The sequence below is a fragment of the Gordonia polyisoprenivorans genome (assembly GCF_017654315.1).
Lineage (GTDB): Bacteria > Actinomycetota > Actinomycetes > Mycobacteriales > Mycobacteriaceae > Gordonia > Gordonia polyisoprenivorans_A.
This window is the reverse complement of the sequence record NZ_CP072203.1, coordinates 3,740,031-3,795,792: the sequence shown is the minus strand read 5'-3', so window position 1 is coordinate 3,795,792 and position 55,762 is coordinate 3,740,031. Positions and strand designations below refer to the sequence as shown.

Annotated in this window: 57 protein-coding genes and 3 pseudogenes (1 of these 60 running past the window's edge); 33 read left to right on the top strand and 27 right to left on the bottom strand. The window is 66.2% G+C overall.

Annotated elements, in window-relative coordinates:
* A protein-coding gene (locus J6U32_RS17080; protein WP_208791379.1) for a crotonase/enoyl-CoA hydratase family protein crosses the window boundary here: on the bottom strand, nt 1-481 show its 5' portion. The gene continues 347 nt to the left of window position 1, outside the view; only the first 481 of its 828 coding nucleotides appear in the window; it begins with the start codon at nt 479-481; its stop codon lies beyond the left edge, outside the window.
* 195 nt (nt 482-676) lie between these two features.
* Here J6U32_RS17080 and J6U32_RS17075 point away from each other — a divergent pair, with 195 nt between their 5' ends.
* The 6 genes from J6U32_RS17075 to J6U32_RS17050 all read left to right on the top strand — a co-directional run bounded on the left by J6U32_RS17075 (nt 677) and on the right by J6U32_RS17050 (nt 5,645).
* Nucleotides 677-1,636 (top strand): helix-turn-helix domain-containing protein, encoded by a 960-nt coding sequence (locus tag J6U32_RS17075; protein WP_208791378.1) that lies wholly within the window; start codon nt 677-679, stop codon nt 1,634-1,636.
* Nucleotides 1,633-2,202 (top strand): dihydrofolate reductase family protein, encoded by a 570-nt coding sequence (locus J6U32_RS17070; protein WP_208791377.1) that lies wholly within the window; start codon nt 1,633-1,635, stop codon nt 2,200-2,202. Before J6U32_RS17075 ends, J6U32_RS17070 begins: the two co-directional genes overlap by 4 nt.
* Before the next feature lie 80 nt (nt 2,203-2,282).
* Nucleotides 2,283-3,338: an ABC transporter permease gene (locus J6U32_RS17065; protein ID WP_208791376.1), complete on the top strand. Its 1,056-nt coding sequence runs from the start codon at nt 2,283-2,285 to the stop codon at nt 3,336-3,338.
* Nucleotides 3,335-4,159, top strand: coding sequence for an ABC transporter ATP-binding protein (locus J6U32_RS17060; RefSeq protein ID WP_208791375.1), 825 nt, complete (start codon nt 3,335-3,337; stop codon nt 4,157-4,159). Before J6U32_RS17065 ends, J6U32_RS17060 begins: the two co-directional genes overlap by 4 nt.
* Entirely contained in the window at nt 4,156-5,055 is a 900-nt protein-coding gene (locus J6U32_RS17055) for an ABC transporter ATP-binding protein (protein WP_208791374.1), read from the top strand. The genes J6U32_RS17060 and J6U32_RS17055 overlap by 4 nt, the downstream gene beginning before the upstream one ends.
* Nucleotides 5,052-5,645, top strand: coding sequence for a TetR family transcriptional regulator (locus tag J6U32_RS17050; RefSeq protein ID WP_208791373.1), 594 nt, complete (start codon nt 5,052-5,054; stop codon nt 5,643-5,645). Before J6U32_RS17055 ends, J6U32_RS17050 begins: the two co-directional genes overlap by 4 nt.
* A gap of 3 nt (nt 5,646-5,648) precedes the next feature.
* On the opposite strand, the gene J6U32_RS17045 is transcribed toward J6U32_RS17050, so the two are convergent.
* The 5 genes from J6U32_RS17045 to J6U32_RS17025 form a co-directional block, all read right to left on the bottom strand.
* Nucleotides 5,649-6,347 carry a YoaK family protein gene (locus tag J6U32_RS17045; protein WP_208791372.1) on the bottom strand — a complete coding sequence of 233 codons (699 nt, stop codon included), beginning with the start codon at nt 6,345-6,347 and terminating at the stop codon, nt 5,649-5,651.
* A gap of 27 nt (nt 6,348-6,374) precedes the next feature.
* Nucleotides 6,375-7,004, bottom strand: a complete 630-nt coding sequence (gene upp, locus J6U32_RS17040) for a uracil phosphoribosyltransferase (protein ID WP_208791371.1) — start codon at nt 7,002-7,004, stop codon at nt 6,375-6,377.
* A 44-nt stretch (nt 7,005-7,048) separates the two neighbouring features.
* Nucleotides 7,049-8,296, bottom strand: a complete 1,248-nt coding sequence (locus J6U32_RS17035) for a URC4/urg3 family protein (protein WP_208791370.1) — start codon at nt 8,294-8,296, stop codon at nt 7,049-7,051.
* Nucleotides 8,293-9,585, bottom strand: a complete 1,293-nt coding sequence (locus J6U32_RS17030; protein ID WP_208791369.1) for a GTP cyclohydrolase II — start codon at nt 9,583-9,585, stop codon at nt 8,293-8,295. Before J6U32_RS17030 ends, J6U32_RS17035 begins: the two co-directional genes overlap by 4 nt.
* Before the next feature lie 131 nt (nt 9,586-9,716).
* Entirely contained in the window at nt 9,717-10,310 is a 594-nt protein-coding gene (locus J6U32_RS17025; RefSeq protein ID WP_208791368.1) for a class I SAM-dependent methyltransferase, read from the bottom strand.
* Nucleotides 10,311-10,648: 338 nt separating this feature from the next.
* Here J6U32_RS17025 and J6U32_RS17020 point away from each other — a divergent pair, with 338 nt between their 5' ends.
* On the top strand, nt 10,649-11,173 hold the full coding sequence (locus J6U32_RS17020; protein WP_208791367.1) for an FBP domain-containing protein: 525 nt from the start codon (nt 10,649-10,651) through the stop codon (nt 11,171-11,173).
* 115 nt (nt 11,174-11,288) lie between these two features.
* Here J6U32_RS17020 and katG read toward each other — a convergent pair whose 3' ends face one another.
* Nucleotides 11,289-13,439: a catalase/peroxidase HPI gene (gene katG, locus J6U32_RS17015; RefSeq protein ID WP_432276974.1), complete on the bottom strand. Its 2,151-nt coding sequence runs from the start codon at nt 13,437-13,439 to the stop codon at nt 11,289-11,291.
* A gap of 114 nt (nt 13,440-13,553) precedes the next feature.
* A complete protein-coding gene (locus J6U32_RS17010; protein WP_208791365.1) occupies nt 13,554-13,997 on the bottom strand; it encodes a Fur family transcriptional regulator in 444 nt (147 codons plus the stop codon).
* A 186-nt stretch (nt 13,998-14,183) separates the two neighbouring features.
* Here J6U32_RS17010 and J6U32_RS17005 point away from each other — a divergent pair, with 186 nt between their 5' ends.
* Together J6U32_RS17005 and J6U32_RS17000 are read left to right on the top strand one after the other, a co-directional pair.
* Nucleotides 14,184-15,044, top strand: a complete 861-nt coding sequence (locus tag J6U32_RS17005) for an N-acetyltransferase (RefSeq protein ID WP_244332071.1) — start codon at nt 14,184-14,186, stop codon at nt 15,042-15,044.
* Entirely contained in the window at nt 15,041-15,934 is an 894-nt protein-coding gene (locus J6U32_RS17000; protein ID WP_208791363.1) for a hypothetical protein, read from the top strand. The genes J6U32_RS17005 and J6U32_RS17000 overlap by 4 nt, the downstream gene beginning before the upstream one ends.
* Nucleotides 15,935-15,956: 22 nt before the next feature.
* Here J6U32_RS17000 and J6U32_RS16995 read toward each other — a convergent pair whose 3' ends face one another.
* Nucleotides 15,957-16,922 carry an alpha/beta hydrolase gene (locus tag J6U32_RS16995; RefSeq protein WP_208791362.1) on the bottom strand — a complete coding sequence of 322 codons (966 nt, stop codon included), beginning with the start codon at nt 16,920-16,922 and terminating at the stop codon, nt 15,957-15,959.
* Nucleotides 16,923-16,981: 59 nt separating this feature from the next.
* Nucleotides 16,982-18,331, bottom strand: coding sequence for a VWA domain-containing protein (locus J6U32_RS16990; RefSeq protein ID WP_208791361.1), 1,350 nt, complete (start codon nt 18,329-18,331; stop codon nt 16,982-16,984).
* 134 nt (nt 18,332-18,465) lie between these two features.
* Here J6U32_RS16990 and J6U32_RS16985 point away from each other — a divergent pair, with 134 nt between their 5' ends.
* On the top strand, nt 18,466-18,909 hold the full coding sequence (locus J6U32_RS16985) for a PPOX class F420-dependent oxidoreductase (protein WP_244332069.1): 444 nt from the start codon (nt 18,466-18,468) through the stop codon (nt 18,907-18,909).
* Here J6U32_RS16985 and J6U32_RS16980 read toward each other — a convergent pair.
* Nucleotides 18,901-20,826: a heavy metal translocating P-type ATPase gene (locus J6U32_RS16980; protein ID WP_244332067.1), complete on the bottom strand. Its 1,926-nt coding sequence runs from the start codon at nt 20,824-20,826 to the stop codon at nt 18,901-18,903. The genes J6U32_RS16985 and J6U32_RS16980 overlap by 9 nt on opposite strands.
* Nucleotides 20,827-20,910: 84 nt before the next feature.
* On the opposite strand from J6U32_RS16980, the gene J6U32_RS16975 reads away from it, so the two are divergent.
* The 5 genes from J6U32_RS16975 to J6U32_RS16955 all read left to right on the top strand — a co-directional run bounded on the left by J6U32_RS16975 (nt 20,911) and on the right by J6U32_RS16955 (nt 29,377).
* Nucleotides 20,911-21,270 (top strand): ArsR/SmtB family transcription factor, encoded by a 360-nt coding sequence (locus J6U32_RS16975; RefSeq protein WP_208791358.1) that lies wholly within the window; start codon nt 20,911-20,913, stop codon nt 21,268-21,270.
* A 33-nt stretch (nt 21,271-21,303) separates the two neighbouring features.
* The gene (locus J6U32_RS16970) at nt 21,304-22,263 is read left to right on the top strand and encodes an arsenic resistance protein (RefSeq protein WP_208791357.1); all 960 of its coding nucleotides are present in this window, start codon (nt 21,304-21,306) and stop codon (nt 22,261-22,263) included.
* A 70-nt stretch (nt 22,264-22,333) separates the two neighbouring features.
* A complete protein-coding gene (locus J6U32_RS16965) occupies nt 22,334-22,879 on the top strand; it encodes a YceI family protein (protein WP_208791356.1) in 546 nt (181 codons plus the stop codon).
* 309 nt (nt 22,880-23,188) lie between these two features.
* Entirely contained in the window at nt 23,189-28,681 is a 5,493-nt protein-coding gene (locus J6U32_RS16960; RefSeq protein ID WP_208791355.1) for a carboxyl transferase domain-containing protein, read from the top strand.
* A 183-nt stretch (nt 28,682-28,864) separates the two neighbouring features.
* Complete coding sequence (locus J6U32_RS16955; RefSeq protein WP_208791354.1) at nt 28,865-29,377, top strand: hypothetical protein; 513 nt, start codon at nt 28,865-28,867, stop codon at nt 29,375-29,377.
* 63 nt (nt 29,378-29,440) lie between these two features.
* On the opposite strand, the gene J6U32_RS16950 is transcribed toward J6U32_RS16955, so the two are convergent.
* Complete coding sequence (locus J6U32_RS16950) at nt 29,441-31,081, bottom strand: alkaline phosphatase D family protein (RefSeq protein ID WP_208791353.1); 1,641 nt, start codon at nt 31,079-31,081, stop codon at nt 29,441-29,443.
* Between the two features lie 123 nt (nt 31,082-31,204).
* Between J6U32_RS16950 and J6U32_RS16945 the strand changes: the two genes are divergently transcribed.
* Together J6U32_RS16945 and gdhA are read left to right on the top strand one after the other, a co-directional pair.
* Nucleotides 31,205-31,633, top strand: coding sequence for a type II toxin-antitoxin system Rv0910 family toxin (locus J6U32_RS16945; protein ID WP_208791352.1), 429 nt, complete (start codon nt 31,205-31,207; stop codon nt 31,631-31,633).
* A gap of 122 nt (nt 31,634-31,755) precedes the next feature.
* A complete protein-coding gene (gene gdhA / locus J6U32_RS16940; protein WP_208791351.1) occupies nt 31,756-33,105 on the top strand; it encodes an NADP-specific glutamate dehydrogenase in 1,350 nt (449 codons plus the stop codon).
* A 120-nt stretch (nt 33,106-33,225) separates the two neighbouring features.
* On the opposite strand, the pseudogene J6U32_RS27680 reads toward gdhA, so the two are convergent.
* A pseudogene (locus tag J6U32_RS27680) lies at nt 33,226-33,510 on the bottom strand (helix-turn-helix domain-containing protein); the annotation flags it as partial.
* Between J6U32_RS27680 and J6U32_RS27470 the strand changes: the two are divergent.
* Together J6U32_RS27470 and J6U32_RS27465 are read left to right on the top strand one after the other, a co-directional pair.
* Nucleotides 33,437-33,676 carry a hypothetical protein gene (locus tag J6U32_RS27470; RefSeq protein ID WP_244332065.1) on the top strand — a complete coding sequence of 80 codons (240 nt, stop codon included), beginning with the start codon at nt 33,437-33,439 and terminating at the stop codon, nt 33,674-33,676. The pseudogene J6U32_RS27680 and the gene J6U32_RS27470 sit on opposite strands and share 74 nt — an antisense overlap.
* A 234-nt stretch (nt 33,677-33,910) precedes the next feature.
* Nucleotides 33,911-34,180 (top strand): hypothetical protein, encoded by a 270-nt coding sequence (locus tag J6U32_RS27465; RefSeq protein ID WP_244332064.1) that lies wholly within the window; start codon nt 33,911-33,913, stop codon nt 34,178-34,180.
* A 145-nt stretch (nt 34,181-34,325) separates the two neighbouring features.
* Here J6U32_RS27465 and J6U32_RS16930 read toward each other — a convergent pair whose 3' ends face one another.
* A complete protein-coding gene (locus J6U32_RS16930) occupies nt 34,326-35,249 on the bottom strand; it encodes an alpha/beta hydrolase (protein WP_244332062.1) in 924 nt (307 codons plus the stop codon).
* A gap of 92 nt (nt 35,250-35,341) precedes the next feature.
* Entirely contained in the window at nt 35,342-36,124 is a 783-nt protein-coding gene (locus J6U32_RS16925; RefSeq protein WP_208791350.1) for an alpha/beta fold hydrolase, read from the bottom strand.
* Between the two features lie 112 nt (nt 36,125-36,236).
* Between J6U32_RS16925 and J6U32_RS16920 the strand changes: the two genes are divergently transcribed.
* Entirely contained in the window at nt 36,237-36,848 is a 612-nt protein-coding gene (locus J6U32_RS16920) for a class I SAM-dependent methyltransferase (protein ID WP_208791349.1), read from the top strand.
* A gap of 25 nt (nt 36,849-36,873) precedes the next feature.
* Here the strand turns inward: J6U32_RS16920 and J6U32_RS16915 are convergent, their stop codons facing one another.
* Entirely contained in the window at nt 36,874-37,812 is a 939-nt protein-coding gene (locus J6U32_RS16915) for an aldo/keto reductase (protein ID WP_208791348.1), read from the bottom strand.
* Nucleotides 37,813-37,947: 135 nt separating this feature from the next.
* On the opposite strand from J6U32_RS16915, the gene J6U32_RS16910 reads away from it, so the two are divergent.
* From J6U32_RS16910 to J6U32_RS16860, 12 genes and pseudogenes are all read left to right on the top strand, one after another.
* Entirely contained in the window at nt 37,948-38,481 is a 534-nt protein-coding gene (locus J6U32_RS16910; RefSeq protein ID WP_079929805.1) for a TetR/AcrR family transcriptional regulator, read from the top strand.
* Between the two features lie 72 nt (nt 38,482-38,553).
* A pseudogene (locus tag J6U32_RS27880) lies at nt 38,554-38,919 on the top strand (SDR family NAD(P)-dependent oxidoreductase); the annotation flags it as partial.
* A 122-nt stretch (nt 38,920-39,041) separates the two neighbouring features.
* Nucleotides 39,042-39,278 (top strand): SDR family oxidoreductase, encoded by a 237-nt coding sequence (locus tag J6U32_RS27875; protein ID WP_432276973.1) that lies wholly within the window; start codon nt 39,042-39,044, stop codon nt 39,276-39,278.
* 61 nt (nt 39,279-39,339) lie between these two features.
* Complete coding sequence (locus J6U32_RS27460) at nt 39,340-39,747, top strand: hypothetical protein (RefSeq protein ID WP_244332058.1); 408 nt, start codon at nt 39,340-39,342, stop codon at nt 39,745-39,747.
* A pseudogene (locus tag J6U32_RS27455) lies at nt 39,678-40,046 on the top strand (HAD-IA family hydrolase); the annotation flags it as partial. The gene J6U32_RS27460 and the pseudogene J6U32_RS27455, both read left to right, overlap by 70 nt.
* Nucleotides 40,047-40,173: 127 nt before the next feature.
* Nucleotides 40,174-41,442: an APC family permease gene (locus tag J6U32_RS16890; RefSeq protein WP_208791347.1), complete on the top strand. Its 1,269-nt coding sequence runs from the start codon at nt 40,174-40,176 to the stop codon at nt 41,440-41,442.
* A 46-nt stretch (nt 41,443-41,488) separates the two neighbouring features.
* Nucleotides 41,489-42,280 (top strand): ABC transporter permease, encoded by a 792-nt coding sequence (locus J6U32_RS16885; RefSeq protein WP_208791346.1) that lies wholly within the window; start codon nt 41,489-41,491, stop codon nt 42,278-42,280.
* Nucleotides 42,281-42,387: 107 nt separating this feature from the next.
* Nucleotides 42,388-42,567, top strand: coding sequence for a hypothetical protein (locus tag J6U32_RS16880; RefSeq protein ID WP_014362243.1), 180 nt, complete (start codon nt 42,388-42,390; stop codon nt 42,565-42,567).
* Nucleotides 42,568-42,706: 139 nt separating this feature from the next.
* On the top strand, nt 42,707-43,048 hold the full coding sequence (locus J6U32_RS16875; RefSeq protein ID WP_208791345.1) for a type II toxin-antitoxin system VapC family toxin: 342 nt from the start codon (nt 42,707-42,709) through the stop codon (nt 43,046-43,048).
* 156 nt (nt 43,049-43,204) lie between these two features.
* Nucleotides 43,205-43,414 (top strand): antitoxin MazE-like protein, encoded by a 210-nt coding sequence (locus J6U32_RS16870; protein ID WP_026920098.1) that lies wholly within the window; start codon nt 43,205-43,207, stop codon nt 43,412-43,414.
* Nucleotides 43,411-43,743 carry a type II toxin-antitoxin system PemK/MazF family toxin gene (locus tag J6U32_RS16865; RefSeq protein WP_079932148.1) on the top strand — a complete coding sequence of 111 codons (333 nt, stop codon included), beginning with the start codon at nt 43,411-43,413 and terminating at the stop codon, nt 43,741-43,743. Before J6U32_RS16870 ends, J6U32_RS16865 begins: the two co-directional genes overlap by 4 nt.
* A gap of 313 nt (nt 43,744-44,056) precedes the next feature.
* On the top strand, nt 44,057-44,548 hold the full coding sequence (locus J6U32_RS16860) for a hypothetical protein (RefSeq protein ID WP_208791344.1): 492 nt from the start codon (nt 44,057-44,059) through the stop codon (nt 44,546-44,548).
* Between the two features lie 164 nt (nt 44,549-44,712).
* Here the strand turns inward: J6U32_RS16860 and J6U32_RS16855 are convergent, their stop codons facing one another.
* The 3 genes from J6U32_RS16855 to J6U32_RS16845 all read right to left on the bottom strand — a co-directional run bounded on the left by J6U32_RS16855 (nt 44,713) and on the right by J6U32_RS16845 (nt 47,495).
* On the bottom strand, nt 44,713-44,979 hold the full coding sequence (locus J6U32_RS16855) for a hypothetical protein (RefSeq protein ID WP_208791343.1): 267 nt from the start codon (nt 44,977-44,979) through the stop codon (nt 44,713-44,715).
* A 243-nt stretch (nt 44,980-45,222) separates the two neighbouring features.
* Complete coding sequence (locus J6U32_RS16850; protein ID WP_208791342.1) at nt 45,223-46,023, bottom strand: hypothetical protein; 801 nt, start codon at nt 46,021-46,023, stop codon at nt 45,223-45,225.
* Between the two features lie 161 nt (nt 46,024-46,184).
* Entirely contained in the window at nt 46,185-47,495 is a 1,311-nt protein-coding gene (locus tag J6U32_RS16845; protein ID WP_208791341.1) for an ISL3 family transposase, read from the bottom strand.
* A gap of 564 nt (nt 47,496-48,059) precedes the next feature.
* On the opposite strand from J6U32_RS16845, the gene J6U32_RS16840 reads away from it, so the two are divergent.
* Nucleotides 48,060-48,299: a hypothetical protein gene (locus J6U32_RS16840; protein ID WP_208791340.1), complete on the top strand. Its 240-nt coding sequence runs from the start codon at nt 48,060-48,062 to the stop codon at nt 48,297-48,299.
* Nucleotides 48,300-48,521: 222 nt separating this feature from the next.
* On the opposite strand, the gene J6U32_RS16835 is transcribed toward J6U32_RS16840, so the two are convergent.
* The 8 genes from J6U32_RS16835 to J6U32_RS16805 all read right to left on the bottom strand — a co-directional run bounded on the left by J6U32_RS16835 (nt 48,522) and on the right by J6U32_RS16805 (nt 55,396).
* The gene (locus J6U32_RS16835) at nt 48,522-49,073 is read right to left on the bottom strand and encodes an MspA family porin (RefSeq protein WP_432276972.1); all 552 of its coding nucleotides are present in this window, start codon (nt 49,071-49,073) and stop codon (nt 48,522-48,524) included.
* Nucleotides 49,074-49,892: 819 nt separating this feature from the next.
* Nucleotides 49,893-50,141: a hypothetical protein gene (locus J6U32_RS16830; RefSeq protein WP_208791338.1), complete on the bottom strand. Its 249-nt coding sequence runs from the start codon at nt 50,139-50,141 to the stop codon at nt 49,893-49,895.
* 343 nt (nt 50,142-50,484) lie between these two features.
* Complete coding sequence (locus J6U32_RS16825; RefSeq protein ID WP_208791337.1) at nt 50,485-50,943, bottom strand: hypothetical protein; 459 nt, start codon at nt 50,941-50,943, stop codon at nt 50,485-50,487.
* Nucleotides 50,944-51,196: 253 nt separating this feature from the next.
* A complete protein-coding gene (locus J6U32_RS16820) occupies nt 51,197-51,814 on the bottom strand; it encodes a hypothetical protein (RefSeq protein ID WP_208791336.1) in 618 nt (205 codons plus the stop codon).
* A 31-nt stretch (nt 51,815-51,845) separates the two neighbouring features.
* Complete coding sequence (locus tag J6U32_RS16815; protein ID WP_208791335.1) at nt 51,846-53,414, bottom strand: hypothetical protein; 1,569 nt, start codon at nt 53,412-53,414, stop codon at nt 51,846-51,848.
* A gap of 752 nt (nt 53,415-54,166) precedes the next feature.
* The gene (locus tag J6U32_RS27675; protein WP_280118959.1) at nt 54,167-54,298 is read right to left on the bottom strand and encodes a hypothetical protein; all 132 of its coding nucleotides are present in this window, start codon (nt 54,296-54,298) and stop codon (nt 54,167-54,169) included.
* 40 nt (nt 54,299-54,338) lie between these two features.
* On the bottom strand, nt 54,339-55,016 hold the full coding sequence (locus J6U32_RS16810) for an MspA family porin (RefSeq protein WP_208796176.1): 678 nt from the start codon (nt 55,014-55,016) through the stop codon (nt 54,339-54,341).
* Between the two features lie 56 nt (nt 55,017-55,072).
* On the bottom strand, nt 55,073-55,396 hold the full coding sequence (locus J6U32_RS16805; protein ID WP_208791334.1) for a hypothetical protein: 324 nt from the start codon (nt 55,394-55,396) through the stop codon (nt 55,073-55,075).
* Nucleotides 55,397-55,762 lie beyond the last annotated feature (366 nt).

The following is a 55,762-nucleotide window of genomic DNA, read 5'->3' as shown; positions in this document are numbered from 1 at the left end:
CCAGGGTGCCGACGTCGGCGACCATCGCCACGCGCACCTCGCGCACACTGAACTTCGCGTCGGCACTGGCGTAGCGCACGTCGGCAGCCGTGATGAGATCCACGCCGCCACCGATGCACCAGCCCGAGATCGCCGCGATCACCGGTGTGCGGCAGTCCGCGACGGCGGTGATCGATGCCTGCATGCGACGGATCGTGTCGTGGAACTCGGTGCGTGCCTTGGCTTTCGCCCTGTCGGCGAGCACCGCACCGAGATCGCCGGCCATTGCCGCGAGGTCGAGGCCGTAGGAGAAATGGGCACCCGAACCGCGGAGCACGATCGCGCGCACCGCATCGTCGGCGTCGAGTTCGGCGACGAGCACCGGCAGCTCCGCCCAGAAATCCGGGCCCATCGCATTGCCCTTGCCGGGGCCGATCAGGCTCACCTCGGCGATGTCGTCGGCGACCGCGACCTCGAAGGCCTTCCACTGTGTGTCACTCATGTCTAGGAGGCTACCGAGGAGCCGATCTCGCGACTCACCCGCAGGTGTCCACCGGGCACCGTCGCGGCAGTCGAGTGCGGTCGGTACGGCAGTCGAGCGAGCGCTCCTCGGGAGAGGACCGCAAGAACGGTCAAGCGGCGCAGGGCGTCGGCGGCCGATACTGGACACCATGACGACGACCGCGGTTCTCCGGTCGTGACCGACTCCGGTCGTGACCGCGTGCGCGAGTTGCTCGACGCAGTCCTCGCCGACGACAACGTCTCGCTGTCGGGAATGGCGGCGAGTGCGCACAGCTCCCAATTCCACTTCAGCAGGCAGGTGAGCCGATTCTCGGGCGAATCGCCGGTGGCGATGCGTCGACGGGTGATGCTCGAACGGGCGTGCTGGTATCTGCGCCAGGGGAGTTCGGTCACCGAGGTGGCCTTCGATTCCGGCTACGACTCCGTCGAGGGATTCAGCCGGGCGTACTCCCGTGCCTTCGGCCACCCACCGGGTTCCACCGGCACCGAGTCCTCCCGCGGACACTGGCTCCCCGCACCCAACGGAATCCACTTCCATTCGCCCACCGGTCTCTATGTCGAGGACTCCGACGGCACGGGCACCTCCGGAGGACACGGCGAGACCGCGGGCAATCCGGTGGCGTTGATGGTCCGACACGACCTCGACGACGTTGCCGTGCTGCTCGATGCCGCCACCGGACTCGAAGCCGCCGAATACGAGCGAATCAGGTTGCCGGAGCACCGGATCACCGACTGGCAGGGGCCCGACGACTCGATCGCCCACGTGCTGGCACACCTGGTCGCCGACAAGGTGCCGTGGCTCGCCGCGATCGAGGGCGCAGATGCGCCGGCCGACATCCCGACCGGCCTCGACGCCTTGATCGCATTACACCAGGAGGTCTCGGGTCGTTGGCTCGCGCTGGTTCGGGAGATCGATCGCCGGCATGCCTGGGCAGACCGCGTCATCGACGCCATTTGTGAACCGCCGGAGTCGTTTCTGCTGTCCGAGATCGTCGCCCATGTGGTGACCTTTGCCGCCCACCGGCGAGTCCTCGCGCGAATGATGATGCGCGACGCCGGCATCGAGCTCCCGGCCGACCGCCGGGACCCCGACCCGATCATCTGGCACCGCAACCGAATCGGAGAATTCTCATGACCGCTCGATTCCGCTACTACACCGCAACGACCCTCGACGGGTTCCTCGCCGACGACCGCGACGACCTCGGATGGCTGCTGCGTCAACCCATCGACGAGAACGGTCCGATGAATTACACCGACTTCATCGGCGACATCGGAGTGGTGGTCATGGGGGCCACGACCTACCGGTGGGTGGTCGATCACGAGGTCGGCGACGGCAAACCGTGGCCGTATACGACACCGACATTCGTGTTCACCCACCGTGACCTCGATGCCGTGGCACCGTCGATCCGCTTCGTCTCCGGCGCGCCCGCCGATCTCCGGGAGACCCTCCTCGACGCGGCCGGCGGAAAAGACATCTGGGTCGTCGGGGGAGGGGATCTGGCGGCGCAGTTCGCCGAAGCCGCCATGCTCGACGAGGTCATCGTCAACATCGCCCCGGTCATGCTCGGTAGTGGGCGTCCACTGTTCACCCGCCCCGCCGATCTCCGGTTGATCGAGCACGGTCGCAACGAGGCATTCGTGTGCGCCCGTTACGAAGTCGTCGGGCCGGCTGTGGCCGACGGTGTCGGAGCAGCCACATGACCGACGTCCGGCGGCACGATTCGGACAATTAATTCAACAACTGTTGACTTTTTGACCTGCGCGGACCTACCGTCGCAGGTATGCGAGCGATGATCATCAAGGAATTCCGCGAACTGGTGCGCGACAAGCGCACGCTCGGCCTACTGGTTGCGATGCCGTTGCTGTTGCTGGTGATCTTCGGATACGCCGCCAACTTCTACGTCTCCTCCGTCCAGACGGCGGTGGTCGGACCGCAGGCGAACACCGTCGCCGCCGGCCTGCCGTCGTACTTCGAGGTGACCGACAAAGCGGCCGGGGCCACTGCTGCCGATGCCCGGGACATGCTGCGCGACAACAAGGTCGACGTCGCAATGGTGACCAGTGACTCGCCGACCGCGCCCATCGAGGCGCTTGTCGACGGGTCCAATCTGTTCGCCGCGCAATCGGCGGTCGGTGCCCTCAACAAGTTCGGTGCCAAGGTGCACATCGAGGTGCTCTTCAATCCCTCGCTCAAGACGTCGTGGGTGATGGTGCCCGCGATCATCGGTCTCATCCTGACCTTCATCGGCACGATCATCACCAGTATCGGATTGGTGCGGGAACGCGAGACCGGGACGCTCGAACAGCTTGCGGTGATGCCGATCTCGCCTGCCCAGGTCATCCTCGGCAAGATCGTCCCCTACTTCCTGGTCGCGGCCGTGGACATGATCATCGTGACGGTGCTCGGCATGCTCCTGTTCGACGTGCCGTTCAACGGCAACGTGCTCACCTTCGCGATCGCCGCGGCGTTGTTCTTGTTCGTGGTGCTGGGTCTGGGGGTGTTCATCTCCACCATCTCCCAGACCACCGGGCAGGCCATCCAAACCGCCTTCTTCTTCCTTCTTCCACAGATCCTGTTGTCCGGCATGATCTTCCCGCTCGACGCGATGGCCGCCGGGGTGCGCTGGATCGGGTATCTGCTGCCCTTGACCTACTTCACGATGATCTCGCAGGCGGTGATGCTGCGCGGGGCGCCCATCTCGACGCTCTGGCTCCCGTTGCTGGTGCTCGCGGTGATGGCGGTCGTCGTGTTCACCGCCGCGACCATGCGGTTCCGGCGTGATCTCGCGCCGGGTACCGGTCATCGACACGCAGCCAAGGAGAAGGCCGCGTCATGATCGGGGCCGACGACGTCACCGTGACGTTCGGGAAGACCGCCGCGCTGGACTCGGTGAGCGTGCGCGCTCACGAGGGTGAGATCGTGGCCATCGTGGGTGGTGACGGAGCCGGGAAGTCGACCCTGCTGCGACTCTTCGCCGGCGAGGTGCAACCCGACTCGGGACAGGTGCACCGTCCACCCAAGAAGCAGGTGGGTTTCCTCGCGGCCGGTCCGGGCAGTTGGGGCGCGCTGACCGTCCGGCAGAATCTCGACTTCGTCGGCGGCATCTACGGCCTCGGCGGAGAGCAACTCCGTTCGCGCCGTGACGAATTGATCGAGCGTTCCGGTCTGTCGGTGGCGGCCGACCGCCTGGCGCGGGATCTGTCCGGCGGTATGCGACGCAAGCTGGGTACCGCGATGGCGATGATCCACCGCCCACCGCTGTTGATCCTCGACGAACCGAGCACGGGCGTCGACCCGGTGAGTCGGATCGACCTGTGGGGCATGATCGCCGAGACGGCGGCCGCGGGGACCGCCGTCCTGATGTCGACGACCTACCTCGACGAGGCCGAGCGTGCGGGTGATCTCGTCGTGCTCGACGACGGTCACGTACTCGTCGACGGATCCTACGATTCGGTGCGAGAAGGCTTCTCCGGCATCATCACCGAGGGTGCCACGCCGGTGCGACGAGACTGGTCGTGGCGGCGTGGCCACCAGCGTCACGAATACTGGACGACCGAAGAAGAGACGACCCCGGATTCCCGGGTCGACCCCGATCTGGAGGACATCGTGATCGCACTCTCCCTGGCACGGCGGAACCGTCAGGGGGCACCGGCATGAGCGCGGAGCACCGGGGGACCATGCCCGAGGCCACCGGATCGCTACTCGGCAGCCATTCGGTGACCCGACGATTCGGTGATTTCGTCGCCGTGTCCGAGGTCACGATGTCGGTGGATTCCGGTGAGGTCGTCGGACTCCTCGGTGCCAACGGTGCCGGTAAGACGACCCTCATCCGGATGCTGTTGGGATTGCTCGCCCCCACCGACGGGCAGACCTCGCTGTTCGACGGCCCACCAGACCAGCGCCGGCGGGCGCGGCTCGGCTACGTGCCCCAGAATCTGGGCCTGTACCGCGATCTGACCGTGCGCGAGAACATGACGTTCAGCGCGGATGCCTATCACGGTGATGCGACGGTCCCCGCCGATCTCGCGGGCTACGCCGACACCCTCGTCGGGAATCTGCCGCTCGGCACCCAGCGCAAGGTCGCCTTCGCGGTCGCGCTCGCCCATCATCCCGACGTCCTCGTCCTCGACGAGCCGACCTCGGGGGTGGATGCGTTGTCCCGGGCGGAGCTCTGGGACACGATTCGCGCGCAGGCGGATTCCGGGGTGGGGGTGCTCGTGACCACGCACTATATGGAGGAGGCGCAGGAGTGCGACCGGTTGCTGCTGATGTCGGCGGGTCGGCTGGTCGCGCAGGGCAGCGAGGACGACGTCGTCGGTGACACGCGTGCTGCGCTCGTCGACACGCCGGACTGGCGCAGCGCCTTCGCGGCGCTGCAGGGCAAGGGCGTTCCGGTCATCCTCGCCGGCCGGACCATTCGGGTGGCCGACACCGATCCGGCGCGGGTGCGCGGCATTCTCGAGCATGCCGACATCTCCGGCGAGGTCACCACGGTCCCGGCGACCATCGAGGAGCGGATGCTGGTTCTCGCGCGAACCCCGGATTTGCGATGACCGGGCGGACGCGGGGGAGACCGCCGGCGGGACAGTCGCGCGACACTCGCGAGAAGATCCTGGCGGCGACCCGGGAACTATTGGCGGACAACGGGTTCGACCGGACCACGGTGCGTGCCGTGGCCGGTCGTGCCGGTGTCGACCCGGCGTTGGTCCATCACTACTTCGGGCCGAAGAAGAATCTGGTGGCCGAGGCACTACGACCGCCCGTCGACCTCTCGCTGGTGTTCGCCGACATGCCGACCGACGAGCGTGCCGGCCCGGAGTTCGTGCGACGAGCCATCGCAGCGTGGGAATCACCGGAGTTGCAATCGCACATTCCCGGCGTACTGCGCCTCATCGCTTCGACCAACCCTGCCGCCGGCCCGGCGCAGGATGTCCCGGGAGCAATCGTGGAGGTCGCGCTCGGCAGTGCGGTCCGCGCCGACCGCCGAGAGCGGCGACTGGCGCTGATCGCCTCCCAGATGTTCGGACTTCTCATGCTGCGCTTCGTGATCCGACAGCCCGAGATCGTGGCAGCCGATCGCGACGAGCTCGTGGCGCAGGTCGGTCCGGTCATCACCCACTATCTCACCGGCGACCTGACCTGAGCGCTACGGCGCTGGTTCGTCGGTCTCGGCGGCGCCGGGGGTGTCCCGCTCGTCCCAGATGAACAGGGCGAGGGTGACTCCCAGGAATGCCGCAGGTATCCAGGCTGCGTGGACCCCGATGAGGTGTGTGGTCAGTGCGCCGATCAGAGCGCCGCCGGCGAAGATCCCGACCACCCCGAGATAGATTGCCAGTGGCCGCCGCGATTCCGGGTCGCGATCCACCGCCACGCCGTGTGCTGCCTCGACCAGACGCATCAGGTTCCCGGTGGTGGCGATGGCGACGTAGTTGTGCCCGGCGACGTTCCGGAACATCTCGATCTGCATCGCGGCGACGAAGGCTATCGGGATCGTCACCGTATAGTGCGGGGCGCTCGAGGGGATGAAGCCGACGATGGCGAGGATCGCCGCTTGCAGGGCGACGGTCAACCGGATCGGGTGGGGCAGTACGCGATCGAGTCTGCCCTTGCGGATGTGCACCGCCGCACCGATCCCGACGAGGAATGCCAGGATCGGCCACACATGCGCAAGCGCCTGCATCGGGTGTCGCTGGGCGATCTCGACGGCGAAGAACACCACGTTCCCGGTTTGGGCGGTGGCGAAGGCGCCACCTCGCGCGAGGTAGGTGTAGCTGTCGAGGAATCCGCCCGCGCAGGTGACGAGGAAGGCGAATCGTAACGAGGAACTGGTCTGTACCGTCGGCATTGATCGGCTCTCTGACTTTCGTTCGGCTCAGGCGGTGCCGTAGATCCGGTCGCCGGCGTCACCGAGACCGGGCAGGATGTAACCGTTGGCATCGAGTTCGCGATCCACCGATGCGGTGAACACCGGCACATCCGGGTGGGCGCCGTGGAGCATGGCCAGACCCTCGGGGCAGGTCAGTAGACAGACGAACCGGATCGAACGGGGCCGATACTCCTTGATCCGGTCCACCGCGGCCACCGCCGAGTGACCGGTGGCCAGAAGCGGGTCGACGATCACGACGTCACGTTCCTCGAGTTCGCGAGGCATCTTGAAGTAATACTCGACGGCAACATGGGTTTTCGGGTCGCGGTAGAGCCCGATGTGACCGATCCGCGCACCGGGCACCACCGTGAGCATGCCGTCGGCGATCGAGGTGCCCCCACGCAGGATCGACGCGAACACCAGCTTCTTGCCGTCGATCACCCGGCCGGTGGTGACCTCCATCGGCGTCTTGATGGTGATCTCCTGCATCGGGATGTCGGCGAGTACGTCGTAGGCCATCAGGGTGGCGATCTCGTTGAGCAGGCGGCGGAAATCGTTGGTGGAGGTGTCGGCCTGTCGCATCAGCGTCAGCTTGTGTTGCACGAGTGGATGATCGATGACGTGCACGGCGTTCATCAGTGGCCCCTTCTTCGGTGGTCGGTGGACGTCCGGGTGCCCGCTCAGAACACCGTGCCATCGCTGTCGATGGTCAACGGTGGCAGACCACCCCGCAGTTGCGCCGCATATCGGCGCCCGGCGGCCCAGGTCCCGCCTTCGAGAACGCACGCCAGGGGCAGCCCCGGGACACCGAGTTCGGTGGCCACCAGTGGTGCGAGTTCGTCGAGCAGGGCGACGGTCAGTGCGCGCCACTCGACGACGAACTCGTCGCCGACCGACCATACCGCTTGTGCGGCACCGGGATTCACCGTGGCCAGGACGCCGGAGTCGAGCAGTAGGCCACCGTTGCGGTATTCGGGCAACGCCGTCAGATCCTCGAGGCCGCCGACCTCGACCCCGGCCGACGCGAACGGTTCGAGCAGCGAATAGGTCAGCCACTGCGACAGCTTGTGGAACGGCATCCACCCGTCGGTCGCGCCGGCGCCCCGGACCCCGCGATGGCGCCAGCAGTCGCCCAGGGCGATACCGTCGATCCGGTTGTCCGCGGGCCAGATCGGGGCGAGGGTGTCGAGCAGTGCGGTGAGGATCTCGTGTGCCCGGATCTCTCGTGTGCCGCCTCCGAGGTGGTCGAACAGATCGCCCGGACGTCCGGTGCCGAACACGTCGGGACGCGCCGCCATGGCATCGGCGAGCCGGTTCAGTACCTGCAGGCGGCCCTCGAGACCGACGAGAGGTCGGTTCTCGGAGACCCCGAAAGCCGTTGCCAGGCGCGATGAATCCAGCGCACGCAGACCGTCGGCATCGACCCGTAGGGGCTCGTCGCGGCTGCCGGAGAAGACGCCGTCGAAGAAGGCGTGAACACTCGCCACCGCGAGACCTTCGGAGCGGGTGAACCGCACTCCGGTGCCCGGCTCGTCGAAGTACCAGTCGGCGCCGGCCCCGGCGTCGAGCAGGACACTCACCACGGCGAGATCGATGTGGGTGCGGGCGCGCTCGGCGGCACCGATGTCGCCGAGTCGCGCGTCGAGCTCCACGCGTCGATCGATTCCGCCGGCCTCGACGTGGCGCCACCGGCTGTGGAAGGGGATGTCGAGATCGGGGTAGCGCTCGCGCGTCAGCGCCGACACGAACTCGACCACCGCGCCGATGCGGGAGTCGTCGACCGTGAAATGAGCAGAACGGCCGGCGCGGGCGGAGGTGAGCAGATCACCTGCGCGGCGCCGGATCTCGGCCGTCGACCGAAGAGCTGCCACGGGCCCGTCGAGGGTGCCCACCGACGATGTCGAGGACCGACCACCGGGTGCGGTCATCGGCGCAGCCCCCGGCCCTTCACCTGACGCAGGTCATCGGTGGTCGGCACCGCGCCGCTGGTGAAATAGCCTGCGGCCGTTTTGGCGTCGATCTCCACGCGCGCATCCTCCGGGATGAGTTCGGGTGGGATGTCGACGCGCTCGCCGACCTCGAGGCCCGAGCCGGTGATCGCGTCGTATTTCATGTTGCTCATCGAGACCAGCCGGTCGATGCGGGTGATACCGAGCCAGTGCAGGACGTCGGGCATGAGCTCCTGGAAGCGCATGTCCTGAACGCCGGCAACGCATTCGGTGCGCGCGAAGTACTGATCGGCGGTGTCGCCGCCGACCTGTCGTTTGCGGGCGTTGTAGACCAGGAACTTGGTGACCTCGCCGAGGGCGCGCCCCTCCTTGCGGGAGTAGGCGACCAGACCGACCCCGCCGCGCTGGACTCCCTGAATGCATTCCTCGATCGCGTGGGTGAGATAGGGGCGGCAAGTGCAGATGTCCGAGCCGAACACGTCCGAGCCGTTGCACTCGTCGTGCACCCGCGCGGTCAGTTCGACGGCAGGATCGGACAAGCCCTGCGGATCACCGAAGATGTAGACGGTCTGGCCACCGATCGGCGGCAGGAAGACCTCCAGATCCGGCCGCGTCACCAGCTCCGGGTACATGCCACCGGTCTCCTCGAAGAGCACCCGGCGCAATTCGGTGTCGCTGCAGCCGAATCGGTCGGCAATGCCGGGTAACCACCACACGGGCTCGATGGCCGCCTTGGTGACCAGTGCGGCGCCGGTGGGCAGCAGCACCTCACCATCGGGCTGCAGGCGGCCCTGCGCGATGGCATGGATGATCTCGGGCAGGATCACATGGGCCTTGGTGATCGCGATCGTCGGACGGATGTCGTATCCCGCGGCGAGCGGCTCGGGGAACGACTCGGCGACGAGTGCGCCCCAGGGATCGATGCTGACGATGGCGTTGCGGTCGGTCCACTGCGGGTGTGGCCCGACGACGTCGGTGGGGGAGGTGTTGGTGAGGTCGGCCCGATGCTCCCGTGACAACGCGCCCGAGGCGACGGCCAGCGCGCGATAGACGCTGTAGGAGCCCGAGTGCGTCCCGATCACGTTGCGGTGGGCGCGGTCGGTGGTGGTCGCGATCACCGGCCCTCGTTCCCGGGCGGTCGGCGCACCCCAGGCGATGTCCGGGGCACCGGCTCCGCCGCTGTGCGAGGTGAGGCGGATGTGCCCGGGTGTGCGGACCGCGGACGGCCGGGAACCGGCGGGTACGGAACTGTCGGATGCGGCAGGCATCGGCGACTCCTTTCACCTACCCCGGTGATTCGGTGGTACCGGTGTCCCGGATGCCTCCCTCGGGGAAACCGCCAGCATAGTCACTGACGAGGGCCGCCGCCGGGCGAGTGAGCCGGGCCCCGGCGCCGATCTCAGGCGTCGGCCGGGCGCGAGTGCACCGACACCGCGTACTCCCCGCCGTCGAACGGACGGCGGTCCCAGGTGGCGAATCTCGCGCCCGGTTCGAGGCCGGCGGCGTGGGCGTGGATGTCGTAGTCGGACAGTGCAAGACGGTCGGGGCGGAGCTGGAATCCGGCGACCAGCAGCCCGCCGGGCCGCAGCCTCGATGCGCACTGGCGCAGCACTCCGGCCTCGGTGCCGGGCGTGAGGAAGATCATCACGTTCCCGGCGAGGACGACGAGATCGAAGAGCTCGTCGAGGTGGGCGTCGAGTGAACTCAGATCGGCTCGGAGCCAACGGATGTCGCCGGCCTTGCGCTGGGCGGTCGCCAGCATCGAGGGGTCCGCGTCGACGCCGACGACCTCGAAACCGCGGCGGGCCAGCTCGATGGCGACCCGCCCCGTGCCGCACCCGGCGTCGAGTATGCGGCGACCACCGATCCCGCGTGCGAGATCGGCGACCAGGTCGGCTTCGCCGTGGACGTTCTCGCCCGCGGCGGCCAGCGACGACCAGCGATCGTCGTAATCCTCGCCACGCGGCGCCGCCGTGCCATCCCATCGGGTCATGAGCCGAGTGTGTCACGTGAAGCGCCCACATCACGGCGGTGGGACATGAACCAACACGCCCGTCGGTGAGAAACGTGTTGACTCCGGGCGTCCCGGACGATGACACTGGCGCAGGTGAATCGACGGGAGGTCGCCGGCGCCCGCGCCGGCCGCAGATGACCGCAGGCCTGCGCCGCGAACGCCCGATGGTGGCGTTCGCGCGATGAGTCATATCCGCGGACACCCGCTCCGCGTCCCCTTCACCACCGTGCGAGGTCACCACCCGTGCGGCCGGCCGTCGACGCCGCGCCTGCACGGCGGATCACCCTCGCGCGGTGCGCAACTCCCAGGAGTCCTCCATGCGACCCATGACCGAATCAGAAATCCGCGCATCGTTCGTCAACACCTCGGTGCGCGAACGCAAGGCGATCCCGATGCCCGACGCATTCGACACGATCCGGTGGGACCGGCTCGATTACCTCGGTTGGCGCGATCCCAAGTCACCCGCCATCGGGTACCTCGTTCTCGCCCCCGCGCCCGACGCAGCCGACGACCCCGGGGCGGGCGGCGGTGCCGAGCCGATCGGGATCATGTTGCGTGCCGGCTCCGTCCCGGCCCGCACCCGACCGCAATGCGCACTGTGCGAAGACATTTCGCTCCCCAATGAGGTGATCCTCTTCGCCGCGCGGCGCGCGGGTGGCGCGGGTCGTAAGGGTGACACCGTCGGAACCCTCATCTGTGCGAACTTCGAATGCTCGGAGAATGTGCGACGCAAGCCGTCGTCGGCGATGGCCGGTGACGATCCCGAGCGGGTCCGGCAGCTGAGAATCGGTGCGCTACGCGAGCGGGTCGCACGGTTCGTCGCCCGAGTCGGAAGCCGGTGATCCGGTGACACACGGCGATCGGTGAGTCATGACGATCGGTGAGTCACACGACGATCGGGGGCACCGACGCGACGTGCGCGACGATGCCCCCGATCGGGTGCGATGACCGGTCAGGTCAGTGCAGGTCGTACCGGTCGAGTTCCATCACCTTGGTCCACGCGGCGACGAAGTCGGCCACGAACTTCTCCGACGAGGTGTCCTCGGCGTAGACCTCGGCCAATGCCCGCAGATCCGAGTTCGACCCGAAGGCCAGATCCACACGCGTGCCGGTCCACTTCTGCGCGCCGGTCGCCCGATCGGTCGCGACGTAGGTGCCGTCGTCGGCCGGCGACGGCGCCCACTCGACGTCCATGTCACAGATGTTGACGAAGAAATCGTTGGTCAGCGTGCCGGGCGTCTCGGTGAGCACACCGAGAGACGAACCCTGGTGGTTGGCGCCGAGCACACGCAAACCACCGACGAGCACCGTCATCTCCGGTGCCGAGAGGGTCAGCAGGTTGGCCTTGTCGACCAGGTTGTACTCGGCGGGCAGTTCGTTGCCCTTGCCCTCGTAGTTACGGAAGCCGTCGTAACGCGGCTCCAGGTACGCGAACGACTCGACATCGGTCTCGTCCTGCGAGGCGTCGGTACGACCGGGAGTGAACGGCACCGACACCGACAACCCGGCAGCCTTGGCGGCCTTCTCGATACCGACGACACCGCCGAGCACCACGAGATCGGCGAAGGACACCTTCGGGCCGGACTCCTTGTTGAAGGCGTCGGCGATCCCCTCCAGGGTGCTGATGACCTGTGCCAGCTCGTCCGGTTCGCTGGATTCCCAACCCAATTGGGGCTGCAACCGGATCCGGCCGCCATTCGCACCGCCGCGGAAGTCACTGCCGCGGAACGTCGCAGCGGCCTTCCACGCGGTCGAGACCAGTTGTGCCACCGACAGACCGGACTCGAGGATCGACGACTTCAACGAATCGACGTCGGCGTCGGAGATCGTCGGACCCTGCTGTGCGGGAACGTTGTCCTGCCACAGGTAGGTCTCGGCGGGCGCCAGCGGACCGCGGTAGCGGATGGCCGGGCCCATGTCGCGGTGCAGCAGCTTGAACCAGGCCTTGGCGAACTCGTCGGCCAGCTCTTCGGGATGATCGAGCCAGCGGCGGGTGATCTCGCCATAGATCGGATCGAACCGCATCGTGAGGTCGGTGGTCAGCATCGACGGGTGGGTCTTGCCGTCGCCCTGGGCCATCGGCACCGAATTGGCCCAGCCGTTGTCCTTGGGCTTCCACTGGTTGGCGCCGGCCGGGCTCTTGGTCAGTTCCCATTCGTTGCCGTAGAGGATCTCCAGGAACGAGTTGTCCCACTTGGTGGGGGTGTGGGTCCAGGTGACCTCGAGACCGCTGGTGATGGTGTCGTTGCCGACGCCGGTGCCCTGCGGGTTCTTCCAGCCCAACCCCATCTGTTCCAGCGGTGCGGCCTCGGGCTCGGGGCCGAGTTTCTCGGCGTCACCGTTGCCGTGGGTCTTGCCGAAGGTGTGTCCGCCGACGATGAGCGCGGCGGTCTCCACGTCGTTCATCGCCATCCGGCCGAAGGTCTCCCGGATGTCCTGGGCGGCAGCGAGATAGTCGGGATTGCCCTCGGGCCCTTCGGGATTGACGTAGATCAGACCCATCGTGGTGGCACCCAGCGGCTTCTCCAGGCTGCGCTCACCGGAGTAGCGCAGATTGGTGCCCAGCCACGTCGACTCCGCACCCCAGTACACCTCCTCGGCTTCCCACTCGTCGGGGCGGCCGAACGCGAATCCCTTGGTGTGGAAACCCATGTCCTCGAGTGCGACATTGCCGGCGAGGACCAGCAGGTCCGACCACGACAGCGCCTTGCCGTACTTCTTCTTCACCGGCCACAACAGTCGGCGTGCCTTGTCGAGGCTGACGTTGTCCGGCCAGCTGTCCAGCGGCGCGAAACGCTGCATGCCGGTGCCGGCACCTCCGCGGCCGTCCTCGACGCGGTAGGTACCCGCGGCGTGCCACGACATTCGGATGAAGAACGGTCCGTAGTGGCCGAAGTCGGCGGGCCACCACGACTTCGAGTCGGTCATGACCGCCTTGACGTCGGCGACGAGTGCGTCGACGTCGAGATCGGCGAGCGCGGCGTCGTAGTCGAAGTCGCCGCCGCGCGGGCGGATGACATCGGGATTATGGGCCAGGACACGCAGATTCAGCTTCTCCGGCCACCACTGGTTGTTGCCACCGCCCTCCACGGGTGGGCGGATGTGCATGGGGCATCCTGAGCCCGACGGCTCTCCGGCTGGGGTCTGGGCCTCCCCGATGGGGGGTGCGGCTTGCTCGTCAGACACGACATTCCTTTCGGTGATGGGTGATCCGGGCTGTGATCACGGTCGTGACCCGGGGTGTGAGGAGGCTGCGCACTCTGCGCACAGACCCCAGTAGATGACCTCGGCCTCGTCGAGGAGAAAACCGTTGTCGTCGGCGGCGGTCAGACACGGGCGTTCGCCGACCGCGCAGTCCACGTCGGCGATGGCCCCGCAGGCGCGGCACACCGTGTGGTGGTGGTTGTCGCCCACACGCGCCTCGTACCGGGCCAGGTGGCCCGACGGCTGCAGACGGCGGACGAGTCCGACGTCGGTGAGTGCCGCGAGGATGTCGTACACCGCCTGTCGAGAGACGTCCGGCAGGTCCGCGCGGGCGGCCTGGAAGATCGACTCCGTGTCGGCGTGGGGGTGCGCATGGACGGCCTCGAGCACCGCCACCCGCGGACGGGTGACGCGGAGTTCCACGGAGCGCAACATGCCCGCGAAGTCCGACGATGAGGTCACGACGCACAGTATGCACGCTTTTCTGGAATGATTCAGAACTTTCGCAAAATGAGACGCGCGCAAGGCCGTTGGCGCTGGTCACGCGCCCGAAATTGGGTGCGGTGGCGACGCCGGGTCGCACTGTCCCGACCCCAAGGTGCATGACAAAGTGGAGTGGTGAACGTCGAGGAGAGAGGAGTGGGCGTGGTGACCAACGCACCCCTTGCCCCGATGGCCTCCGCGGTGCTCGCGGAGTCGGTGGCGTGGCGTTCGTCGTGGCATCCCGACGGTTCGCGCCACCTCGTCGACGGGGACTTCGAGTTCTACCTGCACGGTGCCGACGCCACCCTGTTGCGGTTCCACGGTCCCGACGGCGATCCGCGGCGGATACTCGACGACGCGCTGCGGACGGTGTCCGCCCACGGCGCGTCCGGTTTGCGAATCACGGTGGGATTGGGCACTTTTGCCGATCTCGACGACGACGAGGTAGCGCGCCGCGGCGGAACCCTCGTCGCAGTGGTCGACGTCGTCGCACGCGCGGTGGACGCGTCGGTGGCGAATTCCGTACCGGTGCCGACCGAGATCGCGGTGCGCCGTGTGCAGACCGCCGACGACCTCGCGCTGTTCGCCTCGATCTCCGAACGGGCCTGGGGGTTCGCACCACCGGTGCTCGCCGACCCCGGCTTCGACGTCGGCGATCCCACGACGCGTCTGTTCATTGCCGAAAGAGTCTCCAGTGCAGCGTGTTCTGCATCGGCGGAACCTGCCGGCGATCATGTCGGCGCCGGTGGATACGAACTGGCGGGCCCGACCGCACGGTTCTGGGGTGCGGCAATCCTGCCGGCATATCGCGGACGTGGCGCCTACCGGGCACTGGTGGCCGCACGCCTGCGTGACGCGCTGCGGTGCGGTGCACGACTGGCACTCGTGCATGCCGAGCAGACATCGTCGCCCATCCTCCAACGAATCGGTTTCGCGCGGTATGCGCAGCGTCGGCTGACCTGGTTTCCGGTGCCCGGCCAGGTGGATCGGGCGCAGGGGAGTCGGGCACAGGGGGAGCAGAGATGACACCTTCCGGGTCCGGGTTGGACTTCGACGAGGTCGCCGACGAACTGTACGGACTACCTCCCGGTGACTTCACCGGTCGGCGCAATGCGCTCGCTCGCCAGGCGCGCGGCGCGGGAGACCGCGATCTCGCCACGGCGATCGCGGCGCTGCGTCGTCCCACCCAGTCGGCGTGGTTGCTCAACCAGTGGATCCGGCGCCACCCCGACGGTGCCGACGAGATCACCGAACTCGCTGCCGCACTTCGGGATGCCCAGCGTCGTGCCGACGCCGCCCGGATGCGTGATCTGTCGGCCCGCAGGCAGCAGCTGATCGCCGAGGTGGTGGGCCGGGTGACACACCTCGCCGCCGATCTGGGCGTGACCGTGTCCGGCGCCGCCGACCGCGAGATCGTCGCCACGCTGCGAGCGGCCGTCGCCGACGAGTCGACCGCAACCCTCCTCCGTCGTGGCCGCATGGTGGCCGCCGCCGAATACACCGGATTCGGGCCCGCCGGGATCGTGGCGGTTCCGGCGCCCACGACCGCCGAAGAGGCGCAAGGCGATACCGGCGACGGCCGGGCCGGACATGGTGAGGCCGAACGTTCCGCGGCTCGCGAGCACACCCGCGCAGAGCTACGACGAGCGCGCGAAACCGCGACGAGTGCGCAGCGGGGCGCCACCGACGCGCAGGCGGCGGCGACGGCCGCTCGCGATGCTGCCGAGGTACTCGCCGCAGACGCCGATCGGTTGCGCGCAGAACTCGCCCGGGTGGAGCAGGAACTGGGTTTCGCGCGCCGACGCGCTACGGCAGCCGAGCATGAATATGCCTCCGTGGCAAAGGAATCGGCTGCGGCATCCGCACGCGTGGCGGCACTCGAGCAGGAATTGGGCGAGCTCGACGATCACTCGTGATGCGAGGTCGGCTTGATGGGAGTCAGACCGCGGGTCCCATGGCCTCATCCAGCACTTCGCACTGACGCTCGAAGAAGCTCTCCGACACCGCGGCCCGTGGGGCGAACATGTCGAACGCGTGAAACGCGCCGGGGACGGTGTCCACGGTGACCGGCACTCCCGCGTCCTTCAGGCGTTCGGCGTAGGCCAGGTCCTCGGCGAAGAACAGATCACGGGTGCCCACCCCGATCCACGCCGGCGGCAATCCGGTCAGATCGGCGCGGCGCGCGGGCACGGCGATCGACGGGTCGGCGCCGCCGAGATAGGACGCCCAGCCGAGCCGATTCGACGAGGGGCTCCACACGCGATAGTGCTTCGGATCGTCGGCCCCCGCCGTCGTGCGGTCGTCGAGCATCGGATAGACCAGCAACTGGAACACCGGAGTGATGCTGCCTGTGTCTCGACCGGCCAGGTCCCGGCATCGCAAGGCCAGCGCGGCGGTCAGTCCACCACCGGCGCTGGCGCCGCCGATGAGAATCTTCTCCGGGTCCACATCATCTTGTGCGGCAAGCCACTCGAGGCCGCGATGGCAGTCTTGGACCGGCACCGGGTAGGGGTGCGCCGGCGCCAGGCGATAGTCGACGGCCGCGACGGGGATTCCGAGCCGGTCGGCGAACTTCCGGCACAGTGCGTCATCCTCGGCCGCGGTACCGATGACATAGCCGCCGCCGTGAATCCACAGCAGCGCGTGACCGGTTCCGCGTGGGTTGCGTGGGCGATGAAGCCGCACGCTCACCCGATCGCCGAGGTCGACCACCTCGACGTCGCCGGGGATGTGACGCGAGAGCGCGCCCGAGAGCACCTGCAGCGGGCGCAGTGTCAGGGGGGTGACCACCGTGCGGGGCAGCAGCCGCGCCGCCAGCGTGAGATCGGGATGGAAGCCGCTCGTGTGGGTGTCGCCCGGATGACTGGCATCGGGGTGGGTGCTGTGGGGAACCGGTGTGGGCATCGTGCCAGTATCACCCGACCCGCCCGCGGACGGCAGCTGTTCCGGTGGCATCGGTCCGCTCAGCGCGGCACGTACCGAGCATCGACGATGCTGTGGCGGACCGCCTCGCGCAGCCACTCGGGAAACTCGGTGAGCAACTGCTCGTACAGGTCGGCGTCACTCATCGCGTCGACGTCGTCGATCGCGAAGAATCCGGCGTTGTCGACGACTCGACCCGCCAGGGTGTCCAGTTCGGTGAGAATCCCGAATCGGTTGCGCCCCAATCCGATGAACTGCCAGAACACCGGCCGCGACGACGCGGTGTGGATCAGCGAGCGGATCGCGGGCACCTTGGAGTGGAATCCGCCGTCGGTGAAGAACAGCACCAGCACCGGTTCGCCACCCCCGGCATCGTCGAGGATCGCGTTCATGATCGGGAGTTCCTCGTTGACCCCGCCGATCTGCCGGTCGTAGTCGATCTCCGGGCCCAGCGGTGCGCCGTGGCGTCCCGTGAGATGGATGTAGGTGTCCATCCAGATCTCGGAATCGGCGACGGTGACGTCGGGTAACTTCGCGTAACCCGAGCCGTACAGGTATGCCTCGAGGTTGCCGTCGGAATCGAGTTGGGTCGCAACCGGGATCATCCGCTCGACGACGCGGTGCACGGTCTGCTTCTTGTACAGCTTGCGCATCGACATGGTCTTGTCGATGACCAGCACGACCCGCGCGGTGGCACCCGCGGCCCCCTTGGTGAGCAGCACCCGATGGACCTGCTCCTTGCGGAGGTTGAGTTTCTGACGCTTTTCCAGCGAGAGTTTCTCCTCGCCCTTGACCATCCGGATGCCGGGTGTGGAACCCGGAGCAGTCGGTGCCGCAGAGACCGGGGTCCGGGATATCGGGGCGTCGGGTGTCGGGGTCTGAGATGTCGGGGTGTCGTCGACGGTCACCCCGTGCTCGCGCACCAGAGACGCGAAACCGGCGTTCCACCCGGCAGATTCGCTGCGGACCTTCCACTGGGCGTTGCGCCGGTAGATCTCGATCAGCACCGCTGCACGTTCGGAACGCAGCCCCTGCGCCGGCGCGACGATGGTGTCGGCTCCGGCGGTGAGCGTGGTCTCGATGGTCGACTCGCCCAGGGTGGCGGGCGCGTCGACGGAGACGCCGATCGCGATGCGCTCGATCCCGTCGGCGACTCGTGTCAGGTCGATGTCGAGCGTGGCCGGGCCGGTCAGGGTCACTTCGGCGCCGGTACTGCGGGGATTGTTGTAGAAGACGAAGTCGGCGTCGTCGCGGACGCGGCGGTCGGGGCCGAGGACGAACGCCACCACGTCGAGCGCGGGTCCACCACCGGTGGCTGTACCGATCGCCACCGTGAGCCGGTCGGTCGACAGTGGGGTGTTCTCGCCGCGTCCGAGGATGCGTGGGGTCATGCCAGGTCCTCCCGTGGTGTCGGCCCGAGGTGGGCCGTCCGGTCACGACGACCCTACGTGGACCGCTCGCCGCGGTCCCCGGATGTCGATCGGTCGATGGAATACCGTCGCGACGGTCCATGGTTGGCACATCCATGACCACCGAGACCGCTCCCGAAGCCTTCGATCCGCGCACACTCATCGCAGAAAGCTCGATCGGGATCCTCGCGACCATCAAGGCCAACGGTATTCCCCAACTCTCGCCCGTCACCGTCGTCTATGACGATTCCGCCGACCGCATCTACGTGTCGATGACCGAGGGGCGAGCCAAGACCGCCAATCTGCGACGGGATCCCCGCGCCGCCATCGAATTCACCAGTGCCGACGGGTACACGTGGGCCACCGCCGAGGGCACCGCCACCCTCACCGGGCCGGGAACCGACCCGGACGGACCGGAGGTCGACGCCCTCGTCGAGTACTACCGGCGCGGGGCGGGGGAACATCCGGACTGGGCGGAGTACCGCGAGGTGATGGTGACCGATCGGCGGGTGCTGATGGAGTTGGCCATCACCCGGGTGTACGGGGCCAAGTTACGCTGATCCGCCGTCGGTGTCGGCCGGCCACGCGCGACGCGAGAGCAGGCGTAGACCGTTGAGCGCCACCAGAATCGTCGATCCCTCGTGGCCGGCAACACCCAGCGGCAGGGGCAGGGTTCCGACGATGTCCCATGTGACGAGGACCGCGATGACGGTCGCCGCGATCACCAGATTGGCCACCACGATCCGGCGGGCTCGACCGGCTAGGCGCAGGATCGCGGGCACGGCTGTCAGGTCGTCGCCGACGATGACGATGTCGGCGGTGTCGAGGGTGACCTCCGAGCCGATACCACCCATCGCGATACCGACATCGGCGGTGGCCAGTGCCGGTGCGTCGTTGACGCCGTCGCCCACCACGGCCACCCGGTGCCCACCCACCCGAAGCTCGCCGACCGCGGCCACCTTGTCCTCGGGGAGCAGTCCGGCCCGGACGTCCCCGATTCCCACTCGATGTGCTAGATCTGTTGCCGCAGAGTCATTGTCGCCCGTGAGCAGGATCGGGGACGTACCTGTCGCCGCACGGAGGGACGCCACTGCCGCTCTCGCCTCTGCACGTGGTTGATCGCGCAGTTCGATCACGCCCACCGCTGCATCGTCGACGTGCACCACGACCGTCGTTGCCGTGGTGGTCGCAGCACGAGCCCGGATGCCGGCATCGGCGGTCGGTGCGGAGGCGTTGACGATCTCCACGTCGTGGTCGCCGACGCGCGCTCGAACACCGTGACCGGGAATCGCGGCGAATCGACTGACCGGTTGCGGGGTCCATCCGGCGTCGGCCGCGGCGGCGACGATGGCGCGGCCGACCGGGTGTTCACTGTGTTGCTCGGCTGCGGCCGCGATCGCCAGTATCTCGTCGCGGTGCCGTCGACGGGGGTTGTCGAGTTCGATGACGGCGGTGACCGCGGGCGCGCCGGTGGTCAGGGTGCCGGTCTTGTCCAGTGCGACACAGCTGATCCGGGCCGAATTCTCCAGGGCTACAGCAGATTTCACCAGTACGCCGTGCCGGCTCGCGGTGGCCATCGCCGCCAGCAACGGTGGCATCGTCGCCAGGACCACCGCGCATGGCGATGCCACGATCATGAACGTCATGGCGCGCAGAAGGCTGGTCCGCAGGTCCTCGCCGAAGGCGAGCGGTACCGCGAACACCGCGAGTGTGGCGCAGACGACCACGACCGAATACACGCGCTCGACCTTCTCGATGAACAGCTGGGTGGACGCCTTGGTCGACGAGGCCTCGTCGACCATTGCCACGATGCGGGCGACCACTGTGTCTCCCGCTGCGGTGTCGACCCGGATGCGCAGGGCCCCGGTACCGTTCAACGTGCCGGCGAACACCTTGTCGCCCAGGGACTTCGGCGCAGGTAGTGGTTCGCCGGTGATCGAGGCCTGGTCGACATCGCTGGCGCCCTCGACGACGATCCCGTCGGCCGGTAGTCGTTCGCCGGGCCGGATCGCGACGACGTCGCCGGGTACGAGTGTCGACGCCGCAACGGTCTCGACGATGCCGTCGTCGGCGACCAGAGTGGCCTGATCGGGCGCCAGGTCGAGCAGGCCGCGGATCGATTCCTCGGTGCGCCGTGTGGCCAGATCCTCGAGTGCACCCGACGTCGCGAAGATGACGACCAACAACGCTCCGTCGAAGACCTGCCCGATCGCGGCCGCGCCGATCGCGGCGACGATCATCAGCAGGTCGACGTCGAGAGTTCGGGCACGCAGGGCCCGCAGCCCGTCGAGGGTCGGTTGCCACCCGCCGCTGAGATAACAGCCGAGGTAGGCGAGGGTAGCCGCCCATCCGGGACCACCGCACACATCCAGGAGCGCGCCCGCGGCGCCCAGCACGACCGCGATCAGTGCCCACCGCGCCGACGGCACCGACAACGCGATCGTGTGCCAGGAGCGGCGCGGTCGTACAGTGCTCATCTCACGCGACGTCACCATCTGCATATGCAGAAGAGTACACATGTAGATATGTACATGTAATGCGCCCATGGTTGAATGTGGTCCATGGGACACGGAGTCCAGGGCCGATCGACCCCTGCGGCCGAACTCGACGCCGCTGCGGCGGCAACGGTCGCCGAGACGTTGCAGGCCCTGGCATCCCCGAATCGGCTGATGATCTTGACGCGGCTGCGCAAGGGACCCTGTGCGGTGACCGAACTCGCCGAAGCGGTCAACATGGAACAGCCCGCCGTGTCGCATCAGCTGCGCCTGCTCCGCGCGCTGGGGCTCGTGGTGGGTGAGCGTCAGGGTCGCAGCGTGGTCTACAGCCTCTATGACTCCCATGTCGCCGCACTCCTCGACGAGGCGGTCTATCACATCGAGCATCTGCATCTCGGTGACCGCGGATCGCGCGATCTCACATAACGCCGCGGCGCTTGTGATGGAACTCTGGTTGTGATGGAACACCGTCAGGTTCCGCTGTATCTCCTCGCGTTGATCGTCGGGGGAGTGATCGGCGTCGGTGCGCCCGGCCTCGCTCCTGGGCTCACCCACCTGGTCACCCCTGCGCTGGCGGCCCTGCTCTACGTCACCTTTCTGCAGGTTCCCGCGAGCGGGGTGATCGCAGCACTGCGTGATCTCCGATTTCTCGGTGCGGTGCTCGTCGTCAATTTCGTCGCCGTCCCGCTGGTCGTGGGTGCGATGTTTCCGTTTCTGCCGGGCAACGAGGCGATCCGCATCGGGATGCTGCTCGTGCTCCTGTGTCCGTGCATTGATTACGTCATCGTCTTCACCGGCCTGGCCGGTGGCGACCGACGCAGACTCCTGGTGTCGACGCCCCTGCTGCTCCTCGTGCAGATGGTGTCGTTGCCACTGTTCTTGATGACATTCCTGGGCGCCGATCTCGCTGCGGTGGTCGATGTGGAGCCGTTCCTCGTGGCGTTTGGCACGTTGATCGTCGTCCCGCTCGGACTCGCCTGGGCCACACAATGGTGGTCGTCGGGATATTCTCGGTCGGGACATCCTCGGGGGCAACGTTTTTCGGAGGCGGTGTCGACGACGATGGTCCCGCTGATGATGCTCGTGCTCGCCGTGGTCGTCGCCTCGCAGATCCCAACGGTCGGTGACGCCGCGGGTGCGGTGCTCGCCAGTGTTCCGTTCTACGTGGCCTTTGTCGTGGTGATGCCGTGTGTCGGGCTCGTCATCGCCCGATGGGCGCGTCTCGACGTTCCGGCCGGCCGGGCGGTGATGTTCAGCGGCGTGACGCGCAATTCGCTGGTGGTCCTTCCGCTGGCGTTGGCCCTGCCGGCGGGGTTCGAGGCGGCCGCGGTTGTCGTGGTGACCCAGACGCTCGTCGAGGTCCTCGGGATGGTGGCCTGTGTGCGGGTGGTGCCACGGCTCCTGCCGATGCCGGTGTGAGTCCGCGCCGTGCCCGGGTATCTTCCTCAGGTCGCCGTCGATGGCAGCTCGGCCGACTAGAGTCGCGGTCATGGTTTCGACGACGTGGGAGCTGTCGGCCGCCGATGGGACGGTGACGGTGCGCACCGACGTGACGGGTCCGGCCGCGCGCACCGGTCACCGACTGGCGATCGAGATGACCGAATGGACCGCGCAGGTGCGGTGGGCCGGCACCGAGCCGGACTCGCTGACCGCGCGGGTCGTCGTCGATTCGTTGCAGGTCCGCTCCGGCGGGGGTGGGGTCACGCCGATGTCGGGTCCGGAACGTGCGGTGGCGAGGGTCAACGCCCTGAAATCGCTCAAGGCGGGCAAGTTTCGTGAAATCGAATACGAGTCCAGCTCGATCATCAAGTCCGACAACGGTTATCGCGTGGAGGGTGCGGTGTGCATCCTCGGTCGCAGTCGTCCTCACCCAGTGGAGCTGACGGTCAGCGACGCCTCGGGCCGGTGGCACATCACCACCGAGACATCGCTGGTGCAGACCGACTTCGGGATCAAGCCGTACGCGCTGATGATGGGTGCACTCAAGGTTGCCGACGAGGTGACCGTGACGATCGAGGTGGACCATCTCCGGTGACGAGTGACGGCGAGAACGCAGTGCTCCGCAGGCGTGCTTACCGGCGGGTAAATCAACATCCGTTGTCGCAGTTACGCGCTCGCGAACACATGGATCCGGGGTCCGCGAATCGGTGTGATCTTCTCGGTGTGTCGGGTACGTACTCGCGCGTAGCGAAATCATTCGTAAGAATCGTCCCCGATCGGTTGTCGGCGCGTTCACAGCGCCCGCCGGATCCACCCCGCGCCATTTGGGTGGGGACGATCGTGGCCGCATCCGCGCCCCGCGCGCGGACAATCGTTGGGTATGACAAAAGATGAGGAGTCGGTGATGTTCACTCGCATTGCCATCGTGAACCGTGGTGAGTCGGCCGTCCGTCTCATTCACGCCGTTCGGGGCCTGTGCGCAGAAACAGGACAGTCGATAGAGGTCGTCGCACTGCACACCGATGTGGATCGCAACGCGACCTTCGTCCGTGAGGCCGACATCGCCTACGACCTCGGCCCGGCGGCCGAGCGCCCGTACCTGAACCTCAAGGTGCTCGAGCGCGCACTGCTCGAGACCGGCGCCGACGCGGCGTGGGTCGGCTGGGGATTCGTGGCCGAGGACCCGCTGTTCGCCGAACTGTGCGACCGGATCGGCGTCACCTTCATCGGCCCGTCGGCCGAGGCCATGCGCAAGCTCGGTGACAAGATCGGCGCCAAGCTCATCGCCGAAGAGGTCGGTGTGCCCGTCGCCCCGTGGAGCCGCGGTGCGGTCGACAGCGTCGAGGAGGCGGTCACCGCGGCGGCCGACATCGGCTATCCGCTCATGCTCAAGGCGACCGCAGGCGGCGGTGGTCGCGGCATCCGCGTCATCACCAACGACGAGGACCTGCGCGACGCGTACGCCCGCACCCGCGACGAGGCCGCCCGCGCCTTCGGCAGCGGTGTGGTCTTCCTCGAACGTCTGGTGACCGGCGCTCGTCACGTCGAGGTCCAGGTGATCGCCGACGGCCAGGGCACCGCGTGGGCGCTCGGCGTGCGCGACTGCTCGGTGCAGCGTCGCAACCAGAAGATCATCGAGGAGTCGGCGTCGCCTGTGCTGTCGCCCGAGCAGGTCGCCGAGCTCAAGGCCTCGGCCGAGCGACTCGCCGTAGCCGTCGGGTACTGCGGTGCGGCGACGGTGGAATTCCTCTATCACCCCGGTGAGAAGCTGTTCGCCTTCCTCGAGGTCAACACCCGACTGCAGGTCGAGCACCCGATCACCGAGACCACCACCGGCTTCGATCTCGTCCGGGCGCAATTGCACGTCGCCTCCGGCAACAAGCTGGAGGGGGAGCCGCCCGCCGAGCGTGGTCACGCGATCGAGGCGCGGCTCAACGCCGAGGATCCCGACCGCGACTTCGCGCCCGCGCCGGGCCGGATCGCGCGCCTCGAACTGCCGGCGGGCCCGGGCATCCGCGTCGACACCGGTGTGAGCGCCGGAGACACCATCCCCGCCGATTTCGACTCCATGATCGCCAAGATCATCGCGTACGGCCGCGACCGCGACGAGGCCCTCGGCCGACTGCGCCGGGCGATGACCGAGACCCGCGTCATCATCGAGGGCGGCGCCACCAACAAGAGCTTCGTCCTCGAGCTGCTGAATCAGCCCGAGGTGATCGACGGCAGCGCCGACACCGGCTGGATCGACCGCGTGCGCGCCGAGGGCGGCCTCGTCGCTCATCGGCATTCGGCGATCGCGCTGGCAGCGGCCGCGATCGACGCCTACGAGGAAGAGGAACTTGTCGAGCGCCGTCGCCTGCTGTCGACGGCCTCGGGTGGTCGCCCGCAGGTGCAGCACGACAGCGGCCGACCGTTGGATCTGAAACTGCGCGGGGCGACCTACCGGGTGCGCGTGGCACGGATCGGTGCGCACCGATTCCGCGTCGGCATCGAATCCGGCGACCAGACCTACAGCGCCGACGTCGACCTGGAACGGTTCGACGAGCACGCCGCGCAACTGGTCATCAACCACGTTCGCTATCGCTTGATCACCGACACCCACGGCCCGGTGCACCTCGTCGACGTCGACGGCGTGACCCACCGCGTCAGCCGCGACGAGGGCGGCGTGGTGCGTTCGCCCGCTCCCGCGCTGGTCGTTGCGACGCCGCTGGAGGTCGGTGACGAGGTCGAGGCCGGCGCCCCGGTGCTGGTGCTCGAGAGCATGAAGATGGAGACGGTGCTGCGGGCGCCGGTCCGTTCGCGGCTCAAGGAGTGTGTCGTCTCCGTCGGCACCCAGGTCGAGACCGGCGCGGCGTTGATGCGCCTGGAACCCCTCGCCGACGACGATGACGCGGATGCGGCCGAGGAGGCCACCGAGGGCGTCGAACTCGAGTTGCCGTCGATGCCCACCGACATCGAGCCGCACGAACGCTCGACCCGCACCCTCGAAGACCTGCGCAGCCAACTACTCGGCTACGACGTCGATCCGCACGATCGGACGCGGCTGCTCGACGACTATCTGGCGGTCCGGCACGCGGTCATCGAGTCCGGTCGCCGGCCGCTGTCCGACGAGCTCGAACTGATCACCGTGTTCGCCGATCTCGCCGAGCTGAGCCAGAACCGTCCGTCCGAGGACCAGATGGGCGTCGAGCATGTCCACAGCGCGCGTGAGAACTTCCACACCTATCTGCAGAGCCTCGACGTCGAACGCGACGGACTCCCGCAGTCGTTCCACGATCAGCTGAGCCGGGCGCTCGCGCACTACGGGGTCACCGATCTCGACCGGACCCCCGAACTCGAGGCCGCGGTGTTCCGCGTGTTCCTGGCCCTGCAGAATCCGTCGGACTCGGTCACCTCGGTCTCGACCCTGTTGCGCGAGTGGCTCGGCGAGCCCACCCCGCGCGAGGAACTGCAGGACCGCGTCGGGGTTGCCCTCGACAAGCTCGTCTCCGCGACGCAGCTGCGTTTCCCGGCGATCGCCGACCTCGCCCGCGGCGTCGTCTACTCCTGGTACGGCCAGCCGCTGCTGCGTCGCAACCGGGCCCGGGTGTACGGGGAGCTGCGCGAACACCTGCGTTACCTCGACGCCAATCCCGAGGCCGCCGACCGTGACGAGCACATCGCCGACATGGTCCGCTCCACCGAGCCGCTCGTCCGTCTGCTCGGCCAGCGGATGGTGCGCGGGATCGCCGACAACACGGTCATGCTCGAGGTGCTGACCCGCCGCTATTACGGCAACAAGGGACTGCGCGACGTCCGTGTGCAGGAGTTCGGCGGTGCGAGCTTCGTCATCGCCGAGCGCAATGGCCTGAGCCTGGTCTCGGCCGCGGTCCGGTTCGACGAACTCGACACGGTCCTCGGTGGTCTCGCCGAGATGGCGCGCGGGGTGGCCTCGGTCGACGCCGACGTCTACCTCTCGTGGGAGGAGCAGCCCGGCGATTTCGATGCCATGGCCGATGCATTGCACGAGCGCATCTCCGCGGCCTCACTGCCGCAGCAGGTGCACCGGCTCACCATCGCGGTGGCCGGCAGCAACGAGGCACTCATGCATCACCACTTCACGTTCCGGCCGTCGTCGACGGGCATGGTCGAGGAGCGTCTCATCCGCGGGCTGCACCCGTACATCGCCCAGCGGATGCAGATGGAGCGGCTGCGCAAGTTCGACCTCACTCGTCTGCCGTCGGCGGACGACGAAGAGGTCTACCTGTTCCACTGTGTGGCCAAGGAGAATCCGTCCGACGAGCGGCTCATCGCCTTCGCCCAGGTGCGCGACCTCACCGCGCTGCGCGAGACCGACGGCAAACTGCTGACGCTGCCCCGTGCCGAGAGCATCCTCTCGTCGTGCGTCGACTCGATCCGCCGTGCGCAACGCCGGTCCAACCTGACCTCGACCACCAACCGCATCGTCATGTACGTCTGGCCGCCGATCGACGGTGCCCGCGACAACCTGCAGACCATCGCCGACCACATCCGCGGCACCGCCGCCGGGGTGGGACTCGAAGAGGTCCTGCTGATCGCGCGCCAGCGTGATCGCGAGACCGGCGAGCTGACGAAGGTCGCTGTCCGGTTCGCGGTGAACGCCGCAGGCGGCTTCGACGTGATCGTCGGTGAGCTGTCCGATGAGCCGATCGAACCGGTCGACGCGTTCCGGCAGAAGGTGTTGCGCGCTGCGCGCCGCAACACCGTCTACCCCTACGAGCTGGTGGGATTACTCGGGTCCTTCGACGAGTACGACCTCGACGACGAGCAACGACTGGTGCCGGTGGACCGGCCCAGGGGCCGCAACTCCGCGGCGATCGTTGCCGGCGTGATCACCACGCCCACCGACAAGTACCCGCAGGGCGTGACCCGGGTGGTGCTGCTCGGTGATCCGACGAAATCGCTCGGTGCCCTCTCCGAACCGGAGTGCGCCCGGGTCATCGCGGCCCTGGACCTCGCCGAGTCGATGCAGGTGCCGCTCGAGTGGTACGCGTTGTCCTCGGGTGCCCGGATCTCGATGGACTCAGGTACCGAGAACATGGACTGGGTCGCTCGAGCGCTCAAGCGGGTCGTCGAGTTCACCCAGGCGGGCGGCGAGATCAACATCGTGGTCGCCGGCATCAACGTCGGTGCGCAGCCGTACTGGAATGCCGAGTCGACGATGCTGATGCACACCAAGGGCATCCTGGTGATGACCCCGGATTCGGCGATGGTGTTGACCGGCAAGCAGTCCCTGGACTTTTCCGGCGGCGTGTCGGCGGAGGACAACTTCGGTATCGGCGGTTACGACCGGGTGATGGGCCCCAACGGCCAGGCTCAGTACTGGGCGCCCAATCTCGTCTCGGCGCGCGATGTGCTGATGTCGCACTACGACCACACCTACATCGTTCCCGGCGAGCAGACGCCGCGGCGTGCCGAATCCTCCGATCCGGTCGCCCGCGACATCTCCGATTACCCACATGTGTTGTCCGGCAGCGACTTCACCACGGTTGGGCAGATCTTCTCGTCCGCCCACAACCCGGATCGCAAGAAGCCCTTCGACATTCGGACCGTGATGCGGGCCGTCGCCGACCAGGATCAGGCCGTCCTCGAGCGGTGGGCGGGGATGGCCGACGCCGAGACCGCCGTGGTCTGCGACGTCCATCTCGGCGGAATCCCGGTGTGCCTGTTGGGTATCGAGTCCCGCGAGGTGCAGCGCCGCGGCTACAAGCCGACCGATGGGCCTGACACCTACACCGCGGGCACGTTGTTCCCGCAGTCGTCGAAGAAGGCGGCGCGGGCGATCAACGTGGCCAGCGGCAACCGTCCGCTGGTGGTGTTGGCCAACCTCTCCGGCTTCGACGGATCGCCGGAATCGATGCGCAAACTGCAGTTGGAATACGGTGCCGAGATCGGTCGGGCGATCGTCAACTTCCGTGGGCCGATCGTCTTCTGCGTCATCTCGCGCTACCACGGCGGCGCGTTCGTGGTGTTCTCGAAGGCGTTGAACCCCAACATGACCGTGCTCGCGATCGACGGTTCGTTCGCGTCGGTGCTCGGTGGTGCGCCCGCGGCCGCGGTCGTGTTCGCCGGTGAGGTCGGCAAGCGTACGGCCGCCGATGCGCGGGTTCGTGAGGTGGAGGCACGCCTCGCGCATGCCTCCGGTGCCGACCGTCCGGCGATCAACGCCGAACTCGCCGACATCCGTCAGTCGGTGCGTGCGGAGAAGATCAGCGAACTCGCGGCCGAGTTCGACTCGGTGCACAGCATCCGTCGTGCCGTCGAGGTCGGTTCGGTCGACGCGGTGATCGACGCCGCGGAACTGCGTCCGCGCATCATCGCCGCCATCGAGAGCAACCCCGTCTGGGCCGGTGCAGGAGCTCGCATGGCGACCTCCTGAGCGCCCACCCCCTTCGAGGCCGCGGCCCCGCCCTCACCGGTCACGGTGACGGCGGGGCCGTGTCGTCCGTTTCACTCGCCTTGGGTGATCTACGGGTGAGCTGTGGGTGTCTTGTCAGCACCCTGAAATCGACAATTGTTGTGGCAGCGTCGATGTGGATTGATCGTCCACATCGAGGAAGTCATGAAACGTTTACTGATCACCGTCGGATCCGTCGCTGCACTCACCTGTCTGGCGGCGGGTACCGCCGCCGCCGTCACGCCGGCCGGGGTGGTGTCCCAGGCCGTCGACGTCGGCAACGGCGGCATCGCGATCGCGCGGGGGTCGACGATGCTGCACACCGATGATTTCGGCGAATACGGGTGCGAGGACTTCGTCGACGCCGCCTACGGACGAACCACCGCCAACGCCATCCCGCACAACGGGGCGATCGCCTTCTACGATCAGCTGGCCGCTCGCGGGCAGGGCCACAGTACGCTGCCCGCCCCACCCGGGGCTCTGGTCTTCTCCGAGGGTTCCGACGGCGGCCACGTCGACATCTCCATGGGCGACGGGCACTACCTCAGTGGCGGCGTGCAGGGATTCGCCCCCGGCTGGGGCGACGGCACCGACATCCAGATCCTGCCGAGCGCCAATCTCGGGTCCTGGCAGCTGGTGGGGTGGGCCTATGCCCCGTGGAGTGCGATCGGGGACTGACCCACGAGCTGCAAAGCAAGACGGTCCCGGGGAAGCGGCCGTCCGGGTCAGTCGGTCGGGCGTTCAATCGGTCAGGCGCAGGACGGCGACGTCGGACAGCGTTCCGTCGCCATCGGGTTGGGAGAAGGTGACGGTCGCTGTCCGGCCGCCGGTGGTCAGGGTCGCGATCGTGTTGCCGAACAACGGACCGCATTCGTCGCTCCAGCGCAGCGGCGGCTCGGGTACTCCGAGTCGTCGTGCCCAGGCGCGGGTGACGCGTGCGAACCCGCGCGACCACCCGAACCGGAACACCGGACGCACGTATGCCGGAACATGATTGTGGACCGGTGAGCACACGAGCTGATACACCGGCGTCGCCTCGGTGGCGGCCACATCGGTGACCGGCACCTCGGCGCGTGCCGCGTAGCTGTGGTGTACATCGCCGGAGAGCACCGTGATCGATGCGAGTCGTCCGTCGCGAGCAAGTCCGGTGATCAGGGCGCTGAGGGTGACGAAGGACTCGAAGAACGCCGGCCAATGCTCGAAATCGGCTGCCTGCCGGATCTTTTCGCCCAGCCGACCCCGAAGTCCCGGCCGGGCGGCGAGCGCCTCGTCGATGGATTGCAGATCGGCGACCGCCGGTGGCAGCAACCACGGCAGCGACGATCCCAGGATGAGATGGTCGATCTCGCCGGACGCGTCGGTGGCCTGATCGGAGAGCCACGCGAATTCGTTGTCACTGAGCATCTTTCGGGTGTCGCCGGTCAGGACACGGCCGTTGCGTGAATCGATCATGATCAGGCGGTTGCGACCGAGATCCCAGCGATAGCTGAAGCGCAGGCCCTTGTCCTCGGCGGTGTCGGCGTCGGCACGGTCGGCGAGATCGACGAGAAGCGGCCAGATATCGGTGTCGGAGTTGACGATTCGTCGGCAGTCCGGGTTGGCGTCGAGTTCGGTGGGGGACAGGTTACCCAGATGCTGGTACACCCAGTACGCGGCGAGGCCCGAACGGATGCGATCGCGCCACCACGGGAGGTCGTTCATTTGTGCCCGCCACGTGGCCGAGGTGTTCCAGTCGTCGCGGATGTCGTGATCGTCGAAAATCATGGCGGTGGGCACGGTCGAGAGAATCCAGCGGATCTCCGGGTCGCCCCAGGTGTGCCGGTACAGGCCCTCGTACTCGGAGTAGCTGACCACCTCGTCCGCCGGGCGTTTGCTGCGCACCGATCCCTGACGCCGACCCGCGAGATGCGCGCGTGCCTGCGGGGTCAGTTCGTCGGCGTAGACCTGGTCGCCGAGGAGGATCAGCACGTCGGGCCACTCCGGGGTGGGCCGGGTGGCCATCGCGGTGGCATAGGCGTCGAGCGCGTCGACACCGAGTTTGTCGTCGAGGTCGGCGACGCCGGTCCGTGGATAGCCGCACGACCCGAAGATCACCCGGAGCCGACCGGTGGTGTTGGGCCCGCGGGTCCGAATGACGCTGGGCGGAAACGCCGATCCGGGCTCGGGCCACACGGTGGCGCCGTCCTGGATGACCTCGTAGGCGACGGTGGTGTCGGGGGTCAGGCCGGTCACGCGGACCAGCGCGTAATGAAAGCCCGCCACCTCGAAGGTCGATGCGCGGGACCCCAGGACCTCGACCTCGCCGGGACCATCGGTCTGCACCCACACCGACGCCGTCGTTGCGTCGACATGCCGCAGGATCGGGCCGAGGAGCAATGCCATCGCACCAGGCTACGTGTCCGGCTGTCCGGTGTCGGGGTGTCCTCGATGAGCCGCGTCGATGTTTGCCTGCCCGCCCCGGTGGGTATGGTCGCCTCACCATTGATGTGACGACGAAGGGTGTTCATGGCAGACGTCGACGTGGAGATCGACTCGGATCTGGCACCGCAGGCCGCGTGGGACCGGGCCTCGGACCTCTCCCGGTTTCCCGAGTGGATGACGATCTTCGGGGGCTGGCGCAGCGACGTACCCGCCGACATCGGTGAGGGCACCGAGGTGTCCTCGGTGATCCGGGTCAAGGGATTTCGCAACATCATCCACTGGCAGGTGACCGACTACGACGCACCGAGTGTCATCGCGCTGCGGGGTCACGGCCGCGGCGGCGTGCGGATCACCTTGACGATGACCGTGTCCGGTGGCGCCGACGGCTCACGGTTCGCGCTGAACGCCGAGTTGGCCGGAGGCGTGCTCGGCGGACCGATCGGTCGGTTCGTCGCCAAGGTCGGCGAGTCCGACGTGAAGAAGTCGATCGAGAATCTCGCCACCCTCGTGTGAGGGAAGGTCGAGTCGATCGTGCCCGAAATGGGCGCTATATCTGTCTACCGATAGGCTCGGCGCGAGACGTCCGGTGTCCCCCGGATCGTCGTGGTTCGACGCGTCGGCGGAAGGTGGCAGAGATGGCAAGGCTCGAGGAGAAGGTGCAGGACCTCTACGACGAGGTCGTCGCGCGAAATCCCGGCGAAGCCGAGTTCCATCAAGCGGTCCGCGAGGTGTTCGACAGCCTCGGACCGGTACTGGCCGCGCATCCCCACTACGCCGACGCCGGCATCATCGAGCGACTGTGCGAGCCCGAACGCCAGATCATCTTTCGCGTGCCGTGGGTCGACGACGCCGGACGCGTGCGGATCAATCGCGGTTTCCGCGTCGAGTTCAACTCCGCTCTCGGACCGTTCAAGGGCGGGTTGCGATTCCATCCGAGTGTCTATCTCGGGGTGGTGAAGTTCCTCGGGTTCGAGCAGATCTTCAAGAACGCGTTGACAGGGCTGCCCATCGGCGGGGGCAAGGGTGGCGCCGACTTCGATCCGAAGGGCCGGTCGGACGGAGAGGTGATGCGCTTCTGCCAGTCCTTCATGACCGAGCTGTATCGCCACATCGGTGAGTACACCGATGTCCCGGCCGGCGACATCGGGGTCGGCGGCCGCGAGATCGGTTATCTCTTCGGGCAATACAAGCGCATCACCAACCGATACGAATCCGGGGTGCTCACCGGCAAGGGACTGACGTGGGGTGGCTCGCAGGTTCGTCCCGAGGCCACCGGTTACGGCGTGGTGTTCTTCGTTCGGGAGATGCTCGCCGCGCGCGGAGAGGATCTCGAGGGCCGTCGGATCGTCGTGTCGGGATCGGGCAACGTCGCCCAATACGCGATCGAAAAGGTGCACCAACTCGGCGGACGTGTGGTGGCGTGCTCGGATTCCGGTGGTTACGTGGTCGACGAGGCCGGCATCGATCTCGAACTCCTCCGCGAGGTCAAGAACGTGCGCCGGGCCCGAATTGCCGACTACGCTCGGACACGCGGCGTAACAGCACATTTCGTCCCCGGGCGATCCATCTGGGAGGTGCCCACCGACATCGCGATTCCCTGCGCGACACAGAACGAACTCGACGCCACCGACGCGGAGTCCCTGATCGGCAACGGATGCCGGGTGGTCGCCGAAGGCGCGAACATGCCGGCCACCCCGGAGGCGATCAAAGCACTCTCCAAGGCCTGTGTGATGTTTGCCCCCGGAAAGGCCGCCAACGCCGGTGGCGTGGCGACCAGTGCTCTGGAGATGCAGCAGAACGCGTCTCGGGACTCCTGGAGTTTCGAGTACACCGAAAGCAGGTTGTCGGAGATCATGAGCGGCATCCACCAGACGTGTGTGCGGACGGCCGACGAATACGGGGTTCCGGGGGATTACGTCCTCGGCGCCAACATCGCCGGCTTCACCCACGTCGCCGATGCGATGCTGGCCCTCGGAGTGATCTGACGGCCTTCGGTTCTCGTGGGTCCGGGGACCGTGGTTCCAGGACCAGTGGGGGCGGGGCCGTGGTTCTCGGGGCGTCGGCGACTCGGCGTCGCGGCGTACGTCGTCGACGAGCAGCATCGCCGTTGCCCGAGCACGATTCTCGATGGCGGTGACGTCGAAATGCACGGCGGCCGACAGCGATTTCAGGCGCGTCGCAATGCTGCTGTGGTGCATGTGCATTTGCTCGGCGGTGTCCCTCAGTGTGCCGACCTGGAGGTAGACACGCAGCGTGTCCAACAGGTCCGGGCCGTTCTTGCTCTGGCGCACGTAGTCGCACCGAGCGACGTCAGGAATGGCCGACAGTGATTCCGGGGCGACGGTCAGCAACAGGTTCAGGGCGCCGAACTCGTGGGCGCAGAACACCATGTTCGTTGTGCCGCAGTGCTTTTGCGCCAGCCGGGCAGTGCCGACCCAGCGATGGAGCGTGGCGGCGTCGGATTCCAGTGACACCCCGGAGGCGACGGTGTGCGCCGCCGGGTCGGCCGAGAGCGCCGCCTCGGTCTCGTCGAGGTCGGTGACGACCACGAGCTGATCGCGGTCGGTGGCGACGGCGGTCAGCCGGCCGGGTGAGAGTTGCCGGGCGAGTCGTTGGGCCACGTGCGCGACACGGTCGGACGGACCGGTCGGATCGGCCAGACTCACGACGCGGACACGAAGGGTCGGGTCGACGTCGAGGGCGCTGCACGCGTCGAGCGCGGCAGCCGCCCCGTCGGCGTTCAGGAGGGCGGCGGACTGCTCGAGGTCGGAGTGCGCGCGGTGTGGCCGGATGATCGCCGCCGCCGTCAGCGCCAGACGGTCGACGAGCATCTCGTCGAGCGCCACGGCGGTACCCGGACGTTCGATCCAGACCGTGCCGATGCAGTGGTCGTCGAGGATGATGTCGCGGGAGGTGGTTGCCGCCGAGGCCTCCAGCGGACGCCGCCATTCGCCTCGCGGTGTGCATCGCCGGGTGACCAGTCCATTGGCCTTGATGCCGACGACGCAATCGGCGAGCACCGCACTGGCACGCAGGAGTTCGGTGACGTCGGCGCCGTGACGCAGGAGTGCGTCGAAGTAGTCGATGATCCGGACCATCCCCGCCGAGTCGGCGTCGAGCTCGGCGAGGCGATACATCAGACCTTGCACACGACCACGCTACGAGACCCGTGAACTCACCCGCAAGGCTCGTGCCAGTGCGCCCATCAGTTCCGCGGTCTGACGGCGGCTGACCTCGGCGGCATCGATGAGCGACGAGCCGTGGAATGTCCCGGGGAACGAATGCAATTCGACGCTGACCCCGGCATGCAGCATCGCGACGGCGTAGCGATGCCCTCGTCGCGCAGAGGATCGAGTTCCATCGTGGAAACGTAGGTGCGCGGCAGGCCCGACAGGTCGGTGGCGCGTGACGGTGCAGCGTAGCTCGACACCGACGCATCGGACGGGCCCGTGTAGTCGGGACCGAGGTAGTACTGCCACGACAGAATCGCGTTGGGGCGATGCCACATCGGAGTGTCGGTGAACTCGGTCATCGAGGTCGTGGCCAACCGATCGTCGAGTTCGGGGATGTCGAGCAGCTGAAACACCACCGGCACCTCATCCCGGTCGCGGGCCATCAGAACGGTGCCGGCCGCCAGCCCACCGCCGGCGCTCTGCCCACCGACCGCGATCAGCGACGGGTCGACGCCCAGTTCCGCGGCGTGGGCGTGCACATGGGCGAGGGCCGCATAGCAGTCGTTGACAGGCCCGGGGAAGGGCGTCTCGGGGGCGAGGCGGTACTCGACATTGGCGACGGCGATGCCCAGCTCGCGAGCGATCGCCACGCACAGTGGATCGCTGGACTCGGCGGTCCCCACGGCGAAACCGCCACCATGAATCCACACCAGTGTCGGCAGGGCTCCGGCGGCACCGGACGGAGTGAAGAACCGGATCGGCACCCCCGGGTCGCCGTCGAGGCCGGGTGCGGACAGGAGCTTCAACTCGACGCCGGTTCGGTCGAGACCGTCCAGCATGGTTTGCACCAGGGCGTTGAAGCCCGTTCGGGCGCCCTCGAGATCGTCGAAGCCCAGCTGGGGGAGCATGGTCACCGCTGCTGCGAGTTCCGGGTCCAGATTCCTGAGGTCGGCCATGACGTCACCTTTCCTTGCGGTCGATCGGTGACGTCAGTCTCGTCCGCGTTGTGGTGTGCGTCACCCGACACGTGTCGGGAATTCGGACTCGCTCATCCGACGCGAGCGGCTTCGACTGATCCCTCGTCGAGAAAGCGTCGGATCAGGTCGACACACGCGCGCGTGAGCACCGCGTCGGGTTCTCCGGTTTCCACCGATCCGAGAGAGTCGCCGTGCGCCGCAGGCAGTATCAGCGCACGGCCGCGGGCCACTGCCGACGCCATCCACACGGTGTGCTCGGGAAGGACGACGTCGTGGTCGCCACTGACGAACAGAATCGGTGCGCCGAGTGCTGCGAGCTCGGTGTCGGCCCAGTCCCGGAACCCGCGCATCACCGCGACATCGAGATCGAACATTCGTTGGAGATCGCCGGGATCGGGATTGATCGCCCGATACGCGTCGGCGAGCGAATCAGGCATCGAATCGGCAGTCGGGGCATCGAAGTTGTCCCAGAATCCGGGGATCATTCCGTCGCGCCGCGCGAAACCCGACGCGATGACGCATCGCCCGGTCAGTGCCGGGTGTCGCTGGGCGAACCGGAGCACGGTCGGCCCGCCGTTGCTGAATCCCAGGATGTCGACGCGCGGGATGTCGAGGTCACCGAGGAGTGCGGCGATGTCGTCGGCGGAATTCTCGAACGTGTGGGGGCGATCGGCATGCGGGGTGTGGCCATGACCCTGGAGCTCGACGCCGATGATGAGCCGGTCGGCGGCCAGTGCGGGGATCACGTACTCCCAGTTGGTCGCTATCGTGCCCGCGCCACCGTGGACCAGGACGAGCGGTGGCCGTGGCCCACCGGAGTCGCCGTGCTTCTCGAAATACAGTGCCAACGGCATCGCGGTCCTCCGGACGTTGTTGTGGATGTGATGCAGGTACTGACTCGGCCGAGCCGCGCAAGTCATCGGCCGATGTGGCGATTGCGGATGTGGCGATTGCTACCGTCGAGATGTGTCGCGTACCGATCCGGCTCGTCGAAGGCGGAACCACAACATCCACTATCACCAGTTGATCCTCGACGCGATTCCCTCGGATGCGCGAACGGCACTCGACGTGGGGACCGGCGACGGGCTGTTGGCCGTCGACCTGTTCGCACGTCTCGACGACGTGTCTGCGATCGACTCCGATGCCGCAGTGCTGAATCGGGCACGAGGCGAAGCCGAGGGGGTCGAGTGGATGTGCGGCGACGTGACGAGTTACCCGTTCGAGCGGACCTTCGATGTGGTCGCGTCGGTCGCCACGCTGCACCATCTACCCGATCTCCGAGCGGGTCTGCAGCGATTGGCTGAGCTCACTGCGCCCGGTGGCGTCGTTGCGGTCGTCGGCCTGGCTCACTCCTCACGGCCCACCGACTACGCACTCCACCTGGTCGGCATACTCCAACATCAATGGCTGTCGCGGCGTCGCGGCTATTGGGAGCACACCGCACCCATCGTGTTGCCCCCGCCGCACTCCTATTCCGAGGTACGTCGATGTGCGCGAGAACAGTTGCCGGGAGCGCGTTTTCGGAGACTGGCGATGTTCCGGTATGCACTGATCTGGGAGAAGCCGAGCGCCGGGTAGTGGAGTGGGCTGTCGACGTCGTAGCTCAGCGTGCCTCGGCGGGCCATCGCGGCGTTTCGATGGGGGCGGTCGTGGTTGCGGCGCCCAGTGCGTCGAGAGCGGTAACGGATTCTGGATTCAAGGTGATGTCGCCGACTGCGAGGTTGGCGTCGAGGTGCCCGATGTCGGATGTTCCGGGGATCAGCAGGGTGTTCGGCGAGTGGGCCAGTAGCCACGCCAGGCCGACCTGGGCGGGGGAGACATCGAGATCTCGGGCGATGTCGATGACGACGGGATTCTCGCCCACCTTCGGGATGCCGGGGAATGCAGAACCGAGTGGAAAGTAGGGAACCCACGCCATCTCGTGTTCGAGGCACAGGTCGAGGAGACTCTCGAAACGCCGATCGAGGACGCTGTAAGGGTTTTGGGCACAGGCGATTCCGGCTGGCAGGAGGTGACGCACCGTTTCGATGCGTACTGCACTGATACCGATCTCATCGATCTTGCCCTCGTCGCGCATCGCCACCATCTCGGCCATTTGATCGTCGACATCGACGATCTGCTCGCCGGTCGCAGCGAGACCCGGACCGATCTCCAGTCGTCGGAGATTGACCAGAGGTAGCCGTTCCCGTCGCAGGGTGCGCAGGTTGTCCTCGACTGCGGCGCGAAGCTCGGCCGGACGCTGTGCAGGTCGCATGGGGTGAGCGCCACCAGGATTGGTGGCTGCGCCGACTTTGGAGGCGATGACGACGTCGCTGTCGGCGTCGATCGCTCGGGCGATCACGGAGTTCACGAAACCGTCTCCGTAGAACTGTGCGGTGTCTACGTGGTCGACGCCGTGATCGACGGCATGACGGAGAACCGCGATCGCGGCCTCGGGGTCTTGTCGATGGCGATCGAGTTGCATTGCGCCGTAACCGATGCGGGCGACCTGGTGGCCGGCCAGCATCGCCGAACCACCGGAGGTGGGTCCGAGATCGCTCATGTGTGCTCCTGGGTGTGCAATACTCCGAGGTAAGTGGAGGAACCTCCGCTTGGTTGTAGTGTACACAAACGGAGGGCCCTCCACTTGATCGTCGATCGTTCACGCGGAACTGCGGCAAAGCCGCGGGCCGATGCTGTGCGCAACCGGGCCAAGCTGATCGAGGCGGCTCGTGATGCGTTCACCGCCGGCGAAGGTGACATCACCTTTGATGCGCTGGCCCGTCGAGCCGGGGTCGGGGTAGGCACGCTGTACCGCAACTTCGCGACACGACAAGCACTCGTCGAGGCGGTCTACCGGTCCGAACTCGACGACGTCGTCCACTACGCGGACGGTCTTTTGGAGAAGCACTCCGCCGACGAGACGTTGCGGCATTGGCTGGATCGATACGCCACCTTCGTTGCCACCAAACACGGTATGGCCGAAGCCTTTACGCAAGCGATCGCGTCAGGTGCGGTGGTGGCTGGGGATACGCGCGAACGTATCGGCGAGACGCTCGAACGCATACTCGCTGCGGGCGCGGAAGATGGGACCCTGCGGACCGACGTGCGCGCCGATGACGCCGTCGTCGCGCTACTCGGGGTGTTCCTCGGCCTGACCCGCAGCCGTGACGACGCGCAGCGGCGACGCGTTCTCGACCTCTACGTCGACGCGCTGCGGCCGCGGGGCTGACGTACGACGCGTGATCGAGCGGGCGGCTGCTGCGTCGGCCTTGACCTGTGGGCCGCCGATAGTCTCGGTGTCATGGCATCCGAACTGCACGTAGTGACCGGCGGCGGCACCGGAATGGGCCGCGACATCCCGCTACGACTCGCCGCACAAGGCCAGACTGTCGTCATTGTCGGGCGACGCGAGGAGCCGCAGCGCCAGACCGCCGCGGCGGCCCGCGGTGGGTGCATCGAGGTTGTGGTGGCAGACGTCTCCACGGTCGAGGGCGCCCGATCTCTCGTTGCCGCGATCGGCGACCGTGCCGTCACCGGGATGGTCGCTGCGGCGGGGGGACAAGGGGATTCGGGTGACGACGCGAGTCCCGAGGCGGTGCGGGCGCGGTGGGTCGCCGCCCTGGACAAGAACCTCCTCTCCACTGTGTTGCCCGTCGAGTGCCTGCTTCCGCGCGTCGTCGACGATCGGGGGCGCATCGTGTTGATCGCATCGACCTCGGAGCTTGACGGCCGCGGCGGGCCTATGCCACAGCGAAGGCCGCTGTTGCCGGATACGGACGCGATCTTGCATTGCGAGCCGGAGCCCGGGGGATCACCGCTAACGTTGTTGCGCCGGGATTTGTCTCCGGCACTGGCTTTTTCGAGGTCGGTGGCTACGGGACTCCCAATAGTGCGATGCTCGAAAAGGCGGCGGCCGGCACCCTCGTCGGTCGCGTTGGAACACCTCGGGACGTCACTCACATCGTGACCAACCTTCTCTCCGTCGACGCCGGATGGATCACCGGGCAGCCATCGTTGCGTCGCTGAGGATGAGATAGGGCTTGTCGGCGAGAGGTAATCGAGCCCAGCGCAGGTAGGCTGCTCAGCAATGTCTGAACTTGGAGTGATCACGACTGTCGTCATCGATGTGCTCGGCACTCTTGTCGACGAGCCCGGGGGATTGACAACCGCGATCGCCGAGGCTGTGGGCGACAAACAGGATGCTGCCGAGTTGCTGGCCGTGTGGCAGGAGCACATCGAGGAGCAGCAGCAACGAATTCTCCGCGGGCTCCGCGACTACGTCAACAGTGACCAACTCGATGCCGAGGCGGCCGGTCTGGTGATGGATCGCGCCGACTTCACTGATCCAGCACGACGTGACCGCCTCGCCGCCTCGCCGCCCCGACGCGACGTCTTCGTCCGTGGGCAGATGCTCCGGCCGGAGTCGACCGACTGGCGCAGCACGTCACTGTGTTGGCGCTGTCGAATTCGAGCGTCGCGACGCTGGAAGAACTAGGTAACCATGCCGAACTCCGTTGGCATCGAGCACTTTCCGCTGAAGAGGTACGTACGTACAAACCGTCGCCCGAGGTGTATCGCCTTGCGATCGAGAGCGCGGGCACACCCCCGGACCACATGTTGATGGTCGCTGCCCACGCATGGGATCTCCGCGCGGCCCAGGCGGCCGGCATGCGAGCCGCGTACGTTCACCGTCCTGTCGGGGATGCGCCGTCGGACGCCGACAGGTTCGATGGATACTTCGACGGGCTGGACGAGCTCGCGACGGCGCTGCGGAGTTACCTGCTGCGGAGTTAGCTGCTACAGAGATTGCCGTATCGGTGGCGATTGGCTCTTCATCTGGAGTTCACCGCTGCGACAAGGGCTCGTTCGCCCTGTAGACGATTCTGTCGATCTGTGATCCTGACGATCTCGAGGAGCCGTTATGACTTCGGAGAAACCGCATTTCGAGGATTCGGGTCCCCGGCTGCGCCGGCGTCTCGGTCTGTTCGACGCGGTGATGATCGGCTTGGGGTCGATGATCGGTGCGGGAGTGTTCGCCGTGATGGGGCCCGCCGCGGAGGCTGCGGGCTCGGGGCTGCTGATCGGTCTGGCGATCGCGGCAATCGTGGCGTACTGCAACGCGGCGTCGTCGGCCCGCCTCGCCGCCCGGTATCCGTCGGCGGGCGGTACCTACGTCTATGGCCGACAACGTCTCGGACCCTTCTGGGGTTACCTGGCCGGCTGGTCCTTCGTCGTTGGGAAGACCGCATCGTGCGCGGCGATCGCGTTGACCGTCGGCAGCTATCTCTGGCCGAGCCATATGCACGGCGTGGCCGTCGCAGCCGTGGTCGCGATCGCCGCGGTCAATTACCGCGGTATACAGAAATCAGCTCTTCTCACCAGGGTCGTCGTCGCGGTGGTACTCGCCGTGCTGGCCGCGGTGGTGGTCAGCGTGGCAACGTCGTCGTCGGCAGACCCGGCCCGCCTTGCCCTTGGTGGAGATGTCTCTGTCGGCGGGGTACTGCAAGCTGCCGGGCTGTTGTTCTTCGCGTTCGCCGGGTATGCCCGTATCGCCACCTTGGGGGAGGAGGTTCGAGACCCGGCACGCGTTATCCCGCTGGCCATTCCGATCGCACTCGGTATCAGTTTGATCGTTTATGCGGCGGTGGCAGTAGCCGCACTCGCGGCTCTCGGCCCAGTGCGGCTGGCGTCGGCGACTGCCCCGCTTGTCGACACCGTTCGGTCGGTCGGCGCGGACTGGCTGGTTTCGGTGGTGCGGTTCGGAGCTGCGATCGCAGCTCTCGGTTCGCTTGCTGCGCTCCTCCTGGGCGTCTCGCGCACCGTGCTGGCCATGGCACGTGACCGTCACCTGCCGAGCGTTCTCGCCGCAATTCATGACCGATTCGGTGTCCCGCATCGTGCCGAGGTGGCCGTGGCCGTCGTGGTTGCCGTCGTTGTGGGATTCGCGGATGTGCGTGACGCGATTGGCTTTTCGTCGTTCGGTGTTCTCATCTACTACCTGATCGCGAATGCCGCGGCATGGACACTCTCGCCGCAGGAGGGGCGTCCGCCGCGGGTGATCCCCATGGTGGGCGTAATTGGTGCGCTTGTGCTGGCGGTGTGTTTGCCTGTCGCGTCGGTGGTGTCCGGTGCGGCCGTCCTGATGGGCGGCACGATCGTCTACCTCGTCAGCGCACGGCGTCGAGCTTGAGTCTGAGTCGATCCGGCGGCGCCTACGTGTCCACCGGAGCCCGCCGATGCGGCAGGGCAATGATGAAGGTGTGAACGATATCGGCAATGCGGTGGTGCGGATCGGACCAGCGCTCGCGGTTGTGGTGGTTGTACTTGTGGTTGCCGCAGCACTGGTGAACTACTTCGGCGCTACCGGACACGCACGGCAGGTGGTGATTGCGGCCATTCGGGCCGCTGGACAGCTGGCTGCGCTCGCCGCTGTCCTGGCCGTTGTGATCGGCGCGCTGTGGGCCTCGACGCTGTTCGTGGCAGTCATGGCGACGGTGGCCGCGGCGACGTCGGCCGGCCGGATCGTCGGTCGTCGTGCGCCGATCCGGGCCGGCATTGGCAGCACGCTGTGGTGTTTGCTGCCGGTTGCGGTGCCGACGATCGTCGTGGTGGCCGGCATTGTCGCGCTCGAGGTGCTTCCGGCGACTGGTCTGGCGATCATCCCCACCGCCGGAATCATGTTCGGTGGTGCCATGAACACCACGTCGTTGGCGGGCCGTCGCGCTCACGATGAACTCACCACCCGGCGAGGCGAAGTCGATGCAGCTCTGTCATTGGGTTTCGTGCCGCGCGAGGCCAGGATGGAGATCAGCCGCAGCGCCGCGGCGACAGCGCTGATCCCCGGCATCGACCAGACGCGCTCGGTCGGGTTGGTCACCATTCCGGGCGCGTTCGTCGGCATGGTCCTGGGCGGCGCGTCGGTCACCACCGCGGCGATCATGCAGTTGTTCGTGCTGATCTCGCTGCTGGCCGTCAGCGCCGTCGCGGTTGTCGTCACCACCGAACTCGTCGCTCGCGGCATCCTCTGAGCGGACTCACCCCGCAGGGCGTGATGTCTCCGAGGGCGACGATCTGGAGCCGGAGCGGATGATCCGTGCAGGTGTGGATCACGGCCGATTCGGGTACAGAAGCAAACATGACCGAGAAGAAGACCGATCCACATACCGAAGATGTCGGCACCGGACCAGAGGGTGCGAAATCCGACGTACAGTCCGATCCAGCCGAAGGCGAATCGTCTGGTGACTGGTCGGGCGAAGGCGGGGCAACCGAGGATGGTCCCGCAACGGACAACGATCCCGCCACCGATAACGACTGACTCGGGCCGCGATCGTAGACGGGATTCAGGTGTCCGAGGCGCGCCTGTACGGGTCTCGCGCGGAAATGTCGTCCGAGCCTGCGAAATCCGTAGAGCAACTTCACGAGGCGGCCGATACTGAATCCATTGCATTCGTGGCTTGTTGCTCGACGACGGTCCGGACGGTCGCTGGGCGGTTGGGCAACTGTCCGGCACTCGCTTGCTCGCACCGCAACTGGTGATGTTTGAAGTAAGTAACATCATTCGCAGACAAGAAATGGCCGGAGTCGTCAGTGCCGATCAGGCGGTGCAGGCCCATGGTGATCTGCTCGACTTGTCGATCGAGCAGTGGCCGTACGCGCTTCTCGGTTCGCGGGTGTGGGAACTCCGCAGCAACTTGTCTGGATACGAAGCCAGTTACGTCGCGGTCGCTGAATTGGCAGGTGCACCGCTCGTCACGCTGGACCGTCGCATCGGTAGGGCGCCCGGGCCTGCGGTGTGAGGTGCAGTGTCCACGATGACGCGTCACGTGCGAATAGCGCTGCAACGAAGGGCCATTCGCGATGGCCTTCTGGCAAGCCTGCATGTTCGATTCCTGTAGAACCAGCTGGGGCTGCTCGCCCTGGCCAGGCCGGAGCGTTACATGTAACATCTGGGCATGGCAGTGAGGGACAGGGTCGGTGAGTACCGACGTCGGATGCGTGAGCGCGGAATGCGCCCGTTGCAGGTCTGGGTTCCTGACGTACGAACGCCAGAGTTTGCCGCGCAAGCCCACAGGCAATCGGTTCTCGTGGCAGAGGCAGACGCCGATGGGGATGAGCAGGATTTCGTCGAGGCTGTCGCCGCGCCTTGGGACGACGAGGCGTGATTCGCGGCGAAATCTGGACCGTTGCGGGTGGTGTGTATGCATCCAAGCCGCGGCCGGCCGTCATCGTGCAGGATGACCTGTTCGATTCAACTCTGTCGGTGGTAGTTGCTCCGATCACGAGCCAGCTCATCGATGCGCCCCTGTTGCGGATTCGTATCCCGGGTGATCGCGATTCGATCTCGGGCCTCGAGCGGGACAGTGACGTGATGGTTGACAAGCTAACCGCGGTCCGACGGTCGAATGTTCAGACGCGTGTCGGTCGTCTGACATCCGACCAACTCGTTGAAGTCGAGCGCTCGTTGATGGCGTTTCTGGGACTAGCGCGATGATTCGAGCCGTGGGAGTCGACGCCGACGACAGGCACCGATCGACGGTAGGCTTTTAAATAGTGTTGCGGGGCAGCGCAGTATCTAGTCGTCTAGTTGACATAATGTATCTTATCGGCAAAAAACTAGGACGAGTTCAAACAGATGAGAGAACTCGACCTTCCGCGTCTCGAATGACGGTGCAGGTCATGCTGGTGCGTATGGCGTGCCACCGCTCACTCGAGTCGTTGTTCTCGCACTTCGGCGGTGGCTATTCCAAACAGATGAGAGATTCTCGCGCCTGCTCACCAGGCGTTTCGTTGTCTAGGCTGCTTGGATGGGTAACTACTTCGACAGCTGGTTCTCGTACGAGGCTCTGCTGACTGCCACGTGGAGTTCGGGCGGCGGTGTCGTGGTGACGTCGAGCGTCCTACCCGTGGCGTGGACGCGCGCGCTGGAGCGGATCGGCCGTGACCTGCGTGTTCGCCGCTTCAATGGCGCTATCGCCCATATTCGGTTCGAGGCCGAGCATCGCCAAGTACGCGAAGATGACGAGCAGGATTACGTCTGGCTGTCGAGCGAGGTCACCCCTGAGGACGGCGTGCCTCACGGGATGGGACATTCCGGTGAAGGGGTGTTGGCCACTGCCGGCGAGGAAGCCGTAGCTGTCAGCTGTGCAAATCTGGTGCAGGATCAGGTTGAGCGGACAGGAATCATGTGGCCCCGCGGCCGCGCGGGAGGCGCCATGGGCGCAGTTCTCATCGGCGGGGTAGCAACATGGAGTGGCCGCGACGGCGAGCAAGCGGCGGTCGGCTCGCTCCCCGCCTGACTTCGAACTATCCGTCGTCCGCGGCCGGCGGCTGACTGACGCCGCCGACAACTCGTCCTACTTCAACACGTCTCGTTACCAGTTTATATTGGGCCGCAGAGAGTTTCGTCGCCAGTGACGAAACGTCACTGGGCTGACTGGTGTCACGCGTGCACCCCGGGGTGTTATTTGCGTGGGCGGAATCGGTGGCGTGCGTTGGCTACTGCTGATCCGGTGCGTCCGAGTAGTTTGGCGGCTTCCCACACGGTGAGGTCGGTGCGCAGGGCGACGGCGATGTCCTCGGTGGTCCAGGGGCGTTGGTGTTCGCGCGCGTTGGCGCGGGTGTCGACTTGGCGGCGGTCGATGTAGTCCTTGGTGCGGGCTTTGCTGGCGTCGGTGGGTGCGCGTGGTGTGCGGCGGGCGGCGATCGCTCGCCGTTGCTCAATCGTCATGGCCCGGCGGCGCCGGACTTCGGCAGCGGCTTTGGCTGCCCGGCAGCGCTCACAGCGGCACTTGTGCCTGTTGTAGCCGCTGAGCGTGCCGTGTCGTGGATCAGTAGGCCCGTCGAGCATCAATCCGTCCTCCGCAAGCGGCATCGTTGCCATACGAACGAAACAACTATGTGGTCGGGGTGCACAAGTAAGGCAGATGATTAATGGCGGAGTTCATCGCCCGCGGGCAAAACAGGATGGCCGTTATGACCACTTCAGTTGAACTCTCATTTGGCCGGGTGAGTATCCGACTTTCGCGGGGTCGGTGGGTGGGGCTTCGCCGGACGGTGTGTACCCCTTGAGGGTGAAGGTTCCGACCGGTGAGACGGTGTAGCTGTCGCCGGGATAGCACTCGATGCTGGCGGTTAATGATAGATCCGGTCCCGAAACCCTGTTCGCCACCGCGTTGAATGCCACGAACACCGAATAGTCGCCGTTCGAGTCGCCTCCCAAATCGCCGCCCACATTCAGTGTTCCGGCCCAGAAGTTTCTGCTAAGCGGTAAGGTCCATTCCTGGGTTCCGGTGGATCTTGTCCGAACATACTTCTGGCGTTGAGGACTATTCGGGTCCAAGACGCTGCCTGCCGAATTTGAGGCGGAAATCCCCAACATTACGACTTCCTGAGCGGCGGAACTGCGTGTGCCGTCGAGGAGTATTGATGTTCTTCCGCCGAGGGAGGCGGACATGGTGTCGGAATCCACTCTCTGGTATGAGCGGAAAGTGAATACATCGCCGTTGGCGAAAGCGACGGTGAGATCAACCCAATGTCGACCGTGTGCCTCGCCAATGGCTTTGGGGGTGACTACATAGTCCTTCTCACCTTCATACCCCGGAAGAATATACGGTTGTCCGACATGCAGCTCGTAGCGAGGATAGCTGAAGTTGCTTATACGGATGGGGTCGCCGTGAGGAGTGGCCACAATGGGATTGCCCGTCAGTGTGAAGGATGTCGACGATGCCGCGTCGCCTGGCTCGTTGGTGGCTGAACACCCCGTCATTCCCACGCATACCAGAGTAGCGGCGGCGGAGATACCGAAAACTGAACGGAGTCGGCATTTCGCTCTTCTTGAAATCATTCAAAAACACCCCGAATCTGATATGGGCGCCGATATGAACACGTCGGTGAAGTCGTCATCTATTTGGTCTTTTGGTGGCTCTTCCTAATTCAGAGTGCATTCAGGCTTTCTGCGAGTTGGCCGGAGTGGATGAGTGACCGCAAGATGTAGTGCTTGAGGTTGCGGAACCCGAGTGCGATACCCCGGAGGTGCTCGAGGCGCCCGTTGATGGCTTCGACGGGGCCGTTGGAGGCGCCGGTGTCGAAGTAGGCGAGGATCTCGGCACGTCGGGCCCACAACGACCGTCCGAGTTGCGCTACCTCGGCGAGGCCGGCGGGTAGGCCGGTATGGATACGTTTGAGCAGCTTGTACATCGCGATCTTCCCGTCCCGCTTGTTGGACTGGTCGTAAGCGTCGATCAGATCCTGATAGATCGCGTAGGTGATGGCCACCGCCACGTGCTCCTCCCGGGCGTCCAGGCCCGTGCGTAGGCGGGTTTTCTGGTTATCGGTGAGCAGCCCGATCCGGGTCAGCAGGGTGCGGCGGATGCCGTAGAGCGGATCCCCGCTGCGGCCTCGATGTCCGCACGTATCCTGTTGCACGCGTTGACGACATAGGGTGAGTTTCTCTGCGGCGAGGTGTACGACGTGGAAGGGGTCCATCACTGCCCGTGCCTTGTCGAGGGATTCGGCGGTGGCGGTGCGGTAGCCGGTGAACCCGTCCATCGTGACCACCCGGATACGGTCGCGGAACGCCGGATCACGCGCGTCGAGCCAGTCCTTCAACGCGGCTTTGGAGCGCCCGGCGACCATATCCAACAACCGGGCCGGACCGGTACCGTCCACGATTGGGGTCAGGTCGACCAGTACCGTCACGAAACTCGGATCACCCTGGCCGCGAACATGTTTCCACTTGTGTTCATCCACGCCTAATACGCGGACGCCGGCCAGGCGTGCGGGTGCGGCGGCCAGCGTCTTCGCCGCCTCACACGCCAGGGTGTTGACGGTGTTCCAGCTCAACCCCACCGCGGCCGCCGCCGCGGTGACCGACATCTTGTCGCAGATCATCGACCGCATGATCCAGGTGGTGGTACGGCGGGTGACCTGCGCACGCGGGGCCACGATCGCGCCCAGGTCGGCCCGGAACACCGACGTCGCGCAGGCGTCGTTGCCGCACGTGTAGCGGGGCACCGTCAGGTGCAGCCGGGTCGGATGCCCGACGATCGGCAGATCGGCGACCTCACGGTCGACATGATCACGCAACTGCCCGGCCTGCCCGCAGGACGGGCACATGTTCTTCGGGTCCAGGAGCTGGCAGAACAGGTGGGTACGGTCCTGGCCGTCGACGGCGGCATCGGTGATCGTCACCCCCAACTCGATGGTGCGGCAAATCGTGTCGGCAATAGCGCTACGCTGCGTCATGGGTCCTGTGAGTGTTCGGATGAGTGTGTAGGAGCTTTCATCTTCACACCACAGGACCCGCCCACATCACGCGGCTCACACCCGCAAATCCGACCTACATCTTGTGGTCGATAGAACCTGTTTCACGCACCGTCAATCCTGAAGAGCCCGTTATCCGTCGCGCCAGAGCCATACACCCGATCAACGTGCTTGGTCTCGCACTTACCGTTGACGGTCAAGTGCACGTCGTATCCACCACGCGGTGGCGGTACGACCATCTTGGCAAGTCCTTCACGGCCCTTACTGCTCAACTGATACCCCATCACCGTGGCCAGTACCCAACAGTCATTGAGCTGTCCTTGCGCAACGCCGCCTGGACCGGGCACTCCGCCGTCCACGATACCCGCATTGACTGGTGTGTCCGGTGCCGTCGTTCCCGTGGAGCACGTACTATCGCCAACCGGTTCGGCTGAATCCCCCACCGGCGACGGGACACTCGATGGACCAGCGGGGGTACCCGACGAAGTAGGGGCAGTTGGCGATGACGCTGCAGTCGTGGACCGCCCTTGTCCTGGGACGGGGACGATGGGTGTGCCGTTGCCGGTGGGGATGTCGGTGGCGCCGTGGGCATTCATGTTGGGTCCGCCACCAGAACCGGGTGTGGTGGTCGTCGGCATCGAGGGTGCGGTCACCGACGGCTGGGTGGTGGTGGGTGTTTGCGTTGCTGGGTCCTGGCACACGTACGGCGGGGTGGGTGCCGGCGCGTCGGAGATCGTGGTGCCGGGGTGGGTGGCGACCCAGCCTTGTTTCCAGGTCTGGTTGTAGGCGGCGGTTTCGCGGGCACACCGTTCGGCGGGGGTCTCCGCACCAGCAGGTGTCGAGCCGGTCAGCGCAACCATGACTGCGATCACAGCGAGGACGAGCACACCGATCACCAGTTGCAGTGGCCGCCGTGCTCGCGCCGAAGGTTTGGGAGTAGGGGGCATCACAACGTTGTCCTTCAAGGGGGAAAGCCAGATGGGTGTCGGAGTCGATGAGCGTCGTGGGTCAGAGCCAGGTGCGGGCGCTGTAGACGTTCAATGTGTCGTCGGCGGTGGGGGTGGATACCGAGAAGCGGGCGATCACCCGGACGGTGGTGGGTCCCAGGCAGCCGTCGACGGAGACGTGAGCCCGTTTGATGCGGATGGACGCATGATCGGTGGCCAACGTCTTTTTCCCGAGCGAGATTTCGGTGATCCGGCCGGGCGCGATCTTCGCCGAGATCGACGGCGACACCGACGCTGAGGCGCCGATGGTGGCGCCGGGGACTCCGCTGATGGTGACGCCGACGTTGGGGCCGGCGGAGAACCCGAGGCCCAGGGTGGCGCCGTCGGAGACGTCGATCTGGCAGCCGACGACCAGGAATTGTTCGAGCACAGCCGAATTCACTGGCTGGGTTCCGTTGCCGGAGATCTTCGCGCCGACCCGGGCGGAGATCCAGCCTTCCCGGCTGGTCGCGGCGTTGGCGATGTTGCTCATCGGGTTCACCGTCAACTGGTTGGCCCGTAACTCGAGGTTCCAGCCGTCATCGGTGGTGTCGTGATCGTAAGTCGAGGCCAACGGTGTCGGTGTCGCGGGCGCTCCCCCACTACCGGCCCATAGCGCTGAGATCGCCGAGCACACCGCGACACCGTGAATCAGGCTGCGTGACAATCGGTGACGCGACCGGCGTCCAACCACCAAACCTCGACCACCCATGATGACCCCCACGTCGCTGTGTCGATATGTGTGAGGACACTACACGGATTGGTGAAAGTGATCCCCGACTTCACTACCGCAATGATCAGAACAGAGAACCAGACACGTGACAACCTGAACACCACTGGTCGACGCCACTTCACGTCACGTTCCCCCGAAACGGGGACACATGGCGCGGCGGGCATGAACCGCCCCGAGGAGGCTCTCTCGAATGTCTCGTGACCGCCCACGAACAGCGGGATGATGTCGGATGACACCGGAGTTGGGAGTGGTGACAGCTACATGAGAGTCGCTGACCTGCGGTTTCGGCACCCAGGATAGAGCGGTTTGATGCCAGCGGAGGCGAGACTTCGGGGATTATGCGGTGATGAATTGTGTTTAGTGACAGCCGATGTGGGAGTTCGGGGTGGATTCTCGCAGGTCGGTGAGTTCGAAGTCCCAGGTTGGTGTCACAGAGTCTCATCTAGGGTGGCAAAGTCCCAACTACGTTGTCACCCGACAACCCTCGTCACTGATGGCGGGGCCGCGTGCCGTGCCTGCCCCGAATGAGCGGGTAAACGTAATATTAGTTTTCGGCCAAATATGTTGTGCAGCAACATGTGTCGTCACCAGTGACGAAACGTCACTGGGCTTGACTGGCCTGACACGTGCACGTGGTGGGCGCTATTTGCGTGGGCGGAATCAGTGGCGTGCGTTGGCGACTGCTGATCCGGTGCGCCCGAGTAGTGTGGCGGCTTCCCACACGGTGAGGTCGGTGCGCAGGGCGACGGCGATGTCCTCGGTGGTCCAGGGGCGCTGGTGTTCTCGCGCGTTGGCGCGGGTGTCGACCTGGCGGCGGTCGATGTAGTCCTTGGTGCGGGCTTTGCTGGCGTCGGTGGGTGCGCGTGGTGTGCGGCGGGCGTCGATCGCGCGCCGTTGCTCGATCGTCATGGCTCGGCGGCGGCGGGTTTCGGCAGCGGCTTTGGCTGCCCGGCATCGCTCGCAGCGGCACTTGTGGCTGTTGTAACCGCTGAGCGTGCCGTGTCGCGGATCAGTAGGCCCGTCGAGCATGGAGGGGGTCTTCCGAGGGTCGTCAGTATTGGGATGGGATAACGACTATGGCCATGGGCACGGTAGGACGGAAAGCGCGTTGATGATCCGCTTAGGCCACGGTGTGCGCTCCAGACGTTCCATAGGTCTTTTCCCGCCATCCCTGCGATGCTTTCCGACTCTGGGGTCATGCCCCTCGCGTGAGCGATCGGCAGGTTCCTGAGAGCGTTCCATACTCAGATGATCAGTCCTGATCGCGGGCCAACTGAGTGATCCTTCGTGCGTACGTCCACTCGTGGAAGATGAGGCCGATGACCGACCAGATCGCGATGAATTGATACAGATCTGTCGCTGAGCTGGTTGTGTATCCGATGATGCTAGCGACGAGTCCTATAGCAGCCATGGCAAATCCTATGCGGCGCTTAATAATTATGCGCTGCTTGACTGTGCTGCCAAGTAGTGGTGTCGAAGGGACTCTCGTCGGGTCGCTGCTGGATGACATGGCGGCGATAACTGCGATCGCCATGAACGGAGCGGCTATGGCGGCCTGCTGCGCGGAGATCCCGTTGTCTAGCCACAGCACCAGGCCGAACGCTGCAGCGGCACCGCCTGCGACGATCGCCGCCAGACCGGCGGACACTGTGAGGATGACGCGTAGAGGCAGTGCGGGGGTAGAGCCCTTGAGATGCGGGTTGTCAGACATGTTGTTCTCCAGTGATCGCATCGCGTCCTAAACCAACTTACTAGGGTCGGGGCCGGTACTGTTGCCATTCCCGGTCGTCGGAGAGTGGGTACTACCGATTGAACTCTGGCCCTGTATACCGCTGCCCACATTCGTACCCGAGTTGGTGCTGCTATTGGCGGCGCCGTTACCAGAGGTGTTGGGAGTGACTTGCGGGGCCGGTGACTGCGGAGCGGCCGAGAGTTTCCGTGGCCACGCTGACCTCTGGGTTTTGTTAATCGTTACCGGGTCTGGGTTTTGGTTCGAGGTCGGGCTGCCATCGGACCGACAGTATGTCGTCGAGTTCTTCCGGGGCTAAGCCGGTACCAAATTTCGATAGATGAATTCGGGATAGTGTCCGACTGTTTCCTGTCCGGTAGACAATAGTGAGTTCAGAACCCAAGTCTGACCGTTCTGGACCACTGATCTCCAGGTCAACAACGTCGCTCCAGGCAACTTTTTTGGGCTTTCTAAGTCCATGCTGGACCACGACATGCTCGTCGTCGATGCGCATTGCTAATAGGGAATGGTGGGGAGAAAAAGCAATGATGATGAATCCAAGTAGGGTTGCGCCTCCGAAAAATGCCGTCCCTGCAATGCCAAAGACGAGCCATGGAGTTCCGGAAGTGTGTGCCAGGGGCACGTCTCCTGCGACAGATTCTTTGTCTCCGAAGGCAAGCCACAGAGCCGCTGACGTCATCGCCGCGCCCACAGCTAATCCTGATATCACGAGGCGTGCTGGTGTCTTGAGTGTCCACGTGTCGTCGAACGCCCCAGAGGTGTCGACCTCGCGCCGGAAGGCCAATAGTGCCAGGCCGAGGCCACCCAGGATCGCAGCGATCAGAAGTAGCAACTAGGACTCCTCTTCATCATCCGGGGCACCCCTAGCCGAATAGCGTATTCCACACCTTACGTGCCCCTTCGCCGATGTTCCGGCCGTAAGTGCTTCCCACCCATGCTCCGACGCCTGCGCCTATCGCGGCTCCGATCACGGTGCCAACCACTGGAACTGCTGACCCGGCACCAGCACCTATTGCCGCGGCTGTCGCAATTCCAAAGTAGGTACCTGCGCCTGCGCCGGCTGCTGAGCCGAGTGTCGCGCCCGCGAGACCGCCTGCAGTAGAGCCGATCGTCTCGGGGACCGGCGCGCCGTTCACGAGGTCGGCTGCGCCCGAGGCGATCGTGGCTACGGTGCCGATCGGTCCGGCGGCCCGTCCGAGTAGCCGGAGTCCACTTGCTGCTGCGGCGGCGTCTCCCGCGTTGAGCGTGTGTCGGCCCGGTTGGGCGATCATCCCGCCTATCTCGTAGATGCCCTTTGCGCCCTCGATCGCGGCTGATGTCAGCGACCCCCTGACATCGGTGCCCTCGGGCATTCGCAGCCTGATGGACCCATCCGGCAGAATGTCGTAGGACAGCCCATCGGCCTGGTCGACGCTGATCGAGTTGTCTGGGTGGACATCGATAGTTGCCGGCGAGCCTTGGCCATTGTCAGGGATCCAGATCTTGCCGTCCGGCTGAATGTAGGCATCCCGCCCATCAGGCAGTATCACGTGCTTCTCGAGACCAGTGGTCGTCACAGATCCGTCTGGATGAGAATCGGTGCGAGTCATCACTTGTTGCCCCTCGGGCGTGGTCGCTTGGGTCAGAATTGTCCCGTCGCTACCGACGACCGCGGAGTTGCTGCTGACGTGTCCTTGGGGGGTGTCGGTTTCGGTGTGGATGGAGCCGTCGTAGTTGGGGGTGGAGTCGGCGGTGTATTGGGTTCCTTCTGGTGAGGTGCAGTCGGTGTGGACTCCTCCGTCGCCGGTAGGGGTGGATACTCCGTAGCCCTGGTTGGAGGAGCCTGGTTCGGTGTAGGCGGTGCCGTCGGGGTAGACCACCGAGTTCGATCCGTCAGGGTTGGCGGTCCAAGTCGTGACACCACCCTGCCCATCGGGGACTGATCGGGTTTGGGTGGTGGTGCCGTCGGCGTTGTTGATGGTGGTATCGACCGAGCCCCCGGAGTCCGGGACCGGTGTGGAGGTCGAGGTGATCGTCCCGCCGTGCCCGTCGGTGGTGTTCGTGGTTATCGACCCGTCGGGATTGGCGGTGGAGGTGGAGGTTTGCGGCTGTTGAGGTGGTTGATAGCCGGCAATACCATTGCCGTCCGGGTCATCTGGTGTGCACTGTCCCAAACTTGAGGCGTCGGTGGGGTCGGCGACGATCGGGTACACCGCATCGGGCGAGGGTTGGACGTGTTGGACTAGGTTGCCGTTTTCGTCGACGGTGTACCACGTTTTCTGTGGTCGGCCGAGGGCGTCGTAGGCCCACGGTTTCGCGATCTGGCTGACCGGTTTACCGGTGGCGTCGTAGATGGTGGCTGATCCGTCCGGATTCACCCCGATATGTCCACCGGGTGGGACGTCTTCATGGAACACATAGCTTTTCGGGCTGGTGGGATCGTTGATCAGCACCAGCTGCGAGGGACCTATCGTCGCGCGTTCCGATCCGCCGCGTGGCAGCAATGACCAGCCGCGCGACCCACCACCCGACGAGCGGGCGCCCAGGGTTGCGCGCCGCACACGCGGGTTCGCGGCGGCGAATGCTGCTGCACCGGCGACGACCCACGCCGCGAGTGGGATCTCTGGTTTCTTCGACCCTGAATCCAACGCATGCGGCGGGGTGCCGGCCGCTGGCTTGGTGGTGACCGCTCCCGGTGCCGTCGTCGCCGCAGGGGCAGCGGTGGACGGTGCTGCTGGTATCTGCCCGGCATCGTCGCCTGTCGGGCCTGGTTGCGGTGCGGTCGGCCTGGTTCCGGCAGTGTTCAGGTTGGCCGGCCCAGAACCGCCGTTACCGGCAGCGGGTGGTTGTGGAGTGGCTTGTCCGGGGACGGTCACGATCGGTGTGCCGTTACCTTCACCCGGACCGGGCCCGATATTGCTACCAACCTGCGGACCACCCGAGCCCGCACCATTGCCCCCGGTCGCGGGTGCCGGGGTGTTCGTGGTCGGTTGGAAAGTGTTGGTCGGTACCGAGATACACGGCCAATTCGCCCCGTACTGGGCGCGCATCTGATCACACAACGCATCCGCATGTGCCGGCGCTGGGTCACTCGCGAGCGTGGCGACGGTGACCCCACCTCCGATCGCCAGCACGGCGGCGGCGAGCAGGCCGGCACCGAGTCGGCGGCGAGGGAGCCGGTGACGCCCCCGACGAGGGTGCGACGTCACCGACTCTTCCGGGTGATCTGCATGTTGGTCGTTGCCGTCGACGCCGGTGTGGAGTGTTCGGTGGTCGCCGCGGCCTCGTCGCTGCGGTGCGCCCCGCCCGCGGTGGCAGACATGGTTGGAGCGGTCATCAGAACTCACGGTCCCTTTCGATCACAGGTAAAGGACTGGTCACAGGTAGTGGGGTTGTCCGTAGACGTTGACGGTGTTGTCGTTCAGTGCCGTCGAGACGGCGACGGTGACGTAGGCGCGCACGGCGACCGGTCCCAAGCAGCCGTCGACTTTCACGTGCACGCCGTCGGCGGTGATGCCGGCTTTCCCGGTCTGCATCCTCTTGCTACCGAACGGAATATCGGCGATCGTGCCCGGCCGCAACGTGGTCGCGATGTTCGGGGTGACCGTCGCCCCGATCACCACCGCAGGAGGGTAGGAGATGTTCATCTGCGCTGACGGACCACCCGAGACACCGATGGTTGCCCCGGAGGTGACGTCGGTGTTGCAGCCGATCTGAAACCCGGCCGCGACGGTTCCGGATTGCACCGGCACCGACCCGGTACCGGCGATCACACCCTCGCCCTTCAAGGACAGGAATCCCTCACGGGTCCAACTTGATTGGTTGAGCGGCGGCACACTACGCACCTGCTCCTGCGATTTGATCGCCGTCACCCGCCAGCCGTCATCGGTGACCTTGGAAACCTGCCGATCAGCAAAAGTGGCCGCGTGCGACGATCCCCCACCGATGACACTCGCGACCACCGCCAGCGCGGCGGCGAGCACGGCCAGTACCCCGGGCACGAGGTCGTAGCGGTGGCGTGCTGTCCTGGCCGGTGCCGTCGCCCTGATCACCATGTTCGACACTCCCCCTGCACCTTTCGGCTCCTACGGTTCGTTTTCCCGGGTGCCTTCTATCGGGTGCCGGTGTAGATCGTGCTGTTGCCGCCCGGCAGGGTGCGGTAGCTGATGTAGAGCGACTGGTTGTTCTGCGCGGCGATCCCGGACCGGTACTCGATGGCCTGGCCGACCGTGCGCCCATACTGGCTACGTCCAAACTGCGGCAACGCCGCATCGACCACACCGCCGATATGCGCGTCATGAACCACCCGCGCCTCACCGGAAGTCAACTCCACCGCACCCCCACCAGGCACCGGACTGACAGTCAACGCCGACGCAGCAGGCGCCACCGCGACCGCTCCCCCAGCCGACAACAGCAAACCGGCACCCACAACCATCAACCGACGCTTCACATTCACCACAACCACACACTCCCCCTGAGATAGACGAACGTCCCGCAACGTCGGACGATCTGACGCAACGCAAACTACCACACCATGCGCTACATGCAACCGAAGATGTGGTGAGTTAAACATGGTGGACGGTGTGCCCTCCGACGAGCACCACGCCCCTTCCGAGAACCAGACCCGACCAGCGGGTGTGGCGCTGGGAGCACCGATAACTCAGCCGACGTCCCTGACGTAGCGGAGTCACCCCTCACCCCCCCAAGGTCAGCCACTGCCAGCAGGCTCAAACAGTCGCCCACGGTTGGGTGACAACGTAGGCGGTAGCAGTGACAGGCACCTGGGAGTCGGCGACCAACG

Excerpts from the sequence above, each read along its gene's own strand:
- J6U32_RS17060 (WP_208791375.1), top strand. The coding sequence starts at position 3,335 with ATGATCGGGGCCGACGACGTCACCGTGACGTTCGGGAAGACCGCCGCG.
- J6U32_RS17045 (WP_208791372.1), bottom strand. The coding sequence starts at position 6,347 with ATGCCGACGGTACAGACCAGTTCCTCGTTACGATTCGCCTTCCTCGTC.
- J6U32_RS16805 (WP_208791334.1), bottom strand. The coding sequence starts at position 55,396 with ATGGTTGTGGGTGCCGGTTTGCTGTTGTCGGCTGGGGGAGCGGTCGCG.
- J6U32_RS27460 (WP_244332058.1), top strand. The coding sequence starts at position 39,340 with ATGTCTGAACTTGGAGTGATCACGACTGTCGTCATCGATGTGCTCGGC.
- J6U32_RS16840 (WP_208791340.1), top strand. The coding sequence starts at position 48,060 with ATGGGTGTGCCGTTGCCGGTGGGGATGTCGGTGGCGCCGTGGGCATTC.
- J6U32_RS16970 (WP_208791357.1), top strand. The coding sequence starts at position 21,304 with ATGGAACACCGTCAGGTTCCGCTGTATCTCCTCGCGTTGATCGTCGGG.
- J6U32_RS16870 (WP_026920098.1), top strand. The coding sequence starts at position 43,205 with ATGGCAGTGAGGGACAGGGTCGGTGAGTACCGACGTCGGATGCGTGAG.
- J6U32_RS16945 (WP_208791352.1), top strand. The coding sequence starts at position 31,205 with ATGGCAGACGTCGACGTGGAGATCGACTCGGATCTGGCACCGCAGGCC.
- J6U32_RS27470 (WP_244332065.1), top strand. The coding sequence starts at position 33,437 with ATGGCCGACAGTGATTCCGGGGCGACGGTCAGCAACAGGTTCAGGGCG.
- upp (WP_208791371.1), bottom strand. The coding sequence starts at position 7,004 with ATGAACGCCGTGCACGTCATCGATCATCCACTCGTGCAACACAAGCTG.
- J6U32_RS16985 (WP_244332069.1), top strand. The coding sequence starts at position 18,466 with ATGACCACCGAGACCGCTCCCGAAGCCTTCGATCCGCGCACACTCATC.
- J6U32_RS16950 (WP_208791353.1), bottom strand. The coding sequence starts at position 31,081 with ATGGCATTGCTCCTCGGCCCGATCCTGCGGCATGTCGACGCAACGACG.
- J6U32_RS16965 (WP_208791356.1), top strand. The coding sequence starts at position 22,334 with ATGGTTTCGACGACGTGGGAGCTGTCGGCCGCCGATGGGACGGTGACG.
- J6U32_RS16855 (WP_208791343.1), bottom strand. The coding sequence starts at position 44,979 with ATGACGATTGAGCAACGGCGAGCGATCGCCGCCCGCCGCACACCACGC.
- J6U32_RS16960 (WP_208791355.1), top strand. The coding sequence starts at position 23,189 with ATGTTCACTCGCATTGCCATCGTGAACCGTGGTGAGTCGGCCGTCCGT.
- J6U32_RS16885 (WP_208791346.1), top strand. The coding sequence starts at position 41,489 with ATGCGGCAGGGCAATGATGAAGGTGTGAACGATATCGGCAATGCGGTG.
- J6U32_RS16915 (WP_208791348.1), bottom strand. The coding sequence starts at position 37,812 with ATGAGCGATCTCGGACCCACCTCCGGTGGTTCGGCGATGCTGGCCGGC.
- katG (WP_432276974.1), bottom strand. The coding sequence starts at position 13,439 with ATGCACATCCGCCCACCCGTGGAGGGCGGTGGCAACAACCAGTGGTGG.
- J6U32_RS16825 (WP_208791337.1), bottom strand. The coding sequence starts at position 50,943 with ATGTCTGACAACCCGCATCTCAAGGGCTCTACCCCCGCACTGCCTCTA.
- J6U32_RS16880 (WP_014362243.1), top strand. The coding sequence starts at position 42,388 with ATGACCGAGAAGAAGACCGATCCACATACCGAAGATGTCGGCACCGGA.
- J6U32_RS16990 (WP_208791361.1), bottom strand. The coding sequence starts at position 18,331 with ATGACCCCACGCATCCTCGGACGCGGCGAGAACACCCCACTGTCGACC.
- J6U32_RS16810 (WP_208796176.1), bottom strand. The coding sequence starts at position 55,016 with ATGGTGATCAGGGCGACGGCACCGGCCAGGACAGCACGCCACCGCTAC.
- J6U32_RS16955 (WP_208791354.1), top strand. The coding sequence starts at position 28,865 with ATGAAACGTTTACTGATCACCGTCGGATCCGTCGCTGCACTCACCTGT.
- J6U32_RS16930 (WP_244332062.1), bottom strand. The coding sequence starts at position 35,249 with ATGGCCGACCTCAGGAATCTGGACCCGGAACTCGCAGCAGCGGTGACC.
- J6U32_RS16980 (WP_244332067.1), bottom strand. The coding sequence starts at position 20,826 with ATGAGCACTGTACGACCGCGCCGCTCCTGGCACACGATCGCGTTGTCG.
- J6U32_RS16890 (WP_208791347.1), top strand. The coding sequence starts at position 40,174 with ATGACTTCGGAGAAACCGCATTTCGAGGATTCGGGTCCCCGGCTGCGC.
- J6U32_RS17070 (WP_208791377.1), top strand. The coding sequence starts at position 1,633 with ATGACCGCTCGATTCCGCTACTACACCGCAACGACCCTCGACGGGTTC.
- J6U32_RS27675 (WP_280118959.1), bottom strand. The coding sequence starts at position 54,298 with ATGACCGCTCCAACCATGTCTGCCACCGCGGGCGGGGCGCACCGCAGC.
- J6U32_RS16975 (WP_208791358.1), top strand. The coding sequence starts at position 20,911 with ATGGGACACGGAGTCCAGGGCCGATCGACCCCTGCGGCCGAACTCGAC.
- J6U32_RS16845 (WP_208791341.1), bottom strand. The coding sequence starts at position 47,495 with ATGACGCAGCGTAGCGCTATTGCCGACACGATTTGCCGCACCATCGAG.
- J6U32_RS17050 (WP_208791373.1), top strand. The coding sequence starts at position 5,052 with ATGACCGGGCGGACGCGGGGGAGACCGCCGGCGGGACAGTCGCGCGAC.
- J6U32_RS17065 (WP_208791376.1), top strand. The coding sequence starts at position 2,283 with ATGCGAGCGATGATCATCAAGGAATTCCGCGAACTGGTGCGCGACAAG.
- J6U32_RS17035 (WP_208791370.1), bottom strand. The coding sequence starts at position 8,296 with ATGACCGCACCCGGTGGTCGGTCCTCGACATCGTCGGTGGGCACCCTC.
- J6U32_RS27465 (WP_244332064.1), top strand. The coding sequence starts at position 33,911 with ATGATCGCCGCCGCCGTCAGCGCCAGACGGTCGACGAGCATCTCGTCG.
- gdhA (WP_208791351.1), top strand. The coding sequence starts at position 31,756 with ATGGCAAGGCTCGAGGAGAAGGTGCAGGACCTCTACGACGAGGTCGTC.
- J6U32_RS16995 (WP_208791362.1), bottom strand. The coding sequence starts at position 16,922 with ATGCCCACACCGGTTCCCCACAGCACCCACCCCGATGCCAGTCATCCG.
- J6U32_RS17030 (WP_208791369.1), bottom strand. The coding sequence starts at position 9,585 with ATGCCTGCCGCATCCGACAGTTCCGTACCCGCCGGTTCCCGGCCGTCC.
- J6U32_RS17000 (WP_208791363.1), top strand. The coding sequence starts at position 15,041 with ATGACACCTTCCGGGTCCGGGTTGGACTTCGACGAGGTCGCCGACGAA.
- J6U32_RS16830 (WP_208791338.1), bottom strand. The coding sequence starts at position 50,141 with ATGACGATCGAGCAACGGCGCGCGATCGACGCCCGCCGCACACCACGC.
- J6U32_RS16860 (WP_208791344.1), top strand. The coding sequence starts at position 44,057 with ATGGGTAACTACTTCGACAGCTGGTTCTCGTACGAGGCTCTGCTGACT.
- J6U32_RS17020 (WP_208791367.1), top strand. The coding sequence starts at position 10,649 with ATGCGACCCATGACCGAATCAGAAATCCGCGCATCGTTCGTCAACACC.
- J6U32_RS16925 (WP_208791350.1), bottom strand. The coding sequence starts at position 36,124 with ATGCCGTTGGCACTGTATTTCGAGAAGCACGGCGACTCCGGTGGGCCA.
- J6U32_RS17055 (WP_208791374.1), top strand. The coding sequence starts at position 4,156 with ATGAGCGCGGAGCACCGGGGGACCATGCCCGAGGCCACCGGATCGCTA.
- J6U32_RS17025 (WP_208791368.1), bottom strand. The coding sequence starts at position 10,310 with ATGACCCGATGGGATGGCACGGCGGCGCCGCGTGGCGAGGATTACGAC.